The sequence below is a fragment of the Streptomyces sp. 11x1 genome, assembly GCF_032598905.1.
In the GTDB taxonomy this organism is placed as follows: domain Bacteria; phylum Actinomycetota; class Actinomycetes; order Streptomycetales; family Streptomycetaceae; genus Streptomyces.
This window is the reverse complement of the sequence record NZ_CP122458.1, coordinates 8,094,611-8,151,070: the sequence shown is the minus strand read 5'-3', so window position 1 is coordinate 8,151,070 and position 56,460 is coordinate 8,094,611. Positions and strand designations below refer to the sequence as shown.

Below are 56,460 nucleotides of genomic sequence, written 5' to 3'. Positions count from 1 at the left end.
GCGGTGTGGAGGCGGTCGGCGAGGGCGGTGAGCCCGGTGATCAGGTCGGCGGCGGTGGGGAGTTTCGCGGGTTCGGGGAAGGCGATGGCGCCGGGCAGGCCGAGGTCGTTGAGTCCGGCGTGGATGATGACGTGGCTGACGCCGGGCACGTCGAGGACGTCGTGCTGCACCCTGGAGAGCAGGTGGGCGCCTATCTCGTCGGTGAGGAGCCGGTTGCCGGAGATGCCGGTGGTGACGATCCAGCCGTGGGTGAGGCGGCGGTCGAGCTGGGCGGGGAAGCTGTGGCCGGTGCCGGGGGTGGTGGCCATGCCCTCGATCCAGGAGTCGCCGAAGGCGACGGCGATGCGGGTGGTGTCGGGGGCGAGGACGTCGATGCCGGTGACGAGGTGCCCGGTGATGAGTTCGTCGGACTCGTCGAGGGATTCGACGGTGAGCTGGTCGCCGGGGACGGCGTGGCCGACGTCGTGGGGGATGGCGCTGTGGGTGGTGAGGCCGGTGTCGCCGGGGAGGTAGAGGCTGAGGGCGAGTTCCCGGCCGGCGGTGACGGGGGTTTCCACGGGGTCGCTGACGATCTCCTCGCCGGGTGGGACGGTGACGGTCTCGGCGCCGGCGAAGAGGAGGGTGACGTCGGTGGTGGGGTCGATGGTGCTGGCCTCGACGCGGTGGGCGAGGTGGGCGCCGCCGATCTCCAGGGGGGTGCGGCCGTAGCGGTTGCTGAGGCGGACGCGCAGGGCCTCGCCGCCGCCGGTGGGGCGCAGGGTCTGGCGTACGGTCTGGTCGGTGAAGCCTCGGACCTCGAAGAGTTTGAAGGCTTCGTGCGGGTCGATGACGGCGGAGCGGTGGGCGGCGATCCAGGTCTTGCCTGCGCGGGTGCTGGCCATGAGCGAAAGGTAGGCAGTTTCTCTGCAGCCGTCACCCCTCCTGCCCTACTTCTTTACTCTTCAATTACCTTACGTCGACGAGGGGTGTGAGGGTGACGGCGGAGTCGGGCCTGCGTGCGGGCGGGACCTGCGGTCGGGGGTCGAGGCCGAAGGTGGTGAAGGCGGTGCGGCCGGGCAGGGGGTAGGGCTCTTTGCCGGTGAGGGCGTTGAGGATGGTGGCGCTGCGCCAGGCGGCGAGGCCGAGGTCGGGGGCGCCGACGCCGTGGGTGTGCAGTTCGGCGTTCTGGACGTAGACGTGGCAGCCGGAGGCGGTGACGGACGGGTCGAGGATCATCCGGAACCTCTCGTCGACGCGGGGGCGCTCGCGGCTGTCGCGCCGCATGTAAGGGTCGAGGCCGGCGAGGACGCGGTCCAGGGGGCGTTCGCGGTAGCCGGTGGCGAGGACGACGGCGTCGGTGGTGAGACGGGAGCGGGTGCCCTGCTCGCTGTGTTCGAGGTGGAGTTCGACGCGGGTGGTGGCGAGCCGGCCGGCGGTGCGGACGTGCACGCCGGGGGTGAGGACGGCGTCGGGCCAGCCGCCGTCGAGGGTGCGGCGGTACAGCTCGTCGTGGATGGCGGTGATGGTGTCGGCGCCGATGCCCTTGTGAAGCTGCCACTGGGCGGCGACGAGCCGGTCCCGGGTGGTTTCGGCGAGGGCGTGGAAATAGCGGGTGTAGTCCGGGGTGAAGTGTTCGAGGCCCAGCTTGGAGTACTCCATGGGTGCGAACGCCTCGGTCCGGCCGAGCCAGTGCAGGCCTTCCCGGCCGGCGGGCCGGTGCCGGAGCAGGTCGAGGAAGACCTCGGCGCCGGACTGTCCAGCGCCGATGACGGTGACGTGTCCGGCGGTCAGCAGGCGTTCGCGTTCGCCGAGGTAGTCCGCGGCGTGGACGACGGGCACGCCGGGCGCCTCGACGAGCGGCTTGAGGGGTTCGGGGACGTACGGTTCGGTGCCGACGCCGAGGACGATGTTCCGGGCGTGGGTGCGGCCGATCGTTTCGACCTCTCCGTCGGCGTCCAGTCTGCTGAAGTCGACCTCGAACAGGTCCCGTTCGGGGTTCCAGCGCACGGAGTCGACCTGGTGGCCGAACCGCAGTCCGGGCAGGTTCTCGGCGACCCAGCGGCAGTAGGCGTCGTACTCGGCGCGTTGGATGTGGAACCGCTCGGCGAAGTAGAACGGGAAGAGGCGGTCGCGGGTCCTGAGGTAGTTCAGGAACGACCAGGGGCTGACCGGGTCGGCGAGGGTGACCAGGTCGGCCAGGAACGGCACTTGGACCGTGGCGCCGTCGATGAGCAGGCCCGGGTGCCAGTCGAAGGCGGGGCGCTGTTCATAGAAGACGGCGTCGAGTTCTGCGAGGGGGTGGGCGAGGGCGGCGAGGGAGAGGTTGGCCGGTCCGATGCCGACGCCGACGAGGTCGCGGGGGGCTTCGGGGTCGGGCCGGTCGTGGGCGGGGGTCGTGCTCATGTGGGGGTGTGTCCTTCGGCGAGGCTTGCGAGGTCTACGAGCTTCAGCAGGGCGGTGAGGTCGTCCGGCCGGGCGTGGGGGTTGAGCAGGGTGGTCTTGAGCCACAGCCTGTCGTCGAGTAAGGCGCGGCCCAGGACGGCCCGGCCGTCGTGGAGGAGCCGGCGGCGGATGCCGGCGACGGTGGTGTCGCGGGCTCCGGCGGGCCGGAAGAGGACCGTGCTGAGGGTGGGCCGGTCGTAGAGCTCGAAGCCGGGGTGTGCCTCGATGGTGGCGGCGAACTCCTGGGCGAGGGCGCAGACTTGGTCGACGAGCGTGCCGAGTCCGGTGCGGCCCAGGGTTTTCAGGGTGACGGCGGTCTTGAGGATGTCGGGCCGTCGGGTGGTGCGCAGCGACCGGCCGAGGAGGTCGGGCAGGCCGGCTTCGGTGTCGTCGTCGGCGTTGAGGTAGTCGGCGTGCTGGGTGAGGGCGGCGAGGTCGGTCGTGTCCCGTACGGCGAGGAGTCCGGCGGCGACCGGTTGCCAGCCGAGTTTGTGCAGGTCGAGGGTGATGGTGTGGGCGCGGGTGAGGCCGTCGAGGCGGGCGCGGTGCCGGTCGCTGAAGAGGAGGCCGCCGCCGTAGGCCGCGTCGATGTGGAGCCGGGCTCCGTGGTCGTGGCAGAGGTCGGCGAGGGCGGGCAGGGGGTCGATGAGTCCGGCGTCGGTGGTGCCGGCGGTGGCGGCGACGAGGAGGGGGCCCTGGAGGTGGGTGAGGGCGTCGTCCAGGGCGGCGGGGTCGAGGGGGCCGGCGGGGGTGGGGATGACGACGGGTTCGGGCAGGCCGAGCAGCCAGGCGGCGCGGACGAGGGAGTGGTGGGCGTTGGCTCCGCAGACGAGCCGTACGCCGGGGTGTGTCTCGCGGGCCAGGAGCAGGGCGAGTTGGTTGGACTCGGTGCCGCCGGTGGTGACCAGGGCGTCGGCGGCGCCGGTCTCCTTGGCCAGGGCCTGTGTCACGAGTGCTTCGAGGGCCGAGGCGGCCGGGGCCTGGTCCCAGGAGTCGAGGGACGGGTTCAGTACGGAGACGGCGAGGTCGGCCGCGGCGGCGACGGCCAGGGGCGGGGTGTGCAGATGGGCCGCGCAGAGGGGGTCGGCCGGGTCGGCGGTGCCGGCGGCGAGGGCCCGGACCAGGCGGTGCAGGGCGTCCGGGTCGCCGTCGGCGGGGAGCGGTTCACCGAGTGCGTCCCGCATCGCCGCCGTGACCGCCTCCGGGCCGCCGGCGGGGAGGGGTCCGCCCCGGGCCTCTGCCCCTTCTCGCAACGCTTCGAGCACGGTGTCGAGCAGCGGCCGGAGCGCGTCGGGACCGTGGGGTCCCGAGGCGAGAGGCGCAGCGGTCATGGATTCCTCCGAGCACGGGGAATCCCATCTTGTACGCCAATCGGGTGCCGAGCCCGAGAAGGCCGTCAATTACAGCCGAAAGAGGGTATGGGAGAACCCCCTCAACGACAGCGTGCCCCATCGGGGCGCGGGGAACTGCGCGATCAGCCACACACGGTCGCAAGCCCGCCGAACACCCGAACCCCTACGTCGAGAACCGATCTATCCCTGCCGTACGCGCAACGCCCTCGCCAAGTCGTCCAGTTGGTCCACCAGCTTCCGCCTCAACGCCGGAATCACCTCACCGCCCTCGAGAAACCGCTCCCCCAGCCCGAGCGTCTCGGCGTCCACCGCGTACACCGGGAACGCCCACCGCCCCGCGGCCTCCGCGATCGCCGGTCCCCGCCGAGCGGCCAGCGAACCCGCGTCGGCCCAGTAGCGCTCGACGTACTCCGTGAGGAGGTCCGCCTGTTCCGGCTGCCAGAAGCCTTGGGCGGTGGCGGTGAACAGGTAGTTGGAGAGGTCGTCGGCGGTGAACATCGCCTCCCAGGCGGCCCGCTTGGCCTCGGGGTCGGGCAGTGCGGCGCGGCAGCGGGCGGCGCCCTCGCGGCCGCTGGCGCTGGGGTCGAGCTCCAGTTCCGCGTCGATGGTGGCGGTGTCGACCGCGCCGAGGACGGCGAGCCGGCCGAGGACGCGCCAGCGCAGTTCGAGGTCGAGTTCGGGTCCGCCGGGGACCGTGCCGTCGGCGAGCCAGGCGGCGATGGTCTCGGGGTGGGCGGCGACGTCGATGAAGTGGCGTACGGCGGTGAGGCGCAGGCCGGGGTTGTCGCCGTCCTCGGTGCGGCGGATGAGGTCGCGGCACAGGGAGGCGAGGGTGGCGAGGCCGGTGGCGCGCTGTTCGGGGGCGAGGTAGCGGTCGGCGACCTGGGTGCCGGCGAAGGCGAGGACGCCCTGGACGATGGCGAGGTCGGTCTCGCGGGGGAGGTGGGTGCGGGCGGCCTCCAGGTAGGCGGTGGGCGGGAGTTCGGCGTCGCGTACGGCGTCGCGCAGGGCGTTCCAGACGACGGCGCGGGTGAGCGGGTCGGGCAGGCCGCAGAGGTGGCCGGTGACGGCGGTGAAGGAGTCGGGGTCGAAGCGGACCTTGGCGTAGGTGAGGTCGCCGTCGTTGAGGAGGAGGAGTGCGGGCCGCTTGCCGATGGGCTGGTCGGCGGTCTGGGGGAGGTCGAGTTCGATGCGGTCGCGGAGGGTGAGGTGGCCCTGGTCGTCGCCGTGGTCCTGGTCGTAGAGGCCGACGGCGATGCGGTGGGGGCGGCTGCCGGTGCGGTCGACGGTGAGGGTGTAGGTGCCGTCGGCGGCGCGGGTGACCTTGGGGGTGAGGGTGTCGACGCCGGTGGTGCGGAGCCAGGCGTCGGCCCAGGCGTGGACGTCGCGTTCGGTGGCGCCGGCGAGGTTGTCGATGAAGTCGGCGAGGGTGGCGTTGCCGAAGCGGTGGCGGGTGAAGTGGGCGTTGATGCCGGCGAGGAAGTCCTTCTCGCCGAGCCAGGCGACGAGTTGGCGCAGGGCGGAGGCGCCCTTGGCGTAGGAGATGCCGTCGAAGTTGAGGAGGGCGGCGGCGGTGTCGTCGACGTGTCCGGGGGCGACGGGGTGGGTGGAGGGGCGCTGGTCGGCGTCGTAGCCCCAGGCCTTGCGGGCGACGCCGAAGTCGACCCAGGTGTCGGTGAAGCGGGAGGCTTCGGTGAGGGTCTGGTAGCCCATGTACTCGGCGAAGGACTCGTTGAGCCAGATGTCGTCCCACCACTTGAGGGTGACGAGGTCGCCGAACCACATGTGGGCCATCTCGTGGGCGATGACCATGGCGCGGGTCTGGCGTTCGGTGTCGGTGACGGCGGAACGGTAGACGAACTCGTCGCGGAAGGTGACGAGGCCGGGGTTCTCCATGGCGCCGGCGTTGAACTCGGGGACGAACGCCTGGTCGTAGGAGTCGAAGGGGTACGGCTCCTCGAACTTCTCGTGGTAGCGGTCGAAGAGGGCGCGGGTGATGTCGAGGAGTTCTTCGGCGTCGGTGTCGAGGTGGGGGGCGAGGGAGCGGCGGCAGTGGATGCCGAAGGGCAGGCCGCGGTGTTCGGTGCGGACGGAGTGCCAGGGGCCGGCGGCGACGGCGACGAGGTAGGTGGAGATCAGCGGGGTGGTGGCGGCCCGCCAGGTGCCGTCGTCGTGTCGTTCGATGATGCCGTTGGCGAGGACGGTCCAGCCTTCGGGGGCGGTGACGGTGAGGTCGAAGGCGGCCTTGAGGTCGGGTTGGTCGAAGGCGGCGAAGACGCGCTGGACGTCGTCCATGAAGAGCTGGGTGTAGACGTAGGTTTCGCCGTCGGTGGGGTCGGTGAAGCGGTGCATGCCCTCGCCGGTGCGGGAGTAGCGCATGGCGGCGTCGAGGCGCAGTTCGTGGTCGCCCGGGGTGAGGCCCTTGAGGGGGAGGCGGTTGCCGTCGAGGGTCGCCGGGTCGAGGGGTTCGCCGTCGAGGGTGACGGAGCGCAGGTCTGCGGGCTTGAGCTCGACGAAGGTGTCCGCGGCCTTCTTCTTTCCCCGCACGGTGAAGTGGATGGCGGTACGGGAGTCGAAGATCTCGTCGCCGCGCGTGAGGTCGAGTGCGATCTCGTAGCGGTGGACGTCGAGGAGCCGAGCACGGGCATGCGCTTCGTCGCGCGTCAGTACGGACATGAGGGACATGCTGCCTGATGCCCTTGTCGCAGGACAGGGGCGGGCCTGGTACGCGACCTATGTCCGGTCGTACGCGCCGTGCGCCCGGCCGTATGCGGCCTATGCCCGGTCCTTCGCGCCGTCGTGCTGCGCGGGGACGCGCTCCTTGTCGCGCCGGTCGTCGTCGCTGTGGCGCTTGGCGTCGTCGTGGTCCTTGAGGCGTGCGCGCAGGTCGCGGACTTCGCGTTCGAGGGCGTGGGAGCGTTCGTGGGCGTCGTAGAGGTAGCGGACCTTGGTGCGCAGGGCCCAGGGGTCGATGGGTTTCATGACGAGGTCGGCGACGCCGAGGCGGTAGGCGGTGGCGGTGAGTTCGGCGTCGGGGCCGAAGCCGGTGAGGAGGATGACGGGGATGTGCTGGGTCTGTTCGACGCCGCGCATGTAGCGGACGACGTCGAGGCCGCTGACGCCGGGCATGCGGACGTCGAGGAGGAGCAGGCCGACCTGGCCGCGGAGGACTTCCTTGAGGGCCGCGTCGCCGCTGGTGGCGCGTGCCAGCAGGTAGCCCAGTGGGGCCAGGGCGCTCTCCAGGGCGTACAGCGTGTCCTCATGGTCGTCGACGATGAGGATCTTGGCTTCCGACGGCATGGCCTCTCACCGTGTGTGGTCGATTCCTGACGAGGAGTGCTCACGCAGGATGCCCTGTGGAGGACTCGATGTCACTCCCCCGAGGTCGTCGCCTTGCCTGCGGGGGCGTCCGCGTTCGACATGCCGGTCGTGTTCGTCGGGCCGGTCGTGCTCGTCGCGCCGGTCGTGCTCGTCGTGCCGTTCAGGGCGTCGTCCGCGATGCGTTCGTGGTGCCGGATGACCTCGGCGATGATGAAGTTCAGCAGTTTCTCGGCGAACGCCGGGTCGAGCTTGGCGCTTTCGGCGAGGCCGCGCAGCCGGTTGATCTGTTGGGACTCGCGGCCGGGGTCGGCGGCGGGCAGGTGGTGCTCGGCCTTGAGGTGGCCGACCCGCTGGGTGCACTTGAAGCGTTCGGCGAGCATGTGGACGACGGCCGCGTCGATGTTGTCGATGCTGTCGCGCAGCCGGGTCAGTTCGGCCCGTACCTCGGCGTCGACCTCGTCTGTGTTGCTGGTGGTCATGGTCGTCACCCTACGACGCCCCGGTTCGGCGCCCGCACCGGCTTAGAGTGGAGCGTATCGAGACGTCTTCCGGGGGTGCGGACGTGGCGAACGGCGGACCTGTCGAGCACGACTACCCGCATCTGGACACCGTGCGGGCGTCGATCACCGCCCTGTACAAGCGGCTCTCCTACGACACGATCCAGACCTTCGACACCAGCGTGGCCCCCGTCGACGTGGCGTTCTGCGCCACCGACGATCTGCATCTGGGGGCGCAGCGGGTGGCGCGGGAGCTGGTGCGGCACTATCGGCTGCCGGACGCCCGGATGATCGTCGGGTTCCGGGAGATGACGCATGCGGCGCATGTGGAACTGGCGGCGGGGCCGGAGTACTTCGTCGAGCTCAACGACCGTTTCCGCACGCATCGGCGGGACATCGGGGCGGCCCTGGCGCACGAGGTGATGCATGTCTATCTGCACCGGCTCGGGCTGTCCTTTCCCGGGACCCGGGAGAACGAGATCCTGACGGACACGGCGGCGACGTATCTGGGGGCGGGGTGGCTGCTGCTGGACGCGTTCCGGGAGGACGGCGCGTCGTCGCAGAAGCTGGGGTATCTGACGCCGGAGGAGTTCGGGTACGTGCTGGCCAAGCGGGCCCAGTTGTTCGGTGAGGATCCGTCGGTGTGGTTCACCAGCGCGCAGGCGTATTCCGCGTACGAGCAGGGGCGGGCGCGGGCGCGGAGCGACGAGCGGCAGCCGCCGCTGACGGCGGCGGGGTGGGTGGGGCGGCGGCGGTACGTGCGGGATCGGCGTCATGCGCGGGACGACCTGCGGTCGGCTTCGCCGGAGGTGGGGGCGTCCGGCATGGGGGTGCCGTATGTGTTCACGCCGGAGGGGCGGGGGGCCGCGTTGCGGGTGTCGTTTCCCTGTCCTACGTGTCAGCAGCGGATTCGGGTGCCGGTGCGGGGGCGGGTGCGGGCTCGGTGTGGGTTGTGTCGGACGGTGCTGGAGTGTGACACGTAGGGGTCGGGGGGCGGGGGCGCGGGAGGGGGTGGTGCGTGCGGTGCGTGGGCGGGTGCGGGTGCGGGTGAGTGGGGGCTTGTCGCGCAGTTCCCCGCGCCCCTTGGAAGCTCCCAGCGGGCCCCTGTTCGAGAGGCGGGCCCATGTCAGCCTGCGCCGTACACCGGGCCCGGCTCTCGTGCCTGGGTCAGGAGTTTGCGTACTGTCTCTCCCGCCTCGCGCGGGGTGCGGCGGGCGCCTTCGTCCTCGGTCGGGCCCGGGTGCCAGCCTTCCATGACGGTGATGCGGCCGGCCTCCGTCTCGAAGACGCGGCCGGTGACGCCGTCGCTCGCGGGGGACCCCAGCCAGACCACCAGGGGGGAGACGTTCTCGGGGGCCATGGCGTCGAAGCCGGTCTCGGGCGCGGTCATGGTCTCGGCGAAGACCGTCTCGGTCATTCTGGTGCGGGCCGCGGGGGCGATCGCGTTGACCTGTACGCCGTAGCGGGCGAGTTCGGCGGCGGCGACGAGGGTGAGGCCGACGATGCCCGCCTTGGCGGCGCTGTAGTTGCCCTGACCGAGGGAGCCCAGCAGGCCCGCGCCGCTGCTGGTGTTGATGATGCGCGCGGTCGGGGTGCGGCCCGCCCTGGTCTCGGCGCGCCAGTGGGCGGCGGCGTGTTTCAGGGGGAGGAAATGGCCCTTGAGGTGGACGCGGAGGACGGCGTCCCAGTCGTCCTCGTCGAGGTTGACGAGCATGCGGTCGCGCAGGAAGCCGGCGTTGTTGACGAGGGTGTCGAGCCGGCCGTAGGTGTCCAGGGCGGTGCGGACGAGGGAGGAGGCGCCGTCGGTCGTGGCGATGTCCCCGCCGTGTGCGACCGCGTCCCCTCCCCCGGCGCGGATCTCATCGACGACCCGGGCGGCAGGGCTGTCGGGGTCCGGTGTGCCGTCGAGTCCCACGCCGAGGTCGTTGACGACCACGCGGGCGCCCTCGGCGGCGTACGCGAGCGCGTGCGCGCGCCCGAGCCCGCGGCCCGCGCCGGTCACGATGACCACGCGCCCTTCGCAGAGCCGCCCTTCGCGGTACGGGGGTGTGCCGCTCATCGTGGTTCTCCTTCGTCAATGACTGTGGGGGCCGTCGCCGCGTCCAGGAAGGCGGGGCGTTCGCCGCCGCCGTGGACGAGGAGGGAGGCGCCGGTGATGTAGGCGGCCGCGTCGGAGGCGAGGAAAACCGCCGCGTCGCCGATGTCGGACGGGGTGGCGAGGCGGCCCAGCGGGACGGTGCGGGCGACGGCGGCGATGCCGTGCTCGTCGCCGTAGTGGAGGTGGGAGAGCTCGGTGCGGACCATGCCGAGGACGAGGGTGTTGACCCGGATCTCCGGGGCCCACTCCACGGCCATGGAGCGCGCGAGGTGTTCCAGGCCGGCCTTGGCGGCGCCGTAGGCCGCCGAGCCGGGTGAGGGGCGGCTGCCGCTGACGCTGCCGATCATCACGATCGCGCCGCGGGCCCGCCGGAGGTGGTCGTGGGCGGCGAGGGAGACGGTCAGCGGAGCGGTGAGGTTGAGCTCGACGACGCGGGCGTGGCGGCGGGCGTCGGTCGCGGTGAGCGGGCGATGGGGTGTGCCGCCGGCGTTGTTCACGAGGACGTCCACACGGGGCAGTTCGGCGAAGAAGCGGTGCACCGCGTCGGGGTCCCGAACGTCCAGCGGCATGAACTCGGCGCCCTTGAGCGGGACTTCGGGTGGTCGGCGGGCGCAGGTCACGACGTCGGCGCCGGCTTCGGCGAGGGCTCGGGCGATGCCGGCGCCGACACCGCGCGTGCCGCCGGTGACGACGGCGACCTTCCCGTTGAGCCGCATCCGCTGCTACCTTCCGCAGGAGAGACGCACCAAACAAACGTTAGGTGGAAGGTAGCTGATGCTCCGATGACTGTCTCCACCTCGTCCCCGGAAAAGGGGATTTCCGTCGTCACGGTCGACTTCCCGCCGGTGAACGCGCTGCCGGTGCGCGGGTGGTTCGAGCTGGCCGAGGCCGTGCGCGACGCGGGGCGCGATCCCGAGGTGCGGTGTGTCGTGCTGGGCGCGGAGGGGCGCGGGTTCAACGCCGGGGTGGACATCAAGGAGATCCAGGCGGTGGGGCACAGCGCGCTGATCGGCGCCAACCATGGTTGCGCGGAGGCATTCGCCGCCGTGTACGAGTGCGAGGTGCCGGTGGTCGCCGCCGTCCAGGGGTTCTGTCTGGGCGGCGGGATCGGGCTGGTGGGGAACGCGGACGCGATCGTGGCGAGCCAGGACGCGACCTTCGGTCTGCCGGAGCTGGACCGGGGCGCGCTCGGTGCGGCGACGCATCTGGCACGGCTGGTGCCGCGGCATCTGATGCGCGCGCTGTACTACACCTCTCGTACGGCGACCGCCGCTGAGCTACGGGCGCACGGTTCGGTGTGGCGGGTCGTGCCGCGCGCCGAACTGCCGTCCGCCGCGCTGGAGTTGGCGCGGGAGATCGCCGCGAAGGACGGTCGGCTGCTGCGGCTGGCCAAGGCCGCCATCAACGGCATCGACCCCGTCGACGTCCGCCGGAGCTACCGCTTCGAGCAGGGCTTCACCTTCGAGGCGAACCTCAGCGGGGTGGCCGACGAGGTCCGCGACACCTTCGGCGCGGCGGGGAAAGCCGGGACGGCGGTGAGGGCCGGGAGGGCGGGTGCGGACAAGGCGGATCCGCCGGCCGAGGAACGGGACTCGGCCGGGGGACGGGAGGCGGCCAGGGAACAGGGCACCGCCGGGAAGCGGGACGCGGCCGGGAAGCAGGGCGCGGTGGAGGGGGATCCGGGTGAGTGACAAGGCCATGACCGCCGACGAGGCCGTCTCGCGGCTGGTGAGCGGGATGACGCTCGGCATCGGCGGCTGGGGCTCGCGCCGCAAGCCGATGGCCCTGGTGAGAGCGGTGCTCCGGTCCGGGATCACCGATCTCACGGTGGTCTCCTGCGGCGGCCCGGACGTCGGGATGCTCGCCGCCGCCGGACGGATCCGGAAACTGGTCGCCCCCTTCGCCACCCTGGACTCCATCCCCCTCGAACCCCATTTCCGCGCGGCGCGCGAGCGGGGCGCGTTCGAGCTGATGGAGATCGACGAGGCGATGTTCCTGTGGGGCCTGCGCGCCGCCACGCACCGGCTGCCGTTCCTCCCGGTGCGGGCCGGCATCGGCTCGGACGTGATGCGGGTCAACCCCGGACTGCGTACGGTCACTTCACCGTACGACGACCGGGAGACCTTCGTCGCCATGCCCGCCCTGCGCCTCGACGCCGCCCTCGTCCACGTCAACCGGGCCGATCGGCGGGGCAACGGCCAGTATCTGGGACCGGACCCGTACTTCGACGACCTGTTCTGCGAGGCGGCCGACGCCGCGTACGTCTCGTGCGAACGGATCGTGGACACGGCCGAGTTGGCGAAGGAGGGACCGCCGCAGACGCTGCTGGTCGCCCGGCATGCGGTGACGGGGGTGATCGAGGCCCCGAACGGCGCGCACTTCACCTCCTGCGCCCCCGACCACGGCCGGGACGAGGCCTTCCAGAAGCTGTACGCGACCACGCCCTGGGAGGACTTCGCGGAGCGGTTCCTCTCCGGCGACGAGGCCGCCTACCAGTCGGCCGTACGGGCTTGGCGGAAGGAGGTTTCGTGAACGCGGGGACGACGAACGAGGCGACGCCGACGGGTGGCGCGACGCGTGCCGAGTACTGCGTGATCGCCTGCGCGGAGGCCTGGCGCGGGGCCGGGGAGATCCTCGCGAGCCCCATGGGGCTGATCCCGTCGCTGGGCGCGCGCCTGGCGAGGCGGACCTTCTCGCCCGACCTGTTGCTGACCGACGGCGAGGCGCTGCTGGTCGACCTCGACGGCACCGTGGAGGGGTGGCTGCCCTACCGCCGGCACCTGGACCTGGTCACCGGCGGCCGACGGCACGTGATGATGGGCGCGAGCCAGATCGACCGGTACGGCAACCAGAACATCAGTTGCGTCGGCGACTGGGCGAGGCCGAGGCGACAGCTGCTGGGGGTGCGGGGTGCGCCGGTCAACACCCTGAACAACCCGACCAGTTACTGGGTTCCGAAGCATTCGCGGCGGGTCTTCGTCGAGAAGGTCGACATGGTGTGCGGAGTGGGTCACGACCGCGTGGCCGCGCATCCGGCCGCCGCCCGCTTCCACCATCTGCCGCGGGTCGTGTCGGACCTCGGGGTGTTCGACTTCGCCACGCCCGACCGCGCGATGCGGCTGGCCTCGCTGCACCCCGGGGTCACGGTGGAGCAGGTGCGGGAGGCGACGGGCTTCGCACTCGCCGTCCCGCACGAGGTGCCGTACACACGGGAGCCCACGGCGCAGGAGCTGCGGTTGATCCGCGAGGTGCTCGATCCGGCGGGCGCCCGTTCCCGTGAGGTTCAGGGCTGATGGAGACGGCGTTCACCCGGCTCGTCGGCGTCCGTCATCCGGTCGTGCAGACCGGTATGGGGTGGGTGGCCGGCCCCCGGCTGGTCTCGGCCGCGGCGAACGCGGGGGCGCTCGGGATCCTGGCCTCCGCGACGATGACGCCCGCGCGGCTCCGGGACGCCGTACGGGAGGTGCGGTCCCGCACGGACGCGCCGTTCGGGGTGAATCTGCGGGCCGACGCGACGGACGCGCGGGAACGGGTGCGGATCGTCGTGGAGGAGGGCGTCCGGGTGGCGTCGTTCGCGCTCGCGCCGTCCAGGGAGCTGATCGCGGAGCTCAAGGACGCGGGTGTGGTGGTGATCCCGTCGGTGGGCGCCCGGCGGCACGCCGAGAAGGTGGCGGCGTGGGGTGCGGACGCGGTGGTCGTGCAGGGCGGCGAGGGCGGCGGACACACCGGGGAGGTGGCGACGACCGTGCTGCTGCCCCAGGTCGTGGACGCCGTCGACATCCCCGTCGTCGCCGCCGGCGGCTTCCACGACGGGCGGGGTCTGGTGGCCGCGCTGGCGTTCGGGGCGGCCGGGGTGGCGATGGGCACCCGGTTCCTGCTCACCTCGGACTCGACGGTGCCCGACGCGGTGAAGGCCCGCTATCTGGCGGCGACCGTCAAGGACGTCACCGTCACGCGGGCCGTGGACGGGTTGCCGCACCGCATGCTCCGCACGGAATTCGTGAGCGCGTTGGAGGCGTCCGGGCGGGCGCGCGCCCTGCTGCGCGCCGTGCGGCACGCGGCCGCGTTCCGGCGGCTCTCCGGGCTGACCTGGCACGGCATGGTCCGCGACGGCCTGGCGCTGCGGCGCGGCAAGGACCTCGCCTGGAGCCAGGTCCTGCTCGCGGCCAACACGCCCATGCTGCTCCGGTCCGCGATGGTGGACGGCCGTACGGACCTGGGGGTGATGGCGGCCGGCCAGGTCGCCGGCGTGATCGACGACCTGCCGTCCTGCGCGGAGCTGGTGGAACGGATCATGAGGGAGGCGGACGAGGTACGGGGGCGCCTCGGCGACGCCTGACCCCTACGCGCGGGGGCGCCTCGGCGACGCCCGACCCCTACGCGCGGGGGTCTCGGCGACGCCCGACCCCTACGCGCGGGGGTCTCGGCGACGCCCGACCCGCTACGCGCGGACGCGCCGTTCGGCACCTCCCCCTGGCCGTCAGAGCCTCTCGATGATCGTCACGTTCGCCTGGCCGCCCCCCTCGCACATGGTCTGGAGGCCGTAGCGGCCGCCCGTGCGCTCCAGTTCGTGCAGGAGGGTCGTCATCAGCTTCGCGCCGGTCGCGCCCAGAGGGTGGCCGAGGGCGATGGCGCCGCCGTTGACGTTGACCTTCTCCGGGTCGGCGCCCGTCTCCTTCAGCCACGCCAGGACGACCGGCGCGAAGGCCTCGTTGATCTCGACGAGGTCGATCGCGTCGAGGGTGAGGCCGGACTTCTTCAGGGCGTACGCGGTCGCCGGGATCGGCGCGGTGAGCATCCGGATGGGGTCCTCGCCGCGTACGGAGAGGTGGTGCACGCGGGCGCGCGGTGTCAGCCCGTGCTCCCGTACGGCGCGTTCGGAGGCGAGCAGCAGCGCCGCGGCGCCGTCGGAGACCTGGGAGGAGCAGGCGGCGGTGACGGTGCCGCCGTCGATGACCGGCTTCAGCGCGGCCATCTTCTCCAGCGAGGTGTCCCGGCGCGGCCCCTCGTCGGCGCTGACGTCGCCGTACGGCACGGTCTCGCGCGCGAAGCGGCCCTCGTCGAGGGCCCGTACCGCCCGGCGGTGGGAGCGCAGCGCGTACTCCTCCTGGTCGCGGCGGCTGATGCCCCATTTCGCGGCGATCATCTCGGCGCCGGCGAACTGGTTCACCGGCCGGTCGCCGTAGCGGGCGCGCCAGCCCTCGCTGCCCGCGAAGGGGCCCTCGGTGAGTCCGAGGGGGACGGCGGCCTGGCGGGAGGCGAAGGCGATGGGGATCATCGTCATGTTCTGGACGCCGCCCGCGACCACCAGGTCCTGGGTGCCGGAGAGCACTCCTTGCGCGGCGAAGTGCACGGCCTGCTGCGAGGAGCCGCACTGCCGGTCGACGGTTGTGCCCGGTACCTCCTCTGGCAGCCCGGCGGCCAGCCAGCTGGTCCGGGCGATGTCACCGGCCTGCGGGCCGACCGTGTCCAGGCAGCCGAAGACGACGTCCTCCACGGCGGCCGGGTCCACGCCGGCGCGTGCGACGAGCGCCTTGAGGGCGTGCGCGCCGAGGTCGGCCGGATGGACCTGGCCGAGCCCTCCCCCGCGCCGCCCGACAGGCGTCCGGACCGCTTCGACGATATAGGCCTCGGCCATGGCAACTCCCTTGACGTCAGAGGTTGTTCACCGATCGAGCTCCGGTTCGTGCGTTTTGAGCTCCGGGTCGTGCGTCGCGGCCCCGCCGCGGGACCGCGCGTGTACGGCGATCCCGTCCAGGACCATCGACAGGTACTGCCGGGCGATCTCCTCCGGGCCGAGCTGTCCGCCGGGCCGGTACCAGGAGGCGGCGACCCACACCGTGTCGCGCACGAATCGGTAGGTGAGCCGGGTGTCGAGGTCGGCACGGAACTCCTGGGCGGCCACACCGCGTTCCAGCGTGGCCAGCCATGCCTTCTCGAACTTGCGCTGCGAGGCGTCGAGAAACTGGAACCGGTCCTGCGCGACCAGCTTCTTGGCCTCGTTCTGGTAGATCGCGACGGCGGCGCGGTGCCGGTCGATGGCGCGGAACGACTCGACGACCAGGGCCTCGAAGGTCTCCCGGGGACGCAACTCGGCGTCCAGGACGGCGTCGTAGCCCTCCCAGAGTTCGTCGAGGAAGGTCCGCAGGATCTCCTCCAGCATCGCGTCCTTGGACTCAAAGTAGTAGTAGAGGCTGCCCGCGAGCATGCCGACGTCGTCCGCGATCCTGCGGACGGTGGTGGCGTTGTACCCCAGATCGGCGAAGACCTCCGCGGCCCGGTCGAGGAGTTCCCGGCGGCGGGCGGGCGCGGCGGGCGGCTTGTCGCCGGCGGTCGTCCGGGGCTTCTTCTTGGTCGGCACGCTGTTCCTCGTCCTCACGGGTGCTGGTCGCTCATGGGCGCTGATTGCGCACGGGTACTGGTTGCTCACGGATGCTGGTTGCTCACGGAGACGATCTCACCCGTCAGGTACGAGGAGTAGCCGGACGCGAGGAACACGATCACGTTGGCCACCTCCCAGGGTTCGGCGTACCGCCCGAGGGCCTCGCGCGCGGTCAGTTCCTCCAGCAGCTCCGGGGTGGTGACCTTCACCAGGTGCGGGTGCATGGCGAGGCTGGGCGAGACGGCGTTGACCCGGACCCCGTACGCGGCCGCCTCGATCGCCGCACACCTGGTCAGGGCCATGACGCCGGCCTTGGCGGCGGCGTAGTGCGCCTGGCCGGCCTGGGCGCGCCAGCCGACGACGGAGGCGTTGTTGACGATGACGCCGCCGCCGTTGTCCCGCATCAGTCGCAGCGCGGTCCGGGTGCAGCGGAACGTGCCGTTCAGTGTCACGTCCAGCACCTTGGACCACTGCTCGTCGGTCATGTCGACGAGGTCGCTGGTGCCGCCGAGGCCCGCGTTGTTGACGACGATGTCGAGCCGTCCGTGCAGCCGGGCGCCGGCCTCGAACAGGGCCCGCACCTGGTCCTCGTCGGTCACGTCGCACGGCACCGCCCGGACGGACTCCGCTCCGAACTCCTCGGCCAGCTCGTCCCGGTACGCCTTGAGTCTGCGCGTGTGGGCGTCGCTGATCAGTACGCGCGCGCCCTCCTCCAGGAAGCGTCGTGCGGTGGCCCCGCCGATGCCCGCGCCGGCCGCGGCGGTGATCACGGCGGTGCGTCCGGCGAGCAGACGGTGGCCGGGGAGGTACGCCGGAGGGTCGACGTTCTTCATGCGGGCACGGTAACCTACCAAACACTTGTTAGGGAAGGAGCAGTGCTCCATGGACCTCGCTTGTTCCCCTGCCGACGAGGCCTTCCGCGCCGAGGCCCGCGCCTGGCTGCGCGGCCATGTCCCGTCGGGGCCGCTCCCGTCCCTGGAGACCGAGGAGGGCTTCGCCGCCCATCGGGCATGGGAGGCCGAACTCTTCGCCGACCGCTGGTCGGTGGTGAACTGGCCGACCGCGTACGGCGGCCGCGACGCGGGGCTGCTCCGCTGGCTGCTCTTCGAGGAGGAGTACTACGCGGCGGGCGCCCCGGGCCGGGTCGGCCAGAACGGCGTCAACCTCCTCGCCCCGACCCTGTTCGACCACGGCACCGAGGAGCAACGGGCGCGCGTGCTGCCCCCGATGGCCTCCGGCGAGGTGGTGTGGGCCCAGGCCTGGTCGGAGCCCGGGGCCGGGTCCGATCTGGCCTCGCTCACCTCCCGGGCCGTGCGCGCGGACGGGGGCTGGTTGCTGAGCGGGCAGAAGACCTGGTCGTCACGGGCGGCGTTCGCGGACCGGGCGTTCGGCCTGTTCCGCAGCGAGCCCGGCACCGACCGGCCCCACCAGGGGCTGACGTATCTCATGTTCGACCTGCGCGCCCCGGGGGTGACGGTCCGCCCGATCGGCCGCCTCGACGGCAGGCCCGCGTTCGCCGAGCTCTTCCTCGACGACGTGTTCGTGCCGGACGAGGACGTCATCGGCGAGCCCGGCCAGGGCTGGCGCATCGCGATGTCCACCGCCGGCAACGAACGCGGTCTGACGCTCCGCTCCCCGGGCCGCTTCCTGGCCTCCGCGCACCGGCTGCTCGCCCTCTGGCACGACCGGGGCAGCCCGGCGTCCGCCCGCGAGGCGGTGGCCGACGCGCTGATCGGCGCCCGCGCCTACCAGTTGTTCACCCACGCGGCCGCCTCCCGCTTCCTGGAGGGCACGCCGATCGGCCCCGAGGCCAGTTTGAACAAGGTCTTCTGGTCCGAGTACGACATCGCCCTGCACGAGACGGCGCTCGACCTGCTCGACGAGGAGGGCGAGTCGGCGGACACCGACTGGTCCGAGGGGTACGTCTTCTCCCTCGCCGGCCCGATCTACGCCGGCACCAACGAGATCCAACGCGACATCATCGCCGAACGCCTCCTCGGCCTGCCGAAGGGCCGCCGCTGATGCGGTGCCCTCCTGAAGGGGGTGCCGCTGATGCGCGGAGCGCGCCTGAGAGGCCGCCCCCGACATGTGGCCTCGACTGCGAGGGCCGTCCGCCGAGCGATGGTCGCCGCCCGCAGACCACCGACAACGCTCGGCGCCGACCTCAAGGGCCTCCGCCGAGGCGTGGCCCCCGCCCGCAGGGCCCCGCCCCGTGGGGCCGCACCCCGACGCACGGCCTCGGCCTTCAAAGGCCTCAACTGACGCGTGACTCCCTCCCGAAGGCCACCGCCGACGCGCGGCCCGGCCTCAAAGGCCACCGCCGACGCGCGGCCCGGCCTCAAAGGCCACCGCCGACGCGCGGTCCCGACCCCAAGGGCCTCAGCTGACGCGGGCCCCCGCCCGAAAGGCCGTCACCGGATGCGTTTTCTCCTGGACACCGAGCAGCGGGCGTTCGCCGAGTCGCTGGACGCCATGTTGTCGGCCGCCGGCACGCCCGCCGTCATACGGGCCTGGGGGCGCGGGGAGCACAAGGCGGGGCGTGCGGTGTGGGCGCGCCTCGGGGACGCGGGCGTGTTCGCGCTGGGGGCGCCGGAGGCGTACGAGGGGGTGGGCCCGCTCCCCGTCGAACTGGCCCTCGCCTTCGTGGAGTTGGGTCGGCACGCGGTTCCGGGACCGCTCGTGGAGACGGTGACGGCGACGGTGCTCCTGGCGGGCCTGGGGGACCCGGGCCCGGCCAAGCGCCTGCTCCCGGCGCTGGTGTCGGGCGAGGCGATGGCCACGGTGGCGCCGTCGCCGGGGTCGTACGCGCTGGACGGGGACACGGCGACGACCCGCCTGACCCTCGCCCCGGAGACAGGCGAACTGCGCCTCGCCCCCGGCCACGGCCCCGTGCGCCACTCCCTGGACCCGGCCCGCCGCCTGACCCCGCTCTCCCCCGGCGGCGACCTCCTCGCCGCCGACCCGTCCCTGCTCGCCCACGCCCTCGTCTGGGCACGTCTCGCGGTCGCCGCGCAGGCGCTCGGCGTCGGTCTGGCGCTGCTCGACAGGACGGTGGCATACGTCAAGCAGCGCACCCAGTTCGGTGTGCCCGTGGGGTCGTTCCAGGCGGTGAAGCACCGGCTGGCGGACGCCAAGGTGGCCCTGGAGTTCGCGCGGCCGCTGGTCTTCGGGGCGGCGGTCACCCTGGACCCGGCGGACGCGGCGGCGGCCAAGGTGACGGCGTGCGAGGCGGCGTACGCGACGGCGCGCACGGCGCTCCAGGCGCACGGCGCGATCGGTTACACGGCCGAGTACGACCTGTCCCTCTGGCTGACCAAGGCGCGCGCGCTGCGGAGCGCGTGGGGCTCGCCCGACGAATGCCGGGACGTGGTCCTCAGCGGTCCTCAGCTGTGATGACTGCCCGGGACTACGGGACGATTCCCTGCGCCCGCGCCGCCGTCAGCCAGCTGGGAAACGCGCCCAGCAGTCGGTCGTACAACTCCGCGTCGGACACAGACCCCGGATCCGAACCGGCATGGAAGAAACCGGCGTTGTCGACGACCCGCTTCCCCGGCACCGCCAGCTCGTCCAGTCGGCGCAGGAAGTCGAACTGCTTGCTGTCGGGGTCGCCGAAGCCGATGAACTGCCAGAACAGAGGGAGACGAGCGGCCTTGCAGACGTACTTCTCGGCGGCGAGCCGGCTGGTCGGCCCGCCGTCGGTCTGGAACACCACGAAGGCCGGGGCGCTCCCGCCGCAGTCGAGATAGTGGTCGATGACGGCGTCCATGGCCACGTGGTAGTTGGTCTTCCCCATGTGTCCGAGCCCGGTCACGATCCGCTCGACGCGGCCGTGGTGACCGGTGAGGGCGATCTCCGTGACCGCGTCGACCCCGGTGGAGAAGAAGAAGACCGGCACGCTCCCGTCGTCGTCGAGCTGCGCCGACAGCCCGAGCACCCGATCGGCGAGTGCCTGCACGCTGCCGTCTCTGTAGTACGGCCGCATGGAGCCGCTGTGGTCGACCACGAGGTAGACGGCGGCGCGCTGCCCCCGCAGACCGTGTCGGTCGAGGGAGGCCCCGGCGGCCTTGTACAGATCCACCAGCGCGGGGGCGGTCTCCTGCATCTTGCTGAGGCTGATGGCGGGCATGAGGGGCCTCCCGGCACTGGAGCGCGACGAAGATCCCGAGGCTAGGCCCTGTCGTCACATTCCCCTCGTCGCCCGAAGGGCTGCCCCGCGGCGTCGTGGGGGTACCTCCCGGTCGAGCGGCGCAGCCGAGACCGGGGGAGCGCGCTCTCGGCGTGCCGGGCACTGACTCGCGTACCGGACGTACTCGGGTCAGTGCCCGGCACGCCGAGAGCACGTGCATGGAGCTGCGGGGCAGGCGGGAATGTGACGACAGGGTCTAGGGCACTCCCCCGCAGCGCGCCCCCGCCCAGGTTCGCTATTTTGTTCGCCGCCGTCCTCACCGGCTCGTCATCAGCCCCGCACCCACAAGGAGCCGGCCGTGGAACCCGAGTCCTCGTCGTCGTCCGAGCCCGCCGTCACCACCTGTTACCGCCACCCGAACGTGGAGTCCTACGTCCGCTGCACCCGCTGCGAGCGGTTCATCTGCCCGGACTGCATGCGCGACGCGGCCGTGGGCCACCAGTGCCCGGAGTGCGTGAAGGAGGGCGCGAGAAGCGTCCGCCAGGCCCGCACGGCCTTCGGCGGCCGGATCTCGGCGGTCCCGCTGGTGACGTACGTCCTGATCGGCCTGAACGTCGTCGCGTACGTCGCCGAGCTGCTCCGCCCGTCGATCGTCGACGACTTCGCGATGCTGGGCCGGGGCCTCGCCGGCCCGGACGGTCTGCGCTACGTCTGGCAGAGCGCCTACCCGGGCGACTTCCACCTCGAAGGCGTGATCGACGGCGAGTGGTACCGCCTCCTCACCGGCGCCTTCCTCCACATCCCGCCCACCGAGGGCACGTTCGGCATCCTCCACATCGTGATGAACATGGTCACGCTGTGGAACGTGGGCCGGGTGGTGGAGGCCCAGCTGGGCCGCGCCCGCTATCTGAGCCTGTACCTCCTCTCCGCCCTCGGCGGCTCCGTCCTGGTCCTCCTCCTGGCCCCCGACAGCAGCACGGTCGGCGCCTCCGGCGCGATCTTCGGCGTCTGCACGGCGTACTACGTCCTGGCCCGCCGCCTCGGCGCCGACCCGGCGGGCATCAACCGCTTCATGGCGGGTCTGCTGATCTGGCTGGTCATCTCGGCGGTCGTGACGTCCTGGCAGGGCCACCTCGGCGGCCTCCTCACAGGCGGCCTGACCGCCCTGGCCTTCGCGTACGCACCGAGGGACCGACGCAGGGTGCTGGTACAGGCGGGGGCGTGTGTGGGGGTGCTGGCGCTGTTGGTGGTGCTGGCGGTGGCGAAGGTGGCGGCGATGACGGGCTGAGCCCTCGCCTGGGACATGCGACGGCGCCCGCCCGATAGTCCGGTCGGGGACTGGTGGGCAGGCGCCGTCTGTGTTCCGTACGCCGTTGTACGGGACGTCTGTTGATCCGGTGGATCAGTGACCCGGTGGATCAGTGACCGGCGGGGCAGGACCCGGCAGGTCAGGAATGCGGTGGATCAGACCATCAGCGAGCGGTCCGTCGGCCGGATCGGGGCCGGCAGGTCGCTCGCGCCCGTGAGGAAGCGGTCGCAGCCGCGCGCGGCCGAGCGGCCCTCGGCGATCGCCCAGACGATGAGGGACTGACCGCGCCCCGCGTCGCCCGCCACGAACACACCCGGCACGTTCGTCTGGAAGTCGGCGTCACGCGCGATGTTGCCGCGCTCGTCGAGGTCCAGGCCGAACTGGTCCACGAGACCGTTCTCGCGGTCCGTGCCGGTGAAGCCCATCGCCAGCGTCACCAGCTGGGCGGGGATCTTCCGCTCCGTGCCCGGCTTCTGCGTCAGCTTGCCGTCGACGAACTCGACCTCGACGAGGTGCAGCCACTGGACGTTGCCGTCCTCGTCGCCCTCGAAGTGGGTGGTGGATACGGAGTAGACCCGCTCGCCGCCCTCCTCGTGCGCGGAGGTGACCTTGTACAGCATCGGGAAGGTCGGCCACGGCTGGTTCGGGGCACGGTCCTCGCCCGGCTTCGGCATGATCTCCAGCTGTGTGACCGAGGCCGCGCCCTGGCGGTGGGCGGTGCCCACGCAGTCCGCGCCGGTGTCGCCACCGCCGATGACGACGACGTGCTTGCCCTCGGCCGTGATGGGGGGCGCCACGAAGTCGCCCTCCTGCACCTTGTTGGCCAGCGGCAGGTACTCCATCGCCTGGTGGATGCCGTTCAGCTCGCGGCCGGGGACCGGCAGGTCACGGGCAGTGGTGGCGCCCGCGGCGATGACGACGGCGTCGTACCGCTTCTTCAGGTCCGTCGCCTTGAGGTCCCGGCCGATCTCGATGCCCGTCCGGAAGCGGGTGCCCTCCGCGCGCATCTGCTCGATACGGCGGTTGATGTGCCGCTTCTCCATCTTGAACTCGGGGATGCCGTAGCGGAGGAGCCCTCCGACGCGGTCCGCGCGCTCGTAGACGGCGACGGTGTGACCGGCCCGGGTCAGCTGCTGGGCGGCGGCCAGGCCCGCCGGGCCCGAGCCGATGACCGCGACCGTCTTGCCGGAGAGGCGCTCCGGGACCTGGGGGGCGACGTCGCCGCCGTCCCACGCCTTGTCGATGATCGAGACTTCGACGTTCTTGATGGTGACGGCCGGCTGGTTGATGCCGAGCACGCACGCCGACTCGCAGGGAGCGGGGCACAGGCGGCCCGTGAACTCCGGGAAGTTGTTGGTGGCGTGCAGGCGCTCGGAGGCGGCCGCCCAGTCCTCGCGGTAGGCGTAGTCGTTCCACTCGGGGATGAGGTTCCCGAGGGGACAGCCGTTGTGGCAGAACGGGATGCCGCAGTCCATGCAGCGGGACGCCTGCTTCGAGATGATCGGGAGCAGGGAACCGGGGACGTAGACCTCGTTCCAGTCCTTCAGCCGTACGTCGACGGGGCGGGACTTGGCGACCTCGCGCCCGTGGTTGAGGAAGCCCTTCGGGTCAGCCATTGATCGCCGCCTCCATCATCTTCTCGGTGATCTCGGTCTCGGAGAGACCGGCCTGCTCGGCGGCGGCCTTGGCGGCGAGCACTGCCTTGTACGTGCTGGGGATGATCTTGCTGAAGCGCTCCGCGGCGACGGACCAGTCGGCGAGCAGCTTCTCGGCGACCGTCGAACCCGTCTCCTCGGCGTGGCGGCGCACCACGTCGTGCAGCCACTGCCTGTCGGTGTCGTCGAGGGCCTCGATCGCGCCCACGTTGCCGACGTTGACGTTGTCGCGGTCCAGGTCGATGACGTACGCGATGCCGCCCGACATACCGGCCGCGAAATTGCGGCCCGTCTCGCCGAGGACGACCGCGTGGCCGCCGGTCATGTACTCGCAGCCGTGGTCGCCCACGCCCTCGGAGACCACCAGGGCACCGGAGTTGCGGACGCAGAACCGCTCGCCCGTACGGCCCCGGAGGAACAGCTCGCCGCCGGTCGCGCCGTAGGCGATGGTGTTGCCCGCGATGGTGGAGTACTCGGCGAGGTGGTCGGCACCCCGGTCGGGACGGACGATCACCCGGCCGCCGGAGAGGCCCTTGCCGACGTAGTCGTTGGCGTCGCCCTCCAGGCGCAGCGTGACGCCGCGCGGGAGGAAGGCGCCGAAGGACTGGCCCGCCGAGCCGGTGAAGGTGATGTCGATGGTGTCGTCGGGGAGCCCTGCCCCGCCGAACTTCTTCGTCACCTCGTGGCCGAGCATCGTGCCGACGGTGCGGTTGATGTTGCGGACCTTGACCTGGGCGCGGACCGGCTGGGCGTCGGTGGCGTCCGAGGCGGCCAGCGCGTCGGCGGCGAGCTTGATCAGCTCGTTGTCGAGCGCCTTCTCCAGGCCGTGGTCCTGCTCGATGAGCTGGTGGCGGACGGCGCCCTCGGGCAGTTCGGGCACGTGGAACAGCGGCTCCAGGTCCAGGCCCTGTGCCTTCCAGTGGTCGACCGCGCGGGTCACGTCGAGCGCCTCGGCGTGGCCGACGGCCTCCTCGATGGAGCGGAAGCCCAGCTCGGCGAGGATCTCGCGGACCTCCTCGGCGATGAACTCGAAGAAGTTCACGACGTACTCGGCCTTGCCGGAGAACCGGTCGCGGAGCGTCGGGTTCTGCGTGGCGATGCCGACCGGGCAGGTGTCCAGGTGGCAGACGCGCATCATGACGCAGCCGGAGACGACGAGCGGCGCGGTCGCGAAACCGAACTCCTCGGCGCCGAGCAGCGCGGCGATGACGACGTCACGGCCGGTCTTCAGCTGGCCGTCGGTCTGCACGACGATGCGGTCGCGCAGGCCGTTGAGCAGCAGCGTCTGCTGGGTCTCGGCGAGGCCGAGCTCCCAGGGGCCGCCCGCGTGCTTCAGCGAGGTGAGCGGGGATGCGCCCGTACCGCCGTCGTGGCCGGAGATGAGGACGACGTCCGCGTGCGCCTTGGAGACACCGGCGGCGACGGTGCCGACGCCGACCTCGGAGACCAGCTTGACGTGAATCCGCGCCTGCGGGTTCGCGTTCTTCAGGTCGTGGATCAGCTGGGCCAGGTCCTCGATGGAGTAGATGTCGTGGTGCGGCGGCGGGGAGATGAGGCCCACGCCCGGCGTCGAGTGACGCGTCCTGGCGACCCACGGGTACACCTTGTGGCCGGGCAGCTGACCGCCCTCACCGGGCTTGGCGCCCTGGGCCATCTTGATCTGGATGTCGTCCGCGTTGACGAGGTACTCGCTCGTCACACCGAAACGGCCGGAGGCGACCTGCTTGATCGACGAACGCCGTGCCGGGTCGTAGAGACGGTCCGGGTCCTCGCCGCCCTCACCGGTGTTGGACTTGCCGCCCAGCTGGTTCATGGCGATGGCGAGGGTCTCGTGCGCCTCCTTGGAGATGGAGCCGTACGACATGGCGCCGGTCGAGAAGCGCTTGACGATCTCGGAGACCGGCTCGACCTCGTCGACGGAGATCGGAGCGCGGCCCTCGCCGGCCTTGAAACCGAACAGGCCGCGCAGCGTCATCAGACGCTCGGACTGCTCGTTCACGCGGCTCGTGTACTGCTTGAAGATGTCGTAGCGGCGCGTGCGGGTGGAGTGCTGGAGGCGGAAGACCGTGTCCGGGTCGAACAGGTGCGGCTCGCCCTCGCGGCGCCACTGGTACTCGCCGCCGATCTCCAGGGCGCGGTGGGCGGGCGCGATGCCGCTGGCCGGGTACGCCTTGGCGTGGCGGGCGGCGACCTCCTTGGCGATGACGTCGATGCCGACGCCGCCGATCTTGGTGGCCGTGCCGTTGAAGTACTTCTCCACGAACTCGTCCGCGAGACCGACGGCCTCGAAGACCTGGGCGCCGCGGTAGGAGGCGACCGTGGAGATGCCCATCTTGGACATGACCTTCAGGACGCCCTTGCCGAGGGCGTAGATCAGGTTGCGGATCGCCTGCTCGGCCTCGATACCGGAGAGGAACGTTCCGGCGCGGACGAGGTCCTCGACGGACTCCATCGCCAGGTACGGGTTGACGGCCGCGGCGCCGAAGCCGATGAGCAGGGCGACGTGGTGGACCTCGCGGACGTCACCGGCCTCGACCAGCAGGCCCACCTGGGTGCGCTGCTTGGTGCGGATGAGGTGGTGGTGGACGGCCGCGGTGAGCAGCAGCGACGGGATCGGCGCGTGCTCGGCGTCCGAGTGGCGGTCCGACAGGACGATCAGCCGGGCGCCGTTGTCGATGGCGGCGTCGGCCTCGGCGCAGATCTCCTCGATGCGCGCGGCGAGGGCGTCACCGCCGCCGGAGACCCGGTACAGGCCGGAGAGGGTCGCGGCCTTCATGCCGGGCATGTCGCCGTCGGCGTTGATGTGGATGAGCTTGGCCAGCTCGTCGTTGTCGATCACCGGGAAGGGCAGGGTGACGCTGCGGCACGACGCGGCGCTGGGCTCCAGGATGTTGCCCTCGGGGCCCAGCGAGGAGCGCAGCGAGGTGACGAGCTCCTCGCGGATGGCGTCCAGCGGCGGGTTGGTGACCTGCGCGAACAGCTGGGTGAAGTAGTCGAAGAGCAGGCGCGGGCGCGAGGACAGCGCGGCGATCGGCGAGTCCGTGCCCATGGATCCGATGGGCTCGGCACCGGCCTTGGCCATCGGCGCGAGGATGACGCGCAGCTCCTCCTCGGTGTAGCCGAAGGTCTGCTGGCGGCGGGTGACCGAGGCGTGGGTGTGGACGATGTGCTCGCGCTCGGGCAGGTCGGAGAGCTCGATCTCGCCGGCCTCCAGCCATTCCGCGTACGGGTTCTCCGCGGCGAGCTGGGCCTTGATCTCGTCGTCCTCGATGATGCGGTGCTCGACGGTGTCGACGAGGAACATCCGGCCCGGCTGCAGGCGACCCTTGCGCACGACCTTGGCGGGGTCGATGTCGAGGACGCCGACCTCGGAGCCGAGGACGACGAGGCCGTCGTCGGTGACCCAGTAGCGGCCGGGGCGCAGGCCGTTGCGGTCGAGGACCGCGCCGACCTGGCGGCCGTCGGTGAAGGTGACACAGGCCGGGCCGTCCCAGGGCTCCATCATCGTGGAGTGGAACTGGTAGAAGGCGCGGCGGGCCGGCTCCATGGAGTCGTGGTTCTCCCACGCCTCCGGGATCATCATCAGCACGGAGTGCGGCAGGGAGCGGCCGCCGAGGTGGAGCAGCTCCAGCACCTCGTCGAAGGACGCCGAGTCGGAGGCGTCCGGCGTACAGATGGGGAAGATCCGGTCGAGCTTGTCCTGCGGGCCGAACAGGTCGGAGGCCAGCTGGGACTCGCGGGCGACCATCCAGTTGCGGTTGCCCTTGACCGTGTTGATCTCGCCGTTGTGCGCGACGAAGCGGTACGGGTGGGCGAGCGGCCACGACGGGAAGGTGTTCGTGGAGAACCGGGAGTGCACGAGCGCGATCGCGGAGGCGAAGCGGCGGTCGGACAGGTCCGGGAAGAAGGGCTCCAGCTGGCCGGTGGTCAGCATGCCCTTGTAGACGATGGTCCGCGCGGACAGCGAGGGGAAGTAGACGTCGACCTCGCGCTCGGCGCGCTTGCGCAGCACGAACGTCTTGCGGTCGAGGTCGATGTCCGTGGCCGGCTCCGCGGCGCCGTCGGCGACGAAGATCTGGCGGAAGGCGGGCATCGTGGAGCGGGCCGTGGCACCGAGCAGCTCGGGGGCGACGGGCACCTCGCGCCAGCCGAGGACTGTCAGGCCCTCGTCGGCGGCGATGGCCTCGATGCGGGCGACGGCGTCCTCGGTGCCCTCCTCGGGCAGGAAGCCGATACCGACGGCGTACGAGCCGGCCTCGGGCAGCTCGAATCCGGCCACCTCGCGGAAGAACGCGTCGGGAACCTGGGAGAGCATGCCGGCGCCGTCACCCGAGTCGGGCTCCGAACCGGTCGCTCCTCGGTGCTCCAGGTTGCGCAGAACGGTGAGCGCCTGCTCGACCAGCGCATGGCTCGCCTCGCCGGTGAGGGTGGCCACGAAGCCGACGCCACAGGCGTCGCGCTCGTTGCGGGGGTCGTACATACCCTGCGCAGCAGGGCGAGCATCCATGAACGACCACTTCTGGCCATTCGTGGAGTGCTGGGACGGCTGGCGCGGCGTACGCATCGGCTCTCCCGTCGTCGTCATCTGGCATATGCGATTGCCGAGGGACGACGCTGGCCCTCTGCGTAAGGTGCAAAATTTCGTGCAGGTTACATGATGGAACGATTCTCGGGAAGCGGATACTTCGTCCCACCATGCGGACGCCACGGCGCGGAGGGGGTGGCCGCACACGGTGGCGTGATCGAACGCGATCAAGGGGAGAGCCGACCGGACAGATCTTTGTCGGTCGACCGGGGTGCAGGAGGCGTCGTCGCCCACTACTCAGGTGCTTCAGATGCTTGACGGGCGTCATTGCCCGCGGCGCTTACGGCTCATGCCCAGCGGTTAAGCATTCGAAACCGCGTGGTAACGACTATTTATGCGGTCCCGCGCATACGTAGCCATCTGATCCATCATACGGCCGCGCCGAACAGGCTGCCCAGGGCGTACGTCACACCCGCCGCCGCACCCCCGAGGGCCAGCTGCCGCAGCCCGCTGAACCACCAGGTTCTGGCCGTCACCCTGGCCACCACGGCACCGCACCCGAAGAGCCCGACGAGCGCCACCAGCACGGCGGGCCACAGCGCGCCCGCCCCGAGGAGATAGGGCAGTACCGGCAGCAGGGCACCCAGCGCGAAGGAGCCGAAACTCGACACCGCGGCCACGACGGGCGAGGGCAGATCGCCGGGATCGACACCCAGCTCCTCGCGCGCGTGGATCTCCAGCGCCTGCTCGGGATCGCGCGACAGCTGCCGCGCCACCTCCCGGGCGAGTACGGCCTCGACGCCACGACTCTCGTAGAGCGCGGCGAGCTCCTCCTCCTCGTCCTTGGGGTGCTTGTGCAACTCCCTCCGCTCGACGTCGAGTTCGGCCTGGACGAGTTCCCGCTGCGAGGCCACGGAGGTGTACTCGCCCGCGGCCATGGAGAAGGCCCCGGCGGCGAGCCCCGCGAGCCCCGCGACGACGACCGCCTCCCGCCCGGCCGTTCCGCCGGCGACACCGGTCATCAGCGCCAGGTTGGACACGAGCCCGTCCATCGCCCCGAACACGGCGGGCCGCAGCCAGCCGCCGTTCACGTCCCGATGGGTGTGGTTGTCGCGGTGCGCCTCGTGCAACGCGGCTTCGGTGTCGATGATCGCCACGATCAAGCCCCTTTCCTCGCGTCGAACGTACGCTCGGAAAATTGCTTCCGCCAGCAAGGAAGGCCGTACTTACCCGGCTCCTCACCCGACTCGGAGACTGTTCGAGAAACGACTGCCGCTCATTCGTACATGACGCTGCACAGATGTCGACCGGGTGATACACGAGCGTTCCGCGCGCCGCCGAGGCACCCGATGTGGGAGAGATCTTCCCAGCGAAAGCTGGCACATCTTCAGAGCGGATCAACTGCCCACCGGGCCGGACCTGCCCACGGGCCAGAGAGGCGACCGTATGCCTTCCATCGCCTGCATTCCCTCGGTCCCGGCGCCCGGGGACGCCGCCGACCTCCGCGAGCGGGCACGGGGGGCCATGCTCGGGCTCGCCGTCGGGGACGCGCTGGGGGCGCCCGCCGAGAACATGAAACCCTCCGAGATCCGCGCGCGCTGGGGGCGCATCACCGGGTACGTGGCCGAGCGCCCCTCGGGGACCGACGACACCGAGTACGCCATCTTCTCCGGGCTGCTGCTGGCCCGGCACGGCTCGGCGCTCACCGTCACCCACGTGGAGACGGCCTGGCACCAGTGGATCGCGGACCGGGACGAGGGCCCGTTCCGGGGTGCCGGTTTCAGCGAACGCGGCACCCTGGAGAACCTCCGCCGGGGCCTCGCCGCGCCGATCTCCGCCCAGCACCGGCACGCCTGGAGCGACGGCCTGGCCATGCGCGCGGCCCCCTTCGGCGTCTTCGCGGCGGGCCGCCCGGCGGAGGCCGCCCGGCTGGTCGCCATCGACGGCTCGGTCAGCCATGACGGCGAGGGCATCTACGGCGGCCAGGCGGTCGCGGCGGGTGTGGCGGCGGCCATGGCGGGCGCACCCACGATCTCCGTCGTGGCCTCCGCGCTCGCCGTGATCCCCGACGACTCCTGGACGGCGCGCTCCCTGCGCCGGGCGGTCGCGGTCGCCCACCGGGGCGAACGCGCGGTCCGCTCCGCCGTAGTCATCGGCGGCTACCCCTGGACCGACCTCGCCCCCGAGGCCGTCGCCCTCGCCTTCGGCGCCTACGCGGCGGCCGACGGCGACTTCACCGAGTCGGTGCTGACCGCGGTGAACATGGGCCGCGACGCCGACACGACCGCGGCGGTCGCCGGCGCGCTGGCCGGAGCGACCCGGGGAGCGTCGTCGATCCCGGCCGACTGGACCGCCGCGATCGGCCCGGCAAGAGGCAGCTGCCTGCCGTCCATGGCCGGCCACCACGTCCTGGACGTGGCCGAACTCCTGGTCCCGACCGAGGGCGGCAAATGGACCACGGGCCCGGCCCTCTTCCCCCACGGCGACCGTCCCCTCCCACCCCCGACCACCTTCGCCCTCGCCCCGGCCGACACGACGGAGACCCCCGCATGACCCCACCGACCCCGTGGGACGACACGACCCCCACAGCCCCCTCCACGCCGTACGAGAAGCCGCCCCGCGGAACACCGTCCGCATCCCACGACGGGCCGAGGGACACGGCAGATACGGCAGATACGGCAGATACGGCGACCATCAGCGAGCCACACCCCGAGGTGAAGCCGACCGCGAGGGCGACCGAACCTCTTGCCCCGGAGCTGTTCGAACCCGCACGCCCGGCCCCGGCGAATCCGCTCGCCCACGCAGCCGCGGCCGCCGGCGGTGGGGGCGCCCCACAGGGGCCACCCGCACCCGACGACGAAACCCGCACGGCCGGTGCGGGTGGGAAGAACGAAGCGGCCGAAGGCGCAGCCGAGGCCGGCAGGCCCCGCCCCCCGAAGGGCACCCGCATCGAGGGCCTCCTCCTCGGCCTCGCCGCAGGCGACGCCGCCGGCTGGCCCGCCGCCCGCCACCGTGCCGCCCGCATGCCGGAATGGACCCGCCGCCTCACCCGCGAACTCGACGCCTTCGCCGAGCAGAACGCCACCACCACTCTCCCCGTCCCCATCGCCCTCAACCAGCCCCCCGAACCCCTCCGCCTCGGCCCCTCCGACGACGCGGAATGGGCGGCCTTCGCCGCCGAGGCCCTCCTCCGAGCCGGCGACACCGCCGCACTCGGCGACCTCAGCCTGGAACGCCGCACCCGCGCCTCCATCGACCTCTCCTGGAACGCCGTGGCCAGCGAGATCGCCGCCGCCGCCGAACGCGCCCCCGAGGTCGAGTCCGCCGTGCTCCCCCTGCGCGCCCGTATCTCCGTACGCGCCGGCCTCGGCAACCTCGCCACCGGCCTGCGCCCACCCGCCACCGGCCACGACAACCCCCACTACTTCGACGACGCGGCCTGCGTCCGTGCCTGCGTCCTGGCGGTGGCCCACCCGGGCGACCCCCGAGGCGCCGCCGACCTGGCCGAGTTCGACGCCCGCTACACCCAGGACGGCGACGGCGTGCACGGCGCACGAGCGATGGCCGCCGCGCTCGCGCTGGCGCTCACCGGCGCGGACGTCGACGACTGCGCGGCCGCGGCCCTGGCCGAACTCCCCGCCGGGACGGAGATCGGCCGCAACGCCCGCCACGCCCTCGACCTCGCCCACCGCCACAGAAAGGAAGGAACATTCGCTCTGGTCCCCCTCCTGGAGCACCAGATCGTCGACCACGTGTACAGCTACGGCATCGCCGCAGCCGAGACCGTCCCCGTGGCCCTCGCCCTGGCCACCGCCGCGCGCGGCCGGATCGCCGAGGCCGTCCCCGCCGCCGCCTGCCTCTCCCGGGTCGCCGACTCCGCCCCGGCTCTGGCCGGCGCCCTGACCGGCGCACTCGGCGGCGGCAGCGCCGTCCCCGACACCTGGCGGGACGCCTGCCGCACCCTCTCCGGCTGCGCCCTCCCCCGCCTCACCGGCACCGACCTCGTCCACCTCGCCGAACTTCTCGACACAGCGGAACTCCCCACCACCCGCGGCGTTAGCCGGGCATGACGCCCGCATCGCGACCCGCACCCGTCCCGGCCCCCGCCCCGGCAGCCGTCCCGGACGCCGCCCTCGACGAACGCATCACCGGCGCCCTGGTCGGCGCCGCCGTGGGCGACGCCCTCGGCGGCCCGGTGGAGGGCTACACCCCGGAGCAGATCCTCGAACGCCACGGCGGCCGCGTGCACGGCGTCGTCGGCCCCTGGAACGGCGACGACTGGCGTACCGCCCGCCCCATCGCCCCGTACCACAAGGGCGACGGCCACGTCACCGACGACACCTTGATGACGCACGCGCTCGTCCGGGTGTACGACCGCGTACGCGACCACCTCGACGCGTACGCCGTCGCCGAGCACCTGGTGCCGGACATGATGACGACCCCGCGCTGGATCCCCGAGCTGGAGGCCGAGGCCCTCCCCCTCCAGCGGGTCTTCCTCGCCGAGAAGTGGCTCGTGGCCCGGATCCACTACGGCCACATCGACCCCCGCGAGGCCGGCACCGGCAACATCGTCAACTGCGGCGCCGCGATGTACATGGCCCCCGTCGGCCTGGTCAACGCGGCCGATCCGTCCGGCGCGTACGCCGAGGCACTCGACGTCGCGGGCGCCCACCAGTCGTCGTACGGCAGGGAGGCCGCGGGCGTGTTCGCGGCGGCCGTCGCCGCGGCGTGCACCCCGGGCGCGACAGCGGAGTCGGTGGTCGAGGCCTGCCTCGCCCTGGCGAAGGACGGCACCCGCGCGGCGATCGAGTCGGTGTGCGAAGTGGCCCGCCGTCACACGGACTTCGAGTCGGCGCTACGGCCGCTCCGCGAGGCGGTCGCCCCGTTCGACACGGTCGGCCCCGACTACCGCGCCCCCTCCCTCGGCGCCCGCCGCCCGTCCCGGCTCCACGCGATCGAGGAACTCCCCATCGCGCTCGGCATGTTGCTCGTGGCCCGCGGTGACTACCGGCACGCGGTGCTGGGTTCGGTGAACTACGGCCGCGACTGCGACTCCATCGCGACGATGTCCGGCGCCCTCGCCGGCGCACTGGGCTCGGACGTCCCCTCCGACTGGGCCAAGACGGTGGCGGAGGCCAGCCGGCTCGACCTGCACGCCCCCGCCCGGACGTTGACGGACGTCGCGCTCCAGATCCACGGCCAGGACGTCCGCCGCCACCGCGCCCACGAGTCGGCCTTCACCGCGTTGGCCCCCGTCCGGTGACCCCCTTGCGTCTCACCTGGGTCCAGCCCGAGGACCTCCTCGGCCACGAACTCCACCAGGCCCGCCAGGACGGCCGCGAGCCCTCGGCCGTCGCCGCGCGCTGGCGGGCGGCGGGCGGCCCCCCGGCCCCCCGGCGCGCCGGCGCCTCCCCCGACCGGGCCTCCCGCTACCTCCGCCAGCTCGCCGAGGACCTGCTGGACGAACTGGCGGACCTGCCGAGCGGGTTGGCGGACGACGAACCGACAGACCTGAGCACGATCAAGTCCCTGTGCACCGACTGGCCCGCCCCGCCCGCTCGCCCTGTCCCGCCCGCCACGTACGTACGACGTCTCGAAGCCGCCTGGCTGGGCCGAGCCGCAGGCTGCCTCCTCGGCAAACCCGTCGAGAAGCTCCCCCTCGACGCCATCCGCTGCCTCGCCGCGGCCACCGGCAACTGGCCCCTCACCACCTGGTTCACCGCCCGAGGCGTCCCCCCGGAGCTCCTGGCCGCCCATCCCTGGAACCGCCGCTCGGCCCCCACCTCCCTCGCCGAGAACATCGACGGCATGCCCGAGGACGACGACCTCAACTACCCCCTCCTCAACCTCCTCCTCCTGGCCCGCCACGGCCGGGACTTCACCACCGCCGACGTGGCCACCCTCTGGCTGGACGAACTCCCCGCGGGCCGCACCTTCACCGCCGAACGCGTCGCCTACCGCAACCTCCTCTGCGGCATCGACCCACCCCGCACCGCCCGCCACCGCAACCCGTTCCGCGAGTGGATCGGCGCCCTGATCCGCGCCGACGTCCACGGCTGGACCAACCCCGGCGACCCGGCCGCCGCAGCCGAACAGGCCCACCGGGACGCCACCCTCACCCACACCGCCAACGGCGTCTACGCGGCCATGTTCGTCGCGGCCACCATCGCCGAGGCGGCCACCGGCACCCACGACGTCCACCAGTGCCTGCGCACCGGCCTGACGGTCGTCCCCCCGCACTCCCGCCTCGCCAGGGCGATCGACCACGCTCTCCGACTGACCACGGAGATCCGGGACTTCGACGCGATCGTCGACGAACTCCACGCAGCCCACACCGACCACCACTGGGTCCACGCCGTCCCCAACACCGCCCTGCTCACCGCCGCCCTCACCCACGCGGACGGCGACTACGCGGCCTCCATCTGCCGCGCCGTGTCGGGCGGTTGGGACACCGACTCCAACGGAGCCACGGCGGGCAGCATCGCGGGGCTCCTGACCGGCGCCCCGGACGCGCTCCCCGACCGCTGGACGGCCCCCCTCAAGAACCGCCTGGCCACCTCGATCGCCGACTTCGACGGCATCGGCTTCGACACCCTGGCCCACCTCACCCTCCGGGAGACCCCCCACCCATGACCCAGGCGCCACCCCCGCCGCAGGCGGACGCCCCTCCGCTCAGCCACCTCCGCGTCCTCGACCTCGCCACGCTCTTCGCCGGCCCCCTCGCCGCCACGATGCTCGGTGACTTCGGCGCGGAGGTCATCAAGGTCGAGCACCCCACGAAACCGGACCCGTCCCGGGGCCACGGCCCGTCGAAGGACGGCGTGGGCCTGTGGTGGAAGCTGCTGGGCCGCAACAAGCGCACCCTGACGCTGAACCTCTCCACCCCCGGCGGCCGGGACACCCTCCTGCGGCTCGCCGCCACCGCCGACGTGATCATCGAGAACTTCCGCCCCGGCACCCTGGAGAAATGGGGTCTTGGCTGGGAGGAGCTGTCGGCGGCGAACCCCGGTCTGGTCCTCGCCCGGGTCACCGGCTTCGGCCAGTACGGCCCGTACGCGCACCGCCCCGGCTTCGGCACGCTCGCCGAGGCGATGAGCGGGTTCGCCGCGATCACCGGCGAACCCGGCGCCCCACCGGTCCTGCCGCCCTTCGGTCTCGCCGACTCCATCGCGGGCCTCGCGACGGCGTACGCGGTGATGACCGCACTCGCGGCGCGTGACCGCACCGGACAAGGGCAGACGGTCGACATGGCGATCATCGAGCCGATCCTCACCGTTCTCGGCCCCCAGCCCCTCTGGTACGACCAGTTGGGCCACGTCCAGCCGCGTACGGGCAACCGCTCCGCGAACAACGCGCCCCGCAACACCTATCGCACGGCGGACGGTTCCTGGGTGGCCGTGTCCACCTCGGCCCAGTCGATCGCGGAACGCGTGATGCGTCTGGTCGGACGGCCCGAGCTGATCGACGAGCCCTGGTTCGCTTCGGGGGCGGAGCGGGCCCGGCACGCGGACGTCCTGGACGAGGCGGTCGGCGCGTGGATCGCCCGTCACACCCGGGAGGAGGTCATCGAGGCGTTCGAGAAGGCGGAGGCCGCGGTGGCCCCCATCCAGGACGTACGGGAGGTGATGACCGACCCCCAGTACCGCGCCCTGGACACGATCACCACCGTCGACGACCCCGACCTCGGCCCCCTGCGCATGCAGAACGTCCTCTTCCGCCTCTCCTCCACCCCCGGCGCGATCCGCTGGGCGGGCCGCGCGCACGGCGCCGACACGGACTCGATCCTGGCCGAACTGGGCCTGTCCGCACCGGAGATCGCGGCCCTTCGCCAGGAGGGTGCCCTGTGACCCCGCAGTCGCCGACGCCCTTCCCCCTGACCTGGCTGTACGTCCCCGGCGACCGTCCGGAGAGGGTCACCAAGGCGCTGGCCTCCGGCGCGGACGTGGTGATCGTGGACCTGGAGGACGCGGTGGCCCCCGACCGCAAGGCCTACGCCCGCGCGGCCACCGCCGAACTCCTCTCCGCACCGCCGCCCGTACCGGTCCACGTACGCGTCAACGCCCTGCGCACCCCGGAGGCCGAGGCGGACCTCGAAGCCCTCGCCCCGCTCCCCGGTCTGGCCGCCCTCCGCCTCCCGAAGGTCACGTGCCCGGACGAAGTGGCGAGCGTCGCGGAGCGGACCGCGCCGGCGGAAGGAGGAGCGATCCCCCTGTACGCCCTCCTCGAATCGGCGCTGGCGGTGGAGCGGGCGTACGACATCGCCACCGCGCACCCCGCCCTCCGGGGCATCGCCCTCGGCGAGGCCGATCTCCGCGCGGACCTGGCCGTCAGCGACGACCGGGCCCTCGACTGGCCGCGCTCCCGGGTGATCCTCGCCGCCCGGGCCGCCGGCCTTCCGTCGCCCGCCCAGTCGATCCACCCGGACACGAAGGATCTGGCGGGGCTGGCGGCCACGTCCGCGCACGGGCGCGCGCTCGGCTTTCTGGGCCGTGCCGCCATCCACCCCCGTCAGCTCCCGGTGATCGAGCGCGCCTACACCCCGACGGCCCAGGAGGTGGAGTCGGCCGAGCGGACCTTGAGGGCGGCGACCACCACGGCCGGGGCGCAAGCCCTCCCCGACGGCCGCTTCATCGATCCGGCCGTGGTCGCCGCGGCCCGGCGAACCCTGACCCTGGCCGGCCGCCCCACCCAGCTGTGATCCGCCCCCGTCGCCCCTACCCGTCCCTCCCCCAGGGGCTGCGCCCCTTCGACCCCCACACGTCCGCCCGGTGGGGGCTGGTCGCGCAGTTCCCCGCGCCCCTGAAAAGCGGGGGCTGCGCCCCACGCTTTTCAGGCCCGCAGGGCCTGAATCCTTCAGGGGCGCGGGGAACTGCGCGAGAAGCCCCCACTGACCCGCACCCGACCACGCACCCCGGTCCCCCAAACCAAAAACCCACCTGCCCCCGAAGGGACAGGTGGGCAGGCACCACAGCTACCGAACAGCCATTCGTCAGCTCTTCTCCGCGGACTCTGGCTCCTTCTTCGCACTCCCGCCGTCGGAGGCCTCCGCGTCCTTCTTCTCCTCGGCGTCACCCTCGGACTTGGCCTTGGCCGAAGCCTCGCCCGACGCCGACTCCGCGTCCGCGGCCGACGCGGCAGCGCCCTCGTCCCCGTCACCGTCGGAGCCCCCCGGTTCCACGATCTCCTCCCGCCCCGGCCGCTTCCGGGCCGACAGGACGATGTAGAGCACGGCGAGGACGAAGACGAACAGCGCGGTCCAGTTGTTGAGGCGCAGTCCGAGGATGTGGTGGGCCTCGTCGACCCGCATGTACTCGATCCAGAACCGCCCCGCGCAGTACGCGGCGACATACAGCGCGAACGCCCGCCCGTGCCCGAGCTTGAACCGGCGGTCCGCCCAGATGACGAGCAGCGCGACACCGATGCACCACAGCGACTCGTAGAGGAAGGTCGGGTGGTACGTACCCGGCAGCCGACCGTCCGTGGAGGACGTGATCTCCACGGCCCACGGCAGATCCGTCGGCTTGCCGTACAGCTCCTGGTTGAACCAGTTGCCCCAGCGCCCGATCGCCTGGGCGAGGGCGATACCGGGGGCGACGGCGTCGGCGTACGCGGGCAGCGGGATGCCCCGGCGCCGGCAGCCGATCCACGCGCCCACCGCGCCGAGGGCGATCGCGCCCCAGATGCCGAGGCCGCCCTCCCAGACCTTGAAGGCGTCCACCCAGTCACGGCCCTCGCTGAAGTACAGCTCGTAGTCCGTGATCACGTGGTAGAGCCGTCCGCCGATCAGGCCGAAGGGCACGGCCCAGACGGCGATGTCGGCGACTGTTCCGGCCCGTCCGCCCCGCGCGACCCAGCGTTTGTTGCCGAGCCAGACGGCTACGAAGACACCGATGATGATGCAGAAGGCGTAGCCGCGCAGCGGGACGGGACCGAGGTACAGCACCCCGCGCGACGGGCTGGGAATGTAGGCAAGTTCCATGGCAGGATCGACGCTACCCTGCCGGACCCGGCCGACGGCGGGCGCCCCGGCAACAGGTCCATAACGCCGTCCCCTTGGTGTCTTGACGCCCCACGGCCCCCGGCGGTCCCGCGGCTCACTCCCGCGTCACCCCTGACTCGCCCCCTGTCTCACCCCTCGGCCTTCGCCTCCACCATCTGCTTCAGCTTGGCGGGGGTCATGGACTGGTCCGCGTAGATGTTGGTGCCGTTGAGGAAGACGCTCGGTGTGCCGGAGAAGCCGCCCTTCTGGAAGGCCTCGTTCGACTTCGCGACCCAGCTGTTGTGCTTGCCGTCCTCGACGCAGGTGCGGAAGGCGGCGGTGTCCAGGCCGTCCACCTTCTTCGCCAGGTCGAGGAGCCTGGTCTCGCTCGCGAAGGCGTCGTCCGTCTCGGGCGGCTGGTTCTCGAAGAGCACGTCGTGGTACGCGGGGAACTTGCTTTCGTTCTGCGCGCACGCCGCGGCATTGGCGGCCGTGCGGGAGCCGCTGCCGCCCATGTTGCCGTCGATCAGGGTGGCGAGGTGGTACTCGACCTTCAGCTTCCCGGCCTCGGTCAGCTCGTGGATCGTCGAGCGATAGGCGTCCTCGAAGGATTTGCAGGCCGGGCAGCGGAAGTCCTCCCACACGGAGAGGGTCGACCTGGCGCCGGCGTCCCCGACGGGGATCGCGAGGCTGTCCTCGCCGTTCGCCCCCGAGGGTGCGACGACCGGGCCCGAGGCGCCGGCCTCGTCGTCCTTGTCCGCGTTCGCCGCCACGACGCCGATCACGGCGGCCAGCCCCAGCACGCACACCACGGAGGCGCCCACGATCAGCACCCGACGGCGCTTCTCGGCGGCCTTCTGCTTCTCGCGCTCCTCCGCCAGCCGTTCACGGGCGGTGCGCTTTCCCTCACGGTTCTTCTCGCTCACAACCCGCAGAACGAACCGGGGAGGCGCTCAGCGCCTCCCCGATCCCACTTCCACCCGTTCGAGTGAGCGGATTGCCCGTTACGTCCAGCGATCCCCGTGCGACAAACGGGTGAACGTCACGAGCGCGTCCCACGCCGGGTCGCACGCCCGGTGGTCCGGCCGCTCACGCGCCCCGGCGTACGCCCTTCGCGAGGTCGCCCGCCAGTTCCCGTACGGCGTCCAGGCCTGCCGCCTCGTCGGGCGCGTCCAGCATCCGCTTCACAAACGCGGAGCCGACGATCACCCCGTCGGCGAACCCGGCGACCTCGGCGGCCTGTTCGGCGTTGGAGACGCCGAGGCCTACGCAGACCGGCAGGCCGGAGCCCGTGGCCCGGGTGCGTTCCACCAGGTCCTGGGCCTGCGCGCCCACCGACTCGCGGGTGCCCGTCACGCCCATCAGCGAGGCCGCGTAGACGAAGCCACTGCCCGCCGCGGTGATCTCGGCGAGCCGGGCGTCCTTGCTGCTGGGCGCGACCACGAAGACCGTGCCGAGGCCGTGCTTCTCCGCGTGCTCCCTCCACAGCGCCGACTCCTGGACGGGCAGGTCGGGCAGGATGCAGCCCGCGCCGCCCGCCTCCGCGAGCTCGGCCGTGAAGCGCTCGACGCCGTAGCGGTCGATGGGGTTCCAGTACGTCATGACCAGCACCGGCTTCCCGGTGGCCTCGTGCGCCTCCCGCACCGTACGCATCACGTCGGCGATCTTGACACCGCCCCGCAGGGCGATGTCGTCGGCGGTCTGGATGACGGGGCCGTCGAGGACCGGGTCGCTGTGCGGCAGCCCCACCTCGACGACGTCGGCGCCGCCCTCGAAGACGGCCTTGATCGCGGCGATACCGCCGTCGACGGTCGGGAACCCGGCCGGCAGATAGGCGATGAGCGCGGAGCGCCCCTCCGCCTTGGCGGAGGCGAGGGTGTCACTCAACAGCTGGATGTTCCCGTTCACTTGGCGTCCCCCTCGATCTCCGCGAGATCGGCCGCGTCGGCGGCGACCTCGGCGTCGGCACCACCGTCGTACAGGCCGAAGTAACGCGCGGCCGTGTCCATGTCCTTGTCGCCGCGCCCGGACAGGTTGACGACGATCAGCCCGTCCGTGCCCAGCTCCCTGCCGACCTCCAGAGCCCCGGCGAGCGCGTGGGCGCTCTCGATCGCCGGGATGATGCCCTCGGTGCGCGACAGCAGACGCAGCGCCTGCATGGCGGCGTCGTCCGTGACGGCGCGGTACTCGCCGCGGCCACTGTCCTTGAGGTAGGCGTGCTCGGGGCCGATGCCCGGGTAGTCGAGGCCGGCCGAGATCGAGTACGGCTCGGTGATCTGGCCCTCCTCGTCCTGCAGGACGTACGAGCGCGAGCCGTGCAGGATGCCCGGCTCACCCGCGGTCAGCGTGGCCGCGTGCTCGCCGGTCTCCACGCCGTGCCCGGCCGGCTCGCAGCCGATGAGGCGGACGCCCGCGTCCGGGATGAAGGCGTGGAAGAGGCCGATGGCGTTGGAGCCGCCGCCCACGCAGGCGACGGCGGCGTCGGGCAGCCGTCCCGCGCGTTCGAGGATCTGCCGCCTGGCCTCGACACCGATGACCCGGTGGAAGTCGCGGACCATCGCGGGGAAGGGGTGGGGGCCGGCCACGGTACCGAACAGGTAGTGGGTGCGGTCGACGTTGGCGACCCAGTCCCGGAACGCCTCGTTGATGGCGTCCTTGAGGGTCCGGGAGCCGGACTTCACGGCGACGACCTCGGCGCCGAGCATCCGCATCCGGGCGACGTTCAGGGCTTGGCGCTGGGTGTCGATCTCGCCCATGTAGATGGTGCAGTCGAGGCCGAAGAGCGCGCAGGCCGTGGCGGTGGCGACGCCGTGCTGGCCCGCTCCCGTCTCGGCGATGACCCGGGTCTTGCCCATGCGCTTGGTGAGCAGGGCTTGCCCGAGCACGTTGTTGATCTTGTGGGATCCGGTGTGGTTCAGGTCCTCGCGCTTGAGGAAGACCCGCGCGCCGCCGGCGTGCTCGGCGAACCGGGGCACCTCGGTGAGCGAGCTGGGCCGGCCGGTGTAGTGGACGAGCAGGTCGTCGAGCTCGCGCGCGAACTCAGGGTCGTGCTTGGCCTTGTCGTACTCCACGGCGACCTCGTCCACGGCGGCGACCAGCGCCTCCGGGATGAACTTGCCGCCGAACGCGCCGAAATACCCCTCGGCGCTGGGAACCTGACCCTCGGGGTCGGGAATGAAGAACTCACTGGACATGCGCATACCTCGCAGGGGCGTGGCCCCGTCGTTGGTCGGACTCCGGCTGACAGCGATCACGTACGCGCGCCGCGCACCCGGGGCGGGCCCCGGCTGTCGAACTGCCCCGCGGCACCGCGGTCCCCGCGCTCGGCCGGGATCCGGTACTCGCTCGCCACCGCTCCGATCCACCCGCCGCGACGACGGCGAGCGACCACGACGACGTCGATCGGCGGTGCCGAACCGACCGTCTCCGCTCCCACCTGCCGCCGAGGACGCGACACCCGGCGTTTCAGCGAAGGGAGACGCGGCTCAGCTGCCCGCAGGGCACCGCGTACGTGTCCTGGGCCATCGCATGCCGTTCACCTGACCCGGCTCGTCACCGATGACATAGCGGACCCGGCGCCCGTGGACGCGGCGGGCGGGGGCCCGGCAGCCACGGGGACGGCACCCGCGCGCGAGGCGGGCGTAGGGGTCCCTGGGAGTCATGGTGATCGAGAACATCGGGGCACAGCCTACCGGCCCCGGCTCACCCGTGTGGGTGACCACGACCGGTACGGCGGCTCCGCCGCGCCCCGGCGCCCCGGCCGGGACGAATCCCGGCCGGCCGGCGGCAAAGGCACGGGCGGTCATGGCCTGGTCAGCTCCGGCCGTGCCGCAGCGCCGGGTGCTCGCCCGCGGCCACGAGGTCGGCGACGGCGGTCTTGGGGTCCTTGCCGGTGACGAGGGACTCGCCCACGAGGACCGCGTCGGCGCCGGCGTTGGCGTAGGCGATGAGGTCGTGCGGACCCCGGACGCCGGACTCGGCGATCTTGACGATGGAGTCGGGGATCTCGGGGGCGACCCGCTCGAAGGTGGTGCGGTCGACCTCGAGGGTCTTGAGGTTGCGGGCGTTGACGCCGATCACCCGGGCGCCGGCGTCGACCGCGCGCTCCACCTCGTCCTCGTCGTGGACCTCGACGAGCGGGGTGAGCCCGATGGACTCGGCGCGCTCGATCAGCGACTCCAGCGCCGGCTGGTCGAGGGCCGCGACGATCAGCAGGGCCACGTCGGCGCCGTACGCCCGGGCCTCCCACAGCTGGTACGAGGTGACGATGAAGTCCTTGCGCAGGACGGGGATGTCCACGCGGGCGCGGACGGCCTCCAGGTCGGCCAGCGAGCCGCCGAAGCGGCGCTGCTCGGTGAGGACGGAGATGACGGCCGCGCCGCCCGCCTCGTAGTCGGCGGCCAGACCGGCGGGGTCGGCGATCGCGGCGAGCGCGCCCTTGGAGGGGCTGGAGCGCTTGACCTCGCAGATCACCTTGACGCCGTCGCCGCGCAGCGCGGCCACGCCGTCCTTGGCCGCCGGAGCCTTCGCCGCGCGCTCCTTGAGCTCGTCGAGGCTGACGCGCGCCTGCCGCTCCGCGAGGTCGGCACGGACTCCGTCGATGATCTCGTCGAGCACACTCACGCGAGCGGCCCCCTTTCAGACGGTGAAACGATGGAAACGGCAAAAATCAGTGACAACGTTTGACGGTCATGTATTGACAGTCGAGCGGTTCTCAGTGTTCAGGCAGTTCACTGCGATGGTATCGGGAGGAGGGCGTAGGCCTCGCATCCGGTTGACGCCGGTCCCACTAGCTGGACGTTCGCCGGTCGATCAAGGGTGGAGCCAGCCGCCGAACGGCAGGTTCCGGACAACCGTGAAGACCAGCGCCAACGCGCCGAGCGACCACGCCTGAACGGTCCCGAACCGCAGGCGCAGCGGTCGTCCGCGCGCCACCTGGACCACCCAGACGGTCCACAGCACCGCGAACCCGAAAAAGCCCGCGACGGCCAGCGCGTTGTCGGTGAGCGCGGTCGCCAGGTCGCCGTGCGCGAAGGCGTGGGCGCTGCGCAGGCCTCCGCAGCCGGGGCAGTACAGGCCGGTGAAGCGCCACAGCGGGCAGACCGGGTAGTGGCCGGGTTCGTTGGGGTCCACGGCCGCGACGTACGCGAAGGCGCTGCCGACGGCCGTGAGCGCTGCGGCGGGCACCCAGAGTCCGCGCAGCGCGCGGCCCCGCTGCGGGGTGGTCGGTGCGGTCTCGGCGTTCACACACCGCATTCTGCCCCGCGCGGGCCGTACGCGCGCACGAGGGGCGGCCCGACGGTGTGCCGCCGGGCCGCCCCTCGTGGGATGTCAGCTCTTGGCGACGGCCGGCTCGGGGGTGGCCGTGGTGTTGGCGCGCACCGCCGCCGTCTCGTACGCGGCGTGCGCGTCCTTCGGCTGGCCCATGCCCATGGCGCGCATGACCATGCCGACGACGCCGCCGAGGACGACGATGACCATGCCGGCCCAGAATCCCAGCGGCTGGGCCATCACCATGTAGGCGCCCGAGACGCAGAAACCGATGAAGGCGATGGTGACGCCGGTCCAGGCGGCCGGGGTGTGACCGTGGCTGCTGCCCGCCATGACTTGCTCCTCGTTGTTCATTGCGTCGTGCTCGATGCGTGACGCTCGATGCCTGTGCTGAGTCGGACGCTCGCCGTCCATTGTTCCGTACGAGTACGGATGCCATGAGCGGGGGTGTCCACTCTCACGTTCCCGACTTCGTCCGGTGCGTGGTCCGTGTCGGCCTACACCGGGTCGGGTCCCGTCGGGTCCTCGCCCCGATCCAGGGCCTTCCACATGTCCTCGGGGCGGTCGGGGTCGACCGGCCGGGCCATGCGGGGGCGGGGGGTGCCGTCGCGCTCGTAGCGGCCGGACATCGTGGGCCACAGCCGTCCGTAGCGCAGGGCGAGCAGCCCGGCGAGCAGGATGAGCGCGCCGCCGACGGCCGCGACGTACGGCCAGCCGGTGTGACTGAGCGCGTCGACGGTCGCGGCGGTGTCACCGGAGGCCTCGGCCGCCTTGTCGTCGAGCGCCGAGCTGTCGTACGCGCCGAGCAGCGCGGCGGCGACGGTGCCCGCGCCGGAGAGGGCGAGCAGGACCGCGACCAGGACGCGCCCGGACCGGCGTACGGCGAAGACGGCGACGAGCGCGGCGAGGCCCACGACGGCGAGGGACGCCGGGACGCCGGTGACGTCGCTGCCCTTGGCGGTCAGCGGGAAGGGGCCGCCGGCCACCGTGATGGTGCCCTCCGACCAGCGCTGCCGGGTGGCGAGCAGCACGACGGCCGCGCCGAGGGCACCGCTGAGCAGCGCCAGGGCGAGACTGCGCCGACCGGAGCGGAGGGAAGCGGGTTCTGAAGGGGGGTGCGGTGCTGCGGTCACGTACTCCACTATCGCCTGCGCCCCGGGTGGGCTGTCACCCGGGGCGCACGTGAGAAGCGCCCTATTGTCCAAGTCGGTTGGCCGTGTGCACCGCTCTCAGGACCGCGGCCGCCTTGTTGCGGCATTCGGTGTCCTCGGCGACGGGGTCGGAGTCGGCGACGATGCCGGCGCCGGCCTGAACGTAGGCCGTGCCGTCCCTGAGGAGGGCCGTGCGGATGGCGATGGCGGTGTCGGAGTCCCCGGCGAAGTCGAGGTAGCCGACGCAGCCGCCGTACAGGCCCCGGCGCGACGGCTCCAGTTCGTCGATGATCTGCATGGCGCGCGGCTTGGGGGCGCCGGAGAGGGTGCCGGCGGGGAAGCAGGCGGTGAGGACGTCGAAGGCGGTGCGGCCCGGTGCGACCCGGCCGGTGACGGTGGACACGATGTGCATCACGTGCGAGTACCGCTCGACGGACATGAAGTCGACGACCTCGACCGAGCCCGGTTCGCAGACCCGGCCCAGGTCGTTGCGTCCCAGGTCGACGAGCATCAGGTGCTCGGCGCGCTCCTTGGGGTCGGCGAGCAGTTCGTCGGCGAGGGCCTGGTCCTCCTGCGGGGTGGCGCCCCGGTGCCGGGTGCCGGCGATGGGGTGGACCATGGCCCGTCCGTCCTCGACCTTGACCAGGGCCTCGGGGGAGGAGCCGACGACGTCGAAGCCGTCGAAGCGGAACAGGTACATGTACGGGGAGGGGTTGGTGGCCCTCAGGACCCGGTAGACGTCCAGCGCGCTCGCCGTGCACGGGGTCTCGAAGCGCTGGGAGGGGACGACCTGGAAGGCCTCGCCGGCCCGGATGCGCTCCTTGATGTCCTCGACGGCCTCCTGGAAGTCGGGGCCGCCCCACAGCGCGGTGTACTCGGGCAGCTCGGAGGGCGGGAGGGCCGCCGGGGGCTGGGCGACGGGCTTGGCGAGGTCGGCCGCCATGGCGTCGAGGCGGGCGATCGCGTCGGCGTGGGCCTCGTCGACGCCGGTGTCCAGGTCGTTGTGGTTGATGGCGTTGGCGATCAGCAGGACCGAGCCCTCCCAGTGGTCCATGACCGCCAGGTCGCTGGTCAGCAGCATGGTCAGCTCGGGGAGCCGCAGGTCGTCCCGCTCGCCGGGGCCGATCTTCTCCAGGCGGCGCACGATGTCGTAGCCGAGGTAGCCGACCATGCCGCCGGTGAAGGGCGGCATGCCTTCCTGGTGCGGGGTGTGGAGCGCCTCGATGGTGGCGCGCAGCGCGGCGAGGGGGTCGCCGTCGACGGGGACGCCGACGGGCGGGGTGCCGAGCCAGTGGGCCTCGCCGTCGCGGGCGGTGAGGGTGGCGTGGCTGCGGACGCCGACGAAGGAGTAGCGAGACCATGAGCGGCCGTTCTCCGCGGACTCCAGCAGAAAGGTGCCGGGGCGCTCGGCGGCGAGCTTGCGATAGAGCCCGACGGGGGTGTCGCCGTCGGCGAGGAGCTTGCGGCTGACGGGGATGACACGCCGGTCGGTGGCCAGCTTGCGGAACGTCTCGAGGTCCATGGCGGCTGACCTTACTGATCCAGTGACGGTACGCCGGAACCGGTGGCGCCCGGGGCGCCCTCCACGGCCTTGAGGACGGCCTCGTCGAAGCAGGTGCGGTCGCCGGTGTGGCAGGCGGCGCCGATCTGGTCGACCTTGACGAGGAGGGTGTCGGCGTCGCAGTCCAGGGCGACGGACTTCACCCACTGGAAGTGGCCGGATGTGTCGCCCTTGACCCAGTACTCGCGGCGGCTGCGCGACCAGTAGGTGCAGCGGCCGGTGGTGAGGGTGCGGTGCAGGGCCTCGTCGTCCATCCAGCCGAGCATGAGCACCTCGCCGGTGTCGTACTGCTGGGCGATGGCGGGCAGGAGCCCGTCGACGCCGCGCTTGAGGCGGGCGGCGATCTCGGGGTCCAGCGCGCTCGGGGTACCGGGGCCGGCGGGGGCTCCGGGAGGGAGAGGGCTGCTGGAGGACGGCGTGCTGGTCATGCGTGCCATTGTGCCGCGCCGCGCGGACCGGCCTCGCCGGTTGTCCACAGGCCGGACCCTCTTGTCGTACGAATGACCGGACCGCGTGGCGACCGTCCGGGTATCCGTGGCCATGGATCGGCCGGACCTGCGCTGGGCGGAGCGGGGGCACGGTCGTAGGCTGGCTGGCATGTCGACCCATGCCAAGCGTGAACGGCTTCTCTTCGCCGACCTGTTGGAGACCGCGGGCCCCGATGCCCCCACCCTGTGCGAGGGCTGGACGACCCGTGATCTGGCCGCGCACGTGGTGGTGCGCGAGCGCCGCCCCGACGCCGCCGGAGGCATCCTCATCAAGCAGCTCGCGTCCCGCCTGGACCGGGTGATGGAGGAGTTCGCGGCGAAGCCCTACGAGGAGCTGATCCAGCTCGTCCGTACCGGTCCGCCGCGTTTCTCGCCCTTCTCCTTGAAGCAGATCGACGAGGCTTCGAACACGATCGAGTTCTACGTGCACACCGAGGACATCCGCCGGGCCCGGCCCGAGTGGTCGCCGCGCGAGCTCGACCATGTCTTCCAGGACGCCCTGTGGTCCCGTCTGGAGCGCACCGCCCGGCTCATGGGCCGGGGCTCCCCCACCGGGCTGGTCCTGCGCCGTCCCGACGGCCGGACGGCGGTGGCCCGTCGCGGTACCCCGGTGGTCACCGTCACCGGTGAGCCGTCCGAGCTGCTGCTGTTCCTGTACGGCCGCCAACAGGTGGCCGACGTGGAGCTGGAGGGCGACAAGGAGGCGATCACCAAGCTGCACGAGACGAAGCAGCTGGGGATCTGAGCCGAGTCGATGTAAGCCCCGGTCACCTGGTGAACGGGGCTTACACGCAAGGGTCCGTCGGCCTCACCGCACGGGGTGGCCGGCCCCGCGCAGCGCGTTCTTGACCTCGCCGATGCGCAGGTCGCCGAAGTGGAAGACGGAGGCGGCGAGGACGGCGTCGGCGCCCGCCTCGATGGCCGGGGAGAAGTCGGCGAGCTTGCCGGCGCCGCCGGAGGCGATGACCGGTACGGTGACGTGCTTACGGACGGCTGTGATCATCTCCAGGTCGTAGCCGTCCTTGGTGCCGTCCGCGTCCATCGAGTTGAGCAGGATCTCGCCCGCGCCCAGCTCGGCGGCCCGGTGGGCCCACTCGACGGCGTCGATGCCGGTGCCCTTGCGACCGCCGTGGGTGGTGACCTCGAAGGAGCCTTTGGAGCCGCTGCCGGAAGGGGTGCGACGCGCGTCGACCGAGAGCACCAGCACCTGGCGGCCGAACCGCTCGGCGATCTCGCGGATCAGGTCGGGGCGGGCGATCGCCGCCGTGTTGACGCCGACCTTGTCCGCGCCGGCCCGCAGCAGCTTGTCGACGTCCTCGGCGGTACGGACGCCGCCGCCGACGGTCAGCGGGATGAAGACCTGCTCGGCGGTGCGGCGGACCACGTCGTAGGTGGTCTCGCGGTTGCCCGACGAGGCGGTGATGTCGAGGAACGTCAGCTCGTCGGCGCCCTCGGCGTCGTACACCTTCGCCATCTCGACGGGGTCGCCCGCGTCGCGCAGGTTCTGGAAGTTGACACCCTTGACGACCCGGCCGTTGTCCACGTCCAGGCAGGGGATGACTCGGACCGCCAGGGTCATGAATCCACGGCTCCTTAGAAAACCCAGAAAAACCCAGAAAGGCTGGGCCAGGCCTGACAGCGGCCTAGCCCCGGAATGCTTCGATCTCTACTTCGACCAGGATGCGCGGGTCGACGAAACCCTCCACGACCAGCAGGGTCGAGGCCGGACGCACCGGGTCGAAGATCTCCTTGTGGGCCCGCCCCACGGCTTCCACGTCCCGCATGTGCGTCAGGTACATCCGTGTGCGGATCACGGACTCGGCACCGAGCCCGAACTCGCCGAGGGCCGCGACCGCGCTGGTGAAGGCCACCTTGGCCTGCTCGTAGGGGTCGCCCTCCCCGTGGAGCACCTCACCCTTGAAGGCGGTCGTGCCCGCCACCAGGACGCGGTCGCCCGCCGCGACGGCGCGCGCGAAACCGAAGGACTCCTCCCAGGGACTCCCGCTCTGCACCCGCCGTACGGCATCGGACGTCATGACGACACAGCCTCCAAGGCCTCTTCCAGGGTGAACGCCTTCGCGTAGAGGGCCTTCCCGACGATGGCCCCCTCGACACCGAGGGGCACCAGCTCGGCGATGGCCCGCAGGTCGTCGAGGGAGGAGACGCCGCCGGAGGCGACGACCGCACGGTCGGTGGCCGCGCAGACGTTCCTCAGCAGCTCCAGGTTCGGGCCCTGGAGGGTGCCGTCCTTGGCGATGTCCGTGACCACGTACCGCGCGCAGCCCTCCTTGTCGAGGCGCTCCAGCGTCTCGTAGAGGTCGCCGCCGTCGCGGGTCCAGCCGCGGCCCTTCAGTGTCGTACCGCGTACGTCGAGGCCCACGGCGATCCGGTCGCCGTGCTCGGCGATGACCTGGGCGACCCACTCGGGGGTCTCCAGGGCGGCCGTGCCCAGGTTGACGCGGGTGCAGCCGGTGGCCAGGGCCTTCGCCAGGGAGGCGTCGTCCCGGATGCCGCCGGACAGCTCGACCTTGATGTCCATGGCCCGGGTGACCTCGGCGACCAAGTCCCGGTTGTCGCCGGTGCCGAACGCCGCGTCGAGGTCGACCAGGTGCAGCCACTCGGCGCCCGCGCCCTGCCAGGCGAGGGCGGCCTGGAGCGGGGAGCCGTAGGAGGTCTCGGTGCCGGACTCGCCGTGGACGAGCCGGACCGCCTGGCCGTCACGGACGTCGACGGCGGGGAGGAGTTCGAGCTTTGCCATGGCTACAGGGTTCCGATCCAGTTGTTCAGCAGCTGCGCTCCGGCGTCGCCGGACTTCTCGGGGTGGAACTGCGTGGCCCACAGGGCGCCGTTCTCCACGGCCGCCACGAACGGCTTGCCGTGCGTCGACCAGGTGACCTTGGGGGCCGTGAGCGCGGGGTTGTGCGTCTCCAGCGACCAGTCGTGGACGGCGTAGGAGTGCACGAAGTAGAAGCGGGCGTCGGCGTCGAGGCCGGCGAACAGCTCGGTGCCGGCCGGGGCGTCGACGGTGTTCCAGCCCATGTGGGGCACGATCTCGGCCTGGAGCGGTTCGACCGCGCCGGGCCACTCGTCGAGGCCCTCGGTCTCCACGCCGTGTTCGATGCCGCGGGCGAAGAGGATCTGCATGCCGACGCAGATGCCCATCACCGGGCGGCCGCCGGACAGGCGCCGGTCGATGATCCAGTCGCCGCGTGCCTCCTTGAGGCCCTTCATGCAGGCGGCGAAGGCGCCGACGCCGGGGACCAGCAGCCCGTCGGCGTTCATGGCCCTGTCGAAGTCACGCGTTATCTCGACCTCGGCGCCGGTGCGTGCGAGGGCGCGCTCGGCGGACCTCACGTTCCCGAAGCCGTAGTCGAAGACGACGACCTTCTTGGACGCGCTGCTCAATTCCACACCTCCAGCCGCAGGATGCCCGCGACGAGACACATCGCGGCGCCGATCGAGAGCAGCGTGATGAGGCTCTTGGGCATCTGCTGCTTGGTGAACGAGATGATCCCGCCGACCAGGAAGAGGCCGACGACGATCAGGACGGTGGACAGACCGTTCACAGCGCGCCCTTCGTGGAGGGCAGGATGCCGGCCGCGCGCGGGTCGCGCTCGGAGGCGTAGCGCAGCGCCCGGGCCAGCGCCTTGAACTGGCATTCGACGATGTGGTGGGCGTTGCGCCCGTACGGCACGTGGACGTGCAGCGCGATCTGGGCCTGGGCGACGAAGGACTCCAGGATGTGCCGGGTCATCGTGGTGTCGTACTCGCCGATCATCGGCGCCATCTTCTCGGGCTCGGTGTGCACGAGGTAGGGGCGGCCGGAGAGGTCGACGGTGACCTGGGCGAGGGACTCGTCCAGCGGGACCGTGCAGTTGCCGAAGCGGTAGATGCCCACCTTGTCGCCGAGGGCCTGCTTGAAGGCGGCGCCCAGCGCGAGGGCGGTGTCCTCGATGGTGTGGTGGGAGTCGATGTGCAGGTCGCCGTCGGTCTTCACGGTCAGGTCGAACAGACCGTGGCGGCCGAGCTGGTCGAGCATGTGGTCGTAGAAGCCGACCCCGGTGGAGATCTCCGTCCTGCCGGTGCCGTCGAGGTTGATCTCGACCAGGACCGAGGTCTCCTTCGTGGTCCGCTCTATACGTCCTACGCGGCTCATGCGCTCTGCTCCTTCTTCAGTTCACGTACCGCGTCGAGGAACGCGTCGTTCTCGGCGGGGGTTCCGGCGGTGACCCGCAGCCATCCCGGCACACCGTTGTCCCGGACCAGGACGCCCCGGTCGAGGATCCTGCGCCAGACCTCGTGGGCGTCGGCGAAGCGGCCGAACTGCACGAAGTTCGCGTCGGACTCGGTCACCTCGTAGCCGAGGGCGCGCAGCTCCGCGACGAGCCGGTCCCGCTCCGTCTTCAGCTGTTCGACGTAGCCGAGGAGGGTGTCGGTGTGCTCCAGGGCGGCCAGCGCGGTCGCCTGGGTGACGGCGGAGAGGTGGTACGGCAGCCGCACGAGCTGGACGGCGTCGACGACCGCCGGGTGCGCGGCGAGGTAGCCGAGGCGCAGACCGGCCGCGCCGAAGGCCTTGGACATCGTGCGGGAGACGACGAGGTTCGGGCGTCCGTCGAGCAGCGGCAGCAGCGAGTCGCCGTGGCTGAACTCGACGTAGGCCTCGTCGACGACGACCATCGAGGGCCCCGCGGCCTGCGCGGCCTCGTACAGCGCGAGGACGGTGTCCCGTGGGACCGCGTTGCCCGTGGGGTTGTTGGGGGTGGTGATGAAGACGACGTCGGGCCGGTGCTCGGCGACGGCCTTCTCGGCGGCGGCGAGGTCGATCGTGAAGTCGTCGTGGCGCGGGCCGGAGATCCAGCCGGTGCCGGTGCCGCGCGAGATCAGCCCGTGCATGGAGTACGAGGGCTCGAAGCCGATGGCCGTGCGGCCGGGCCCGCCGAAGGTCTGCAGCAGCTGCTGGATGACCTCGTTGGAGCCGTTGGCCGCCCACACGTTCGCCACGCCGACCTCGTACCCGGAGGTCTTCGACAGGTACTCGGCGAGCCGGGTCCGCAGCTCGACCGCGTCCCGGTCCGGGTAGCGGTTGAGGTGCCGGGCGGCCTCGCGCACCCGCTCGGTGATCCGCTCGACCAGCGGCTCGGGCAGGGGGTACGGGTTCTCGTTGGTGTTCAGGCGTACGGGGACGTCGAGCTGGGGCGCGCCGTAGGGGCTCTTGCCGCGCAGTTCGTCCCGTACGGGGAGATCGTCGATTCCGAAGCTCACTTGCCAGGTACCTTCCAGCCGAACCTTGCCTTGATCGCCGCGCCGTGCGCGGGGAGGTCCTCCGCCTCCGCCAGCGTCACCACGTGGTGCGCGACCTCGGCCAGCGCGTCCTCGGTGTAGTCGACGATATGGATGCCGCGCAGGAAGGACTGGACGGACAGACCGGAGGAGTGGCAGGCGCAGCCGCCGGTCGGCAGCACGTGGTTGGAGCCGGCCGCGTAGTCGCCCAGCGAGACCGGCGCCCAGGGCCCGATGAAGATCGCGCCCGCGTTGACGACGCGGCCGGCGACCGCGGCGGCGTCGGCCGTCTGGATCTCCAGGTGCTCGGCGCCGTAGGCGTTGACGACGCGCAGGCCCTCGTCGACGCCGTCGACCAGGACGATCGCGGACTGCCGCCCGGCCAGGGCGGGCCGGATGCGGTCCTCGATGTGCTTGGTGGCCTCGACCTGCGGCTGGAGTTCCTTCTCGACGGCGTCGGCGAGCGCGACGGAGTCGGTGACGAGCACGGCGGCGGCCAGCGGGTCGTGCTCGGCCTGGCTGATCAGGTCGGCGGCGACGTGCACCGGGTCGGCGGTGTCGTCGGCGAGGACCGCGATCTCGGTCGGGCCCGCCTCGGAGTCGATGCCGATGACACCGGTGAAGTACCGCTTGGCCGCGGCCACCCAGATGTTGCCCGGCCCGGTGACCATGGGGGCGGGCGGGCAGGACTCGGTGCCGTACGCGAACATCGCCACGGCGGTGGCGCCGCCGGCCGCGTAGACCTCGTCGACGCCGAGCAGGGCGCAGGCGGCCAGGATCGTGGGGTGCGGAAGCCCGTCGAACTCGGCCTGCGCCGGCGAGGCGAGCGCGATGGAGGGGACGCCCGCCTCCTGCGCCGGGACCACGTTCATGATCACGGACGAGGGGTAGACGGAGCGGCCGCCGGGGGCGTAGAGGCCGACGCGCTCGACCGGCACCCACTTCTCGGTGACGGTGCCGCCGGGGACGACCTGGGTGGTGCGGGTGGTGCGGCGCTGCGCGCGGTGGACGGTGCGGGCGCGGCGGATCGACTCCTCCAGGGCCGCGCGGACGGCCGGGTCGAGCTGGTCCAGCGCATCCGTGAGGGCCTCGGCCGGGACCCGCACGGACGTCAGGCGTACCCCGTCGAACTTCTCCGCGAAGTCGATCAGCGCCGCGTCGCCCCGATGATGCACGGCCTCGCAGATCGGACGCACCTTCTCCAGGGCGGCCGAGACGTCGAAGTCGGCTCGGGGCAGCAGGTCGCGCAGGGCGGGTCCCTCGGGGAGGGCGTCGCCGCGCAGATCGATTCGGGAGATCACAGCCCCAATTCTCTCAGACCCGCGCAGGCGGCCGTCCGCGCGTTCCAATGGCTGATACGCGCACGCGCGGAACCCGGAAGATCCTCTTCACGTCTAGCGTTCAGGCCGTCACTCAGCGGGCATCACCAGCGTAAACAGTTGCGCGATACACGCGAATGCCGAGGACGGGGGAAGGAAGAGTCGTGAGCGAGGGGCCCGGCATCCGGGACGACGTGGACCTGCCGGACGACCTGACCGCCGCCGAAGCGGGGATGTGGCAGGCCTTCCGCAACGGCAGCGTGTACGACCTGCGGGACGGGGACGCCGCCGTCGACGATCCGCACGGCGGCCACCCTTGGGGCCCCGAGCGGACGGTGCGGGCCCGGATCGTGGCCTGGCTGCTTCTGGACGGGCCGCCCGCGCTGGCCGGCCGGGTGTCCGCGCTGAAGCTGGTCGGTGTCCAGATCAAGGGCGTGCTGGAGCTGGCGGGCGGCCAGGTGGTGCCGTACGTGGAGATGAAGGGCTGCCGGTTCGAGAAGGAGATCCTGCTGCCGGAGGCCCGGTTCACGACGATTCGGCTGGTGGACTGCTCGGTGCCCCGGCTGGAGGCCGCCCGGCTGCAGACGGAGGGCGATCTGCATCTGCCGCGCTGCCGGTTCCACAACGGGGTGCGGCTGGCGGACGCCCAGATCGGCACCGATCTGCTGCTCAACCAGGCGGTCGTCTACCGCGACCGGCACGGCCGCTCGCTCTCCGCCGACGGGCTGACCGTCGCGCAGGACGTGCAGGCCGAGATGCTGGAGTCGCACGGCGAGCTCAGTCTGCGCGGCGCGACGGTCGGCGCCTCGCTCAGTCTGCGTGGCAGCCGGCTCGCCAACCCCTACGGCCGCCTCGCCCTGAACGCGCCGCAGCTGACCGTGGAGCGCACCCTGTATCTGACCCCGGCCGGCCTCGGCAATCCGCTGCACACCAGCGGCAGGACACCCGCGCGCGGCACCCGGGTGCAGCGCTTCGAGTGCCAGGGCGGGATCCGTCTTGACGACGGGCGGTTCGGGGACTCCGTCGACCTGGAGCGGGCCCGGTTCACCTTCACCGACGAGCAGGAGCTGTCGCTGCGCCGCGTCCAGGTGCCCGAGCTGCGGTTCCTCGGCGAGAGACCCGAACGCGGCAAGGTCGTCCTGTCCGGGGCACGCGTCGGCGTCCTGATCGACAAGTCGGAGAGCTGGCCGGGCCCGGGCAATCTGCGCATGGACGGCTTCCAGTACGAGGGCCTCGTGCCGCGCGACCGGTTCCCGCTGGCCGGGCGGCTGGAGTGGGTGGCGGCCGCGACCGCCGAGTACAGCCCGGAGCCGTACGAGCGGCTGGCGACCGTGCTGCGGGCCGGCGGGGACGACGAGGGCGCCCGCGAGGTGCTCCTCGCCAAGCAGCGCCACCGGCGGGAGAACCTGCCGCTGGCGGCCAAGTTCTGGGGGTACGTGCAGGACTGGACGGTCGCGTACGGGTACCGGCCGGGTCGGGCCGCGGTGTGGATGGCGGTGCTGTGGGCGTTGACCTCGTACGCCTTCTCGCACGCCGACCATCCGCCGATGAAGAGCGGCGAGCATCCGCACTGGGACCCGTCCCTGTTCGCCCTGGACCTGCTGCTGCCGGTCATCGACCTCGGCCAGGTCGGCTACTGGCAGCTGAACGGCGGATGGCAGTGGCTGGCGGCGGTGGTCATCATCCTGGGCTGGATCCTGGCGACGACGGTGGCGGCGGGCGCCACCCGCCTCCTGAGCAGGAACTGACCGGATCTATTCAGGAGTTGACCGGCCTTTTTGACCTGACCTCCGAAACAGACAACCTGATGCGTCCGCCCTCCGTCTTCGTACCGAAACCATCAGTTCGCAACATCAGTTCGCATCACCACGACGGTGAGCACCCGGTCCGCGAGAGCGGCCCCGGGCGAGGCGCGAAGGGGGCCGGGCGCCATGGATCCGCTGCGCGCGCTCGTCCGCACCGCCCGGATGGCACGCCACACCTCACGTCTCGCAGTGGGCCTGCCCGCCGACGACGAGGTGCTGCTCGATGCTCCCGACGAGCGGCTCGGGCCCACGCTGGTGGCGGCCGGCCGCGGCGACCACACGCCCGCGGCGAAGCTGCTGGCGACCACCCGGGAGGCCGCCGAGTGGGAGAACCGCGACCGGTACGCGCTGCGGCTCGCCGCCTTCGCCCACGCGCGCGACGCGTGGCTGCGGAGCTGGCGCCGGGCGGCACCGCGCGACCCGGACGTCCTGCTGATCAGGGCAGAGCTGGCGGTGGCCCGCGGCTGGCGCTCCCCCGCTCGGGCGGAACTGCTGCGCGAGGCCGGCCCGTTGATCACGGCGGCGGCCGAGGGCGAACCCCGTGATCCGGTGCCCTGGCGGATCGCGCTCGACCACGCCCGGGGCACGGGCCTGGGCCACACCGGCTTCGAGCGGCTGTGGACGGAGGCGGTCCGCCGCTCACCGCACCACTACGGCTGTCATGTCGCGGCGCTGAAGTACCTGTCCGCCGCGTGGTACGGCTCGCACCGCGAGTGCTTCGACTTCGCCGAGCGGGCCGCCGAGGACGCGCTCCCCGGGTCCCTCGTCCGGGCCCTGCCGGTCCGGGCGGCCTTCGCCTACCTCATCGACGGCGGGGCGGAGATCCCGCGCGCGCGTCTGGATCGGGCCGCGGACGGCGCGATCGCGCTCTCCGCCGAGTACGGGCCCGACGACCCCTGGCCGGCCGAGGTCCGCAACCTGCTGACCTACGTCCTCGTCAGGCTGGAGCGCTGGTCCGACGCCCTGGCCCAGTTGCGCGTGATCGGCCCGTACGCCACGTCGTTCCCCTGGGACCGGGTGTCGGACGATCCGCTGGGCCAGTTCCTTGAGCTGCGGGACGGCGTACGGCTGGAGGTGGCGTGCTCGATCCCGCTGTGGGAGCGGCGGGAGAGGCCGACGCGGGCCGTAGGGTAGCGCTCCCGGGAGGTCACCAAACGAGTACGGCCGAACGCGCGCGCCCGGCGACCATTAGGCTCTGGCCTCGTGACCACCGTCCGGCTGCCGCTCTTCCCCCTGAACTCGGTGTTGTACCCGGGGCTCGTGCTTCCTCTGAACATCTTCGAGGAGCGCTATCGCGCCATGATGCGCGAGTTGCTGAAGACCCCCGAGGACCAACCCCGCCGCTTCGCCGTGGTCGCCATCCGCGACGGCCACGAGGTCGCGCCGAGCGCCCCGGGCATGCCGGATCCGACCGCGCTGCCCGAGCGGGGCCCCACGGCGGGTTTCGGCGAGGAACCGACGAAGGCGTTCCACTCTGTGGGCTGTATCGCGGACGCGGCCACCATCCGGGAGCGCGACAACGGCACCTACGAGGTCCTCGCGACCGGTACCACCCGTGTGCGCCTGCTCTCGGTGGACACCACGGGGCCGTTCCTCGTGGCGGACCTGGAGGAACTGCCGGAGGACGCGGGCGACGAGGCGGGCGCGCTCGCCGAGGGTGTGCTGCGGGCGTTCCGCCAGTACCAGAAGCGGCTCGCGGGCGCCCGGGAGCGCTCGCTGTCGACGGGTGCGGACCTGCCCGACGAGCCGGCCGTCGTCTCGTACCTGGTCGCGGCGGCGATGATGCTCGACACACCCGCCAAGCAGCGACTCCTCCAGGCCCCCGACACGGCATCCCGGCTGCGGGACGAGCTGAAACTCCTGCGCGCCGAGTCCGCGATCATCCGTAGTCTGCCGTCGTTGCCCGCGTCGGAGCTGACG

At 72.1% G+C, this 56,460-nt stretch carries 51 protein-coding genes and 1 pseudogene (2 of these 52 only partly in view); 18 read left to right on the top strand and 34 right to left on the bottom strand.

All coding sequences use genetic code 11. The features are described 5' to 3' along the window. The 6 genes from P8T65_RS35730 to P8T65_RS35705 all read right to left on the bottom strand — a co-directional run. Positions 1–881: the 5' portion of a GDSL-type esterase/lipase family protein gene (locus P8T65_RS35730; protein WP_316729290.1), read on the bottom strand. The gene continues 283 nt to the left of window position 1, outside the view; 881 of the gene's 1,164 nt are visible here — the first part of the coding sequence; it begins with the start codon at positions 879–881; the stop codon falls past the left edge of the window. Between the two features lie 64 nt (positions 882–945). Then, complete coding sequence (locus tag P8T65_RS35725) at positions 946–2,382, bottom strand: SidA/IucD/PvdA family monooxygenase (protein ID WP_316729288.1); 1,437 nt, start codon at positions 2,380–2,382, stop codon at positions 946–948. Then, positions 2,379–3,752: an aminotransferase class V-fold PLP-dependent enzyme gene (locus tag P8T65_RS35720; protein ID WP_316729286.1), complete on the bottom strand. Its 1,374-nt coding sequence runs from the start codon at positions 3,750–3,752 to the stop codon at positions 2,379–2,381. The genes P8T65_RS35725 and P8T65_RS35720 overlap by 4 nt, the downstream gene beginning before the upstream one ends. Positions 3,753–3,953: 201 nt before the next feature. Then, a complete protein-coding gene (pepN, locus tag P8T65_RS35715; protein WP_316729285.1) occupies positions 3,954–6,458 on the bottom strand; it encodes an aminopeptidase N in 2,505 nt (834 codons plus the stop codon). Between the two features lie 90 nt (positions 6,459–6,548). Next, entirely contained in the window at positions 6,549–7,073 is a 525-nt protein-coding gene (locus tag P8T65_RS35710; RefSeq protein ID WP_316729284.1) for a response regulator, read from the bottom strand. 71 nt (positions 7,074–7,144) lie between these two features. Further along, on the bottom strand, positions 7,145–7,573 hold the full coding sequence (locus P8T65_RS35705; protein WP_316729283.1) for a chorismate mutase: 429 nt from the start codon (positions 7,571–7,573) through the stop codon (positions 7,145–7,147). An 83-nt stretch (positions 7,574–7,656) separates the two neighbouring features. Here P8T65_RS35705 and P8T65_RS35700 point away from each other — a divergent pair, with 83 nt between their 5' ends. Further along, positions 7,657–8,574: a hypothetical protein gene (locus P8T65_RS35700; RefSeq protein WP_316731831.1), complete on the top strand. Its 918-nt coding sequence runs from the start codon at positions 7,657–7,659 to the stop codon at positions 8,572–8,574. A 143-nt stretch (positions 8,575–8,717) separates the two neighbouring features. Here the strand turns inward: P8T65_RS35700 and P8T65_RS35695 are convergent, their stop codons facing one another. Beyond that, entirely contained in the window at positions 8,718–9,650 is a 933-nt protein-coding gene (locus tag P8T65_RS35695) for an SDR family oxidoreductase (RefSeq protein WP_316729282.1), read from the bottom strand. Continuing rightward, complete coding sequence (locus tag P8T65_RS35690; RefSeq protein ID WP_316729281.1) at positions 9,647–10,405, bottom strand: SDR family oxidoreductase; 759 nt, start codon at positions 10,403–10,405, stop codon at positions 9,647–9,649. Before P8T65_RS35690 ends, P8T65_RS35695 begins: the two co-directional genes overlap by 4 nt. Positions 10,406–10,471: 66 nt before the next feature. On the opposite strand from P8T65_RS35690, the pseudogene P8T65_RS35685 reads away from it, so the two are divergent. The 4 genes and pseudogenes from P8T65_RS35685 to P8T65_RS35670 all read left to right on the top strand — a co-directional run. Further along, positions 10,472–11,209, top strand: a pseudogene (locus P8T65_RS35685) (enoyl-CoA hydratase family protein); the annotation flags it as partial. Between the two features lie 163 nt (positions 11,210–11,372). Next, complete coding sequence (locus P8T65_RS35680) at positions 11,373–12,221, top strand: CoA-transferase (protein ID WP_316729280.1); 849 nt, start codon at positions 11,373–11,375, stop codon at positions 12,219–12,221. Continuing rightward, positions 12,218–12,982 (top strand): CoA-transferase, encoded by a 765-nt coding sequence (locus P8T65_RS35675; RefSeq protein WP_316729279.1) that lies wholly within the window; start codon positions 12,218–12,220, stop codon positions 12,980–12,982. The genes P8T65_RS35680 and P8T65_RS35675 overlap by 4 nt, the downstream gene beginning before the upstream one ends. Then, positions 12,982–14,028: a nitronate monooxygenase gene (locus tag P8T65_RS35670; RefSeq protein ID WP_316729278.1), complete on the top strand. Its 1,047-nt coding sequence runs from the start codon at positions 12,982–12,984 to the stop codon at positions 14,026–14,028. Before P8T65_RS35675 ends, P8T65_RS35670 begins: the two co-directional genes overlap by 1 nt. Positions 14,029–14,169: 141 nt before the next feature. Here the strand turns inward: P8T65_RS35670 and P8T65_RS35665 are convergent, their stop codons facing one another. From P8T65_RS35665 to P8T65_RS35655, 3 genes are all read right to left on the bottom strand, one after another. Further along, complete coding sequence (locus P8T65_RS35665; protein WP_316729277.1) at positions 14,170–15,327, bottom strand: acetyl-CoA C-acetyltransferase; 1,158 nt, start codon at positions 15,325–15,327, stop codon at positions 14,170–14,172. A gap of 27 nt (positions 15,328–15,354) precedes the next feature. Further along, the gene (locus P8T65_RS35660; RefSeq protein WP_316729276.1) at positions 15,355–16,050 is read right to left on the bottom strand and encodes a TetR/AcrR family transcriptional regulator; all 696 of its coding nucleotides are present in this window, start codon (positions 16,048–16,050) and stop codon (positions 15,355–15,357) included. A 65-nt stretch (positions 16,051–16,115) separates the two neighbouring features. Beyond that, positions 16,116–16,904 carry an SDR family oxidoreductase gene (locus tag P8T65_RS35655; RefSeq protein ID WP_316729275.1) on the bottom strand — a complete coding sequence of 263 codons (789 nt, stop codon included), beginning with the start codon at positions 16,902–16,904 and terminating at the stop codon, positions 16,116–16,118. A gap of 49 nt (positions 16,905–16,953) precedes the next feature. Here P8T65_RS35655 and P8T65_RS35650 point away from each other — a divergent pair, with 49 nt between their 5' ends. Beyond that, complete coding sequence (locus P8T65_RS35650; RefSeq protein WP_316729274.1) at positions 16,954–18,093, top strand: acyl-CoA dehydrogenase family protein; 1,140 nt, start codon at positions 16,954–16,956, stop codon at positions 18,091–18,093. A 396-nt stretch (positions 18,094–18,489) separates the two neighbouring features. Then, a complete protein-coding gene (locus P8T65_RS35645; protein WP_316729273.1) occupies positions 18,490–19,464 on the top strand; it encodes an acyl-CoA dehydrogenase family protein in 975 nt (324 codons plus the stop codon). 13 nt (positions 19,465–19,477) lie between these two features. Here the strand turns inward: P8T65_RS35645 and P8T65_RS35640 are convergent, their stop codons facing one another. Then, positions 19,478–20,197: a VWA domain-containing protein gene (locus P8T65_RS35640; protein ID WP_316729272.1), complete on the bottom strand. Its 720-nt coding sequence runs from the start codon at positions 20,195–20,197 to the stop codon at positions 19,478–19,480. 358 nt (positions 20,198–20,555) lie between these two features. Here P8T65_RS35640 and P8T65_RS35635 point away from each other — a divergent pair, with 358 nt between their 5' ends. Then, positions 20,556–21,485 (top strand): rhomboid family intramembrane serine protease, encoded by a 930-nt coding sequence (locus P8T65_RS35635; RefSeq protein WP_316729271.1) that lies wholly within the window; start codon positions 20,556–20,558, stop codon positions 21,483–21,485. A gap of 176 nt (positions 21,486–21,661) precedes the next feature. On the opposite strand, the gene P8T65_RS35630 is transcribed toward P8T65_RS35635, so the two are convergent. From P8T65_RS35630 to P8T65_RS35620, 3 genes are all read right to left on the bottom strand, one after another. Then, positions 21,662–23,122 carry a glutamate synthase subunit beta gene (locus tag P8T65_RS35630; RefSeq protein WP_316729270.1) on the bottom strand — a complete coding sequence of 487 codons (1,461 nt, stop codon included), beginning with the start codon at positions 23,120–23,122 and terminating at the stop codon, positions 21,662–21,664. After that, positions 23,115–27,725 carry a glutamate synthase large subunit gene (gltB, locus tag P8T65_RS35625; RefSeq protein ID WP_316731830.1) on the bottom strand — a complete coding sequence of 1,537 codons (4,611 nt, stop codon included), beginning with the start codon at positions 27,723–27,725 and terminating at the stop codon, positions 23,115–23,117. The genes P8T65_RS35630 and gltB overlap by 8 nt, the downstream gene beginning before the upstream one ends. 389 nt (positions 27,726–28,114) lie before the next feature. After that, a complete protein-coding gene (locus P8T65_RS35620) occupies positions 28,115–28,843 on the bottom strand; it encodes a VIT1/CCC1 transporter family protein (protein ID WP_316729268.1) in 729 nt (242 codons plus the stop codon). A 289-nt stretch (positions 28,844–29,132) separates the two neighbouring features. Here P8T65_RS35620 and P8T65_RS35615 point away from each other — a divergent pair, with 289 nt between their 5' ends. The 6 genes from P8T65_RS35615 to P8T65_RS35590 are packed head-to-tail and all read left to right on the top strand — an operon-like array spanning position 29,133 to position 36,384. Next, on the top strand, positions 29,133–30,239 hold the full coding sequence (locus P8T65_RS35615) for an ADP-ribosylglycohydrolase family protein (RefSeq protein ID WP_316729266.1): 1,107 nt from the start codon (positions 29,133–29,135) through the stop codon (positions 30,237–30,239). Beyond that, positions 30,236–31,756 (top strand): ADP-ribosylglycohydrolase family protein, encoded by a 1,521-nt coding sequence (locus P8T65_RS35610; RefSeq protein WP_316729265.1) that lies wholly within the window; start codon positions 30,236–30,238, stop codon positions 31,754–31,756. Before P8T65_RS35615 ends, P8T65_RS35610 begins: the two co-directional genes overlap by 4 nt. Further along, complete coding sequence (locus P8T65_RS35605) at positions 31,753–32,949, top strand: ADP-ribosylglycohydrolase family protein (RefSeq protein WP_316729264.1); 1,197 nt, start codon at positions 31,753–31,755, stop codon at positions 32,947–32,949. The genes P8T65_RS35610 and P8T65_RS35605 overlap by 4 nt, the downstream gene beginning before the upstream one ends. Continuing rightward, positions 32,946–34,319: an ADP-ribosylglycohydrolase family protein gene (locus P8T65_RS35600; RefSeq protein WP_316729263.1), complete on the top strand. Its 1,374-nt coding sequence runs from the start codon at positions 32,946–32,948 to the stop codon at positions 34,317–34,319. The genes P8T65_RS35605 and P8T65_RS35600 overlap by 4 nt, the downstream gene beginning before the upstream one ends. Further along, positions 34,316–35,533, top strand: a complete 1,218-nt coding sequence (locus P8T65_RS35595; protein ID WP_316729262.1) for a CoA transferase — start codon at positions 34,316–34,318, stop codon at positions 35,531–35,533. The genes P8T65_RS35600 and P8T65_RS35595 overlap by 4 nt, the downstream gene beginning before the upstream one ends. Next, entirely contained in the window at positions 35,530–36,384 is an 855-nt protein-coding gene (locus tag P8T65_RS35590) for a CoA ester lyase (protein WP_316729261.1), read from the top strand. The genes P8T65_RS35595 and P8T65_RS35590 overlap by 4 nt, the downstream gene beginning before the upstream one ends. Before the next feature lie 291 nt (positions 36,385–36,675). Here the strand turns inward: P8T65_RS35590 and lgt are convergent, their stop codons facing one another. The 11 genes from lgt to hisI all read right to left on the bottom strand — a co-directional run bounded on the left by lgt (position 36,676) and on the right by hisI (position 46,076). After that, positions 36,676–37,665, bottom strand: coding sequence for a prolipoprotein diacylglyceryl transferase (gene lgt / locus P8T65_RS35585; protein ID WP_316729260.1), 990 nt, complete (start codon positions 37,663–37,665; stop codon positions 36,676–36,678). Positions 37,666–37,814: 149 nt separating this feature from the next. Next, on the bottom strand, positions 37,815–38,591 hold the full coding sequence (locus P8T65_RS35580; RefSeq protein WP_316729259.1) for a thioredoxin domain-containing protein: 777 nt from the start codon (positions 38,589–38,591) through the stop codon (positions 37,815–37,817). Positions 38,592–38,754: 163 nt separating this feature from the next. After that, positions 38,755–39,573, bottom strand: coding sequence for a tryptophan synthase subunit alpha (gene trpA / locus P8T65_RS35575; RefSeq protein WP_316729258.1), 819 nt, complete (start codon positions 39,571–39,573; stop codon positions 38,755–38,757). Continuing rightward, a complete protein-coding gene (gene trpB, locus P8T65_RS35570) occupies positions 39,570–40,859 on the bottom strand; it encodes a tryptophan synthase subunit beta (RefSeq protein WP_316729257.1) in 1,290 nt (429 codons plus the stop codon). Before trpB ends, trpA begins: the two co-directional genes overlap by 4 nt. A gap of 291 nt (positions 40,860–41,150) precedes the next feature. Beyond that, positions 41,151–41,327: a tryptophan biosynthesis modulator TrpM gene (gene trpM, locus P8T65_RS47460; RefSeq protein WP_399103326.1), complete on the bottom strand. Its 177-nt coding sequence runs from the start codon at positions 41,325–41,327 to the stop codon at positions 41,151–41,153. 151 nt (positions 41,328–41,478) lie between these two features. Continuing rightward, complete coding sequence (gene trpC / locus P8T65_RS35565; protein WP_184895289.1) at positions 41,479–42,288, bottom strand: indole-3-glycerol phosphate synthase TrpC; 810 nt, start codon at positions 42,286–42,288, stop codon at positions 41,479–41,481. A gap of 189 nt (positions 42,289–42,477) precedes the next feature. After that, positions 42,478–42,921, bottom strand: a complete 444-nt coding sequence (locus tag P8T65_RS35560; RefSeq protein ID WP_184895288.1) for a DUF2752 domain-containing protein — start codon at positions 42,919–42,921, stop codon at positions 42,478–42,480. A gap of 75 nt (positions 42,922–42,996) precedes the next feature. After that, positions 42,997–43,269, bottom strand: coding sequence for an HGxxPAAW family protein (locus tag P8T65_RS35555; RefSeq protein WP_316729256.1), 273 nt, complete (start codon positions 43,267–43,269; stop codon positions 42,997–42,999). Positions 43,270–43,433: 164 nt separating this feature from the next. Further along, on the bottom strand, positions 43,434–44,078 hold the full coding sequence (locus P8T65_RS35550) for a TIGR02234 family membrane protein (protein ID WP_316729254.1): 645 nt from the start codon (positions 44,076–44,078) through the stop codon (positions 43,434–43,436). A 52-nt stretch (positions 44,079–44,130) separates the two neighbouring features. Continuing rightward, positions 44,131–45,609, bottom strand: a complete 1,479-nt coding sequence (locus P8T65_RS35545) for an anthranilate synthase component I (protein WP_316729252.1) — start codon at positions 45,607–45,609, stop codon at positions 44,131–44,133. 11 nt (positions 45,610–45,620) lie between these two features. Next, complete coding sequence (gene hisI / locus P8T65_RS35540) at positions 45,621–46,076, bottom strand: phosphoribosyl-AMP cyclohydrolase (RefSeq protein ID WP_316729251.1); 456 nt, start codon at positions 46,074–46,076, stop codon at positions 45,621–45,623. A gap of 169 nt (positions 46,077–46,245) precedes the next feature. On the opposite strand from hisI, the gene P8T65_RS35535 reads away from it, so the two are divergent. After that, positions 46,246–46,881, top strand: a complete 636-nt coding sequence (locus P8T65_RS35535; RefSeq protein WP_316729250.1) for a TIGR03085 family metal-binding protein — start codon at positions 46,246–46,248, stop codon at positions 46,879–46,881. A 63-nt stretch (positions 46,882–46,944) separates the two neighbouring features. On the opposite strand, the gene hisF is transcribed toward P8T65_RS35535, so the two are convergent. The 8 genes from hisF to hisD all read right to left on the bottom strand — a co-directional run bounded on the left by hisF (position 46,945) and on the right by hisD (position 52,717). Further along, positions 46,945–47,715, bottom strand: coding sequence for an imidazole glycerol phosphate synthase subunit HisF (hisF, locus tag P8T65_RS35530; RefSeq protein WP_316729248.1), 771 nt, complete (start codon positions 47,713–47,715; stop codon positions 46,945–46,947). Positions 47,716–47,779: 64 nt separating this feature from the next. Then, on the bottom strand, positions 47,780–48,172 hold the full coding sequence (locus tag P8T65_RS35525; RefSeq protein WP_184895274.1) for a RidA family protein: 393 nt from the start codon (positions 48,170–48,172) through the stop codon (positions 47,780–47,782). Continuing rightward, complete coding sequence (gene priA, locus P8T65_RS35520; protein ID WP_316729246.1) at positions 48,169–48,894, bottom strand: bifunctional 1-(5-phosphoribosyl)-5-((5-phosphoribosylamino)methylideneamino)imidazole-4-carboxamide isomerase/phosphoribosylanthranilate isomerase PriA; 726 nt, start codon at positions 48,892–48,894, stop codon at positions 48,169–48,171. Before priA ends, P8T65_RS35525 begins: the two co-directional genes overlap by 4 nt. 2 nt (positions 48,895–48,896) lie before the next feature. After that, entirely contained in the window at positions 48,897–49,547 is a 651-nt protein-coding gene (hisH, locus tag P8T65_RS35515) for an imidazole glycerol phosphate synthase subunit HisH (RefSeq protein WP_316729244.1), read from the bottom strand. Continuing rightward, a complete protein-coding gene (locus P8T65_RS35510; protein ID WP_316729243.1) occupies positions 49,538–49,702 on the bottom strand; it encodes a hypothetical protein in 165 nt (54 codons plus the stop codon). Before P8T65_RS35510 ends, hisH begins: the two co-directional genes overlap by 10 nt. Beyond that, a complete protein-coding gene (gene hisB, locus P8T65_RS35505; protein WP_013004386.1) occupies positions 49,699–50,292 on the bottom strand; it encodes an imidazoleglycerol-phosphate dehydratase HisB in 594 nt (197 codons plus the stop codon). Before hisB ends, P8T65_RS35510 begins: the two co-directional genes overlap by 4 nt. Continuing rightward, complete coding sequence (locus tag P8T65_RS35500) at positions 50,289–51,398, bottom strand: histidinol-phosphate transaminase (RefSeq protein WP_316729242.1); 1,110 nt, start codon at positions 51,396–51,398, stop codon at positions 50,289–50,291. The genes hisB and P8T65_RS35500 overlap by 4 nt, the downstream gene beginning before the upstream one ends. Further along, positions 51,395–52,717 (bottom strand): histidinol dehydrogenase, encoded by a 1,323-nt coding sequence (gene hisD, locus P8T65_RS35495; protein WP_316729241.1) that lies wholly within the window; start codon positions 52,715–52,717, stop codon positions 51,395–51,397. Before hisD ends, P8T65_RS35500 begins: the two co-directional genes overlap by 4 nt. Positions 52,718–52,899: 182 nt before the next feature. On the opposite strand from hisD, the gene P8T65_RS35490 reads away from it, so the two are divergent. The 3 genes from P8T65_RS35490 to P8T65_RS35480 form a co-directional block, all read left to right on the top strand. Then, positions 52,900–54,483 carry an oxidoreductase gene (locus P8T65_RS35490; protein ID WP_316729240.1) on the top strand — a complete coding sequence of 528 codons (1,584 nt, stop codon included), beginning with the start codon at positions 52,900–52,902 and terminating at the stop codon, positions 54,481–54,483. Between the two features lie 183 nt (positions 54,484–54,666). Next, complete coding sequence (locus P8T65_RS35485) at positions 54,667–55,674, top strand: hypothetical protein (RefSeq protein WP_316729239.1); 1,008 nt, start codon at positions 54,667–54,669, stop codon at positions 55,672–55,674. Positions 55,675–55,743: 69 nt separating this feature from the next. Continuing rightward, positions 55,744–56,460, top strand: the 5' portion of a protein-coding gene (locus tag P8T65_RS35480; protein ID WP_316729238.1) for an LON peptidase substrate-binding domain-containing protein. It continues 24 nt past the right edge of the window; only the first 717 of its 741 coding nucleotides appear in the window; it begins with the start codon at positions 55,744–55,746; its stop codon lies beyond the right edge, outside the window.

Excerpts from the sequence above, each read along its gene's own strand:
- P8T65_RS35670 (WP_316729278.1), top strand. The coding sequence starts at position 12,982 with ATGGAGACGGCGTTCACCCGGCTCGTCGGCGTCCGTCATCCGGTCGTG.
- P8T65_RS35710 (WP_316729284.1), bottom strand. The coding sequence starts at position 7,073 with ATGCCGTCGGAAGCCAAGATCCTCATCGTCGACGACCATGAGGACACG.
- trpB (WP_316729257.1), bottom strand. The coding sequence starts at position 40,859 with ATGTCCAGTGAGTTCTTCATTCCCGACCCCGAGGGTCAGGTTCCCAGC.
- P8T65_RS35555 (WP_316729256.1), bottom strand. The coding sequence starts at position 43,269 with ATGGCGGGCAGCAGCCACGGTCACACCCCGGCCGCCTGGACCGGCGTC.
- hisB (WP_013004386.1), bottom strand. The coding sequence starts at position 50,292 with ATGAGCCGCGTAGGACGTATAGAGCGGACCACGAAGGAGACCTCGGTC.
- P8T65_RS35650 (WP_316729274.1), top strand. The coding sequence starts at position 16,954 with ATGGACCTCGCTTGTTCCCCTGCCGACGAGGCCTTCCGCGCCGAGGCC.
- P8T65_RS35525 (WP_184895274.1), bottom strand. The coding sequence starts at position 48,172 with ATGACGTCCGATGCCGTACGGCGGGTGCAGAGCGGGAGTCCCTGGGAG.
- hisI (WP_316729251.1), bottom strand. The coding sequence starts at position 46,076 with ATGACCAGCACGCCGTCCTCCAGCAGCCCTCTCCCTCCCGGAGCCCCC.
- P8T65_RS35645 (WP_316729273.1), top strand. The coding sequence starts at position 18,490 with ATGCGTTTTCTCCTGGACACCGAGCAGCGGGCGTTCGCCGAGTCGCTG.
- lgt (WP_316729260.1), bottom strand. The coding sequence starts at position 37,665 with ATGGAACTTGCCTACATTCCCAGCCCGTCGCGCGGGGTGCTGTACCTC.
- P8T65_RS35610 (WP_316729265.1), top strand. The coding sequence starts at position 30,236 with ATGACCCCACCGACCCCGTGGGACGACACGACCCCCACAGCCCCCTCC.
- P8T65_RS35630 (WP_316729270.1), bottom strand. The coding sequence starts at position 23,122 with ATGGCTGACCCGAAGGGCTTCCTCAACCACGGGCGCGAGGTCGCCAAG.
- P8T65_RS35615 (WP_316729266.1), top strand. The coding sequence starts at position 29,133 with ATGCCTTCCATCGCCTGCATTCCCTCGGTCCCGGCGCCCGGGGACGCC.
- P8T65_RS35665 (WP_316729277.1), bottom strand. The coding sequence starts at position 15,327 with ATGGCCGAGGCCTATATCGTCGAAGCGGTCCGGACGCCTGTCGGGCGG.
- P8T65_RS35640 (WP_316729272.1), bottom strand. The coding sequence starts at position 20,197 with ATGCCCGCCATCAGCCTCAGCAAGATGCAGGAGACCGCCCCCGCGCTG.
- P8T65_RS35725 (WP_316729288.1), bottom strand. The coding sequence starts at position 2,382 with ATGAGCACGACCCCCGCCCACGACCGGCCCGACCCCGAAGCCCCCCGC.
- P8T65_RS35720 (WP_316729286.1), bottom strand. The coding sequence starts at position 3,752 with ATGACCGCTGCGCCTCTCGCCTCGGGACCCCACGGTCCCGACGCGCTC.
- pepN (WP_316729285.1), bottom strand. The coding sequence starts at position 6,458 with ATGTCCCTCATGTCCGTACTGACGCGCGACGAAGCGCATGCCCGTGCT.
- P8T65_RS35560 (WP_184895288.1), bottom strand. The coding sequence starts at position 42,921 with ATGCGGTGTGTGAACGCCGAGACCGCACCGACCACCCCGCAGCGGGGC.
- P8T65_RS35690 (WP_316729281.1), bottom strand. The coding sequence starts at position 10,405 with ATGCGGCTCAACGGGAAGGTCGCCGTCGTCACCGGCGGCACGCGCGGT.
- P8T65_RS35695 (WP_316729282.1), bottom strand. The coding sequence starts at position 9,650 with ATGAGCGGCACACCCCCGTACCGCGAAGGGCGGCTCTGCGAAGGGCGC.
- P8T65_RS35535 (WP_316729250.1), top strand. The coding sequence starts at position 46,246 with ATGTCGACCCATGCCAAGCGTGAACGGCTTCTCTTCGCCGACCTGTTG.
- hisF (WP_316729248.1), bottom strand. The coding sequence starts at position 47,715 with ATGACCCTGGCGGTCCGAGTCATCCCCTGCCTGGACGTGGACAACGGC.
- P8T65_RS35595 (WP_316729262.1), top strand. The coding sequence starts at position 34,316 with ATGACCCAGGCGCCACCCCCGCCGCAGGCGGACGCCCCTCCGCTCAGC.
- priA (WP_316729246.1), bottom strand. The coding sequence starts at position 48,894 with ATGGCAAAGCTCGAACTCCTCCCCGCCGTCGACGTCCGTGACGGCCAG.
- trpM (WP_399103326.1), bottom strand. The coding sequence starts at position 41,327 with ATGACTCCCAGGGACCCCTACGCCCGCCTCGCGCGCGGGTGCCGTCCC.
- gltB (WP_316731830.1), bottom strand. The coding sequence starts at position 27,725 with ATGCGTACGCCGCGCCAGCCGTCCCAGCACTCCACGAATGGCCAGAAG.
- P8T65_RS35705 (WP_316729283.1), bottom strand. The coding sequence starts at position 7,573 with ATGACCACCAGCAACACAGACGAGGTCGACGCCGAGGTACGGGCCGAA.
- P8T65_RS35545 (WP_316729252.1), bottom strand. The coding sequence starts at position 45,609 with ATGGACCTCGAGACGTTCCGCAAGCTGGCCACCGACCGGCGTGTCATC.
- P8T65_RS35655 (WP_316729275.1), bottom strand. The coding sequence starts at position 16,904 with ATGAAGAACGTCGACCCTCCGGCGTACCTCCCCGGCCACCGTCTGCTC.
- P8T65_RS35485 (WP_316729239.1), top strand. The coding sequence starts at position 54,667 with ATGGATCCGCTGCGCGCGCTCGTCCGCACCGCCCGGATGGCACGCCAC.
- P8T65_RS35605 (WP_316729264.1), top strand. The coding sequence starts at position 31,753 with ATGACGCCCGCATCGCGACCCGCACCCGTCCCGGCCCCCGCCCCGGCA.